Raw genomic sequence first — 48,540 nt, 5'->3', positions numbered from 1 at the left:
CGGACCCGCGGGGTCCGACCCCAGCATCTGCCGCTGGGTTTTGCCGGCGTCGCCGCCAAACCACGAAGAAGCTACAGCTTCCCCACCACCACCTTGACTTTGGCCTCGCGCAGCAGGCTGGCCAGCTTGGCCGGCGGCGGCGCGTCGGTGAACAGGATGTCGATCTGCGACAGGTGGGCCAGCCGCACCAGGGCCTTGCGGAAGAACTTGTCCTGGTCGGCCACCAGCCACACCTCGCGCGACTGCTCGATGATGGTTTGCGCCACCTTGACCTCGCGCGCGTCGAAGTCGCGCAGGCTGCCGTCCTCGTCGATGCTGGAGATGCCGATGATGCCGATGTCCACCTTGAACTGGCGGATGAAGTCGATGGTGGCCTCGCCGACGATGCCGCGGTCGCGCCCGCGCACCACGCCACCGGCGACGATCACCTCGCACTCGCTGTTGTCGGCCAGGATGGCGGCCACGTTCAGGTTGTTGGTCACCACGTGCAGGCCCTTGTGGTAGGCCAGCGCGCGCGCCACTTCCTCGGTGGTGGTGCCGATGTTGATGAGCAGCGAGCAGCCGTGCGGCACCTGCTCGGCCACCGCCTTGGCGATGGCGCGCTTGGCGTCGCTGTTGAGGGTCTGGCGCTGGCTGTAGTCGATGTTCTCGACCGAGGAGGGCAGGCCGACGCCGCCGTGGTAGCGCGCCAGCAGCTTTTCCTCCTCCATCTGTTTGACGTCGCGGCGCACCGTCTGCGGGGTCACGCCCAATTGCTGGGCCAGCTCTTCCACCGACATGGTGACCTTCTGCCTGACTGCTTCGAGTAATCTTCGCTGACGTGGATTTAGTATCATTTTCTGTTGGTTTCAATTGGAAGCGCTGTAAAACGAAAACAAACGAACAAATTGTTATAAGAATTTGTTGCTAAGGATTCGTATTTTGTCGTATCGTATTGTCTGTATCTTAACCAGAGTAGCGCGCCATGCATAGCCCCCATGCACGCGCTGGGCAAATTTCACGGCTTGAAGCGGAGAACCGATGACACAGGCGCAACAAAAAATCGACTGCGACGTACTGATCGTGGGCGGCGGCATCAACGGCGCCGGCATCGCGCGCGACGCGGCGGGGCGCGGTCTGTCCGTCGTGCTGTGCGAGAAGGACGATCTGGCGTCGCACACCTCGTCGGCCTCGACCAAGTTGATCCACGGCGGCCTGCGCTACCTGGAGTACTACGAATTCAACCTGGTGCGCAAGGCGCTGATCGAGCGCGAGGTGCTGCTGCGCTCGGCGCCGCACATCATGTGGCCGCTGCGCTTCGTCATGCCGCACGATAAAGGCCAGCGCCCGGCGCTGCTGATCCGCGCCGGCCTGTTCCTCTACGACTTCCTGGCCAAGCGCGAGATCCTGCCCGGCTCGGCCGGCGTCGACCTGCGCAGCCACGCCGCCGGCAAGCCGCTCAAGCCTGGCTTCACGCGCGGCTTCGTCTATTCCGACGGCTGGGTCGACGACGCCCGCCTGGTGGTGCTCAACGCGATGGACGCGGCCGAGAAGGGCGCCACCATCCTGACCCGCACCGCCTGCACCTCGGTCAGCCGGCAAGCCGACAAATGGCAGGCCACCTTGCGCCAGCAGCCGGGCGCCGGCGCGGCGCAAGGCCAGCAGATCGAGGTCAACGCGCGTTACCTGGTCAACGCGGCCGGTCCGTGGACCGCCGACTTCCTGAACGGCGCGCTGCCGCAGGGCGGCGGCAAGCAGCTGCGCCTGATCAAGGGCAGCCACATCATCGTCAAGCGCATCTTCGAACACGACAACGCCTACATCTTCCAGCATCCGGACGGCCGCATCGTCTTCGCCATCCCGTATGAACAGGACTTCACGCTGATCGGCACCACCGACCTTGACTACAAGGGCGACACCAACCAGGTGGCCATCGACCAAACCGAGATCGACTACCTGTGCGACCTGGCCAGCTACTACTTCGCCAAGCCGATCAAGCCGGCCGACGTGGTCTGGACCTATTCGGGTGTGCGGCCGCTGGTGGAGGACGAGGCGGCCGACGCCAAGGCCGTCACGCGCGACTACCGTTTCGAGGTCGACCAGGGCGGCGCGCCGCTGCTCAGCGTCTTCGGCGGAAAAATCACCACCTTCCGCAAGCTGGCCGAGGAAGCCGTCGACCTGATCGCCAAGGATGTCAACACCAAGAACGGCGCCTGGACCGAGCAGGCCTGCCTGCCCGGCGGCGACCTGTTCGGCGCCACGCCGCAGAACCGCGCCGTGCTGGAGTTCGACGGCTGGGTGCACGGCCTGCAGACGCGCTACCACTGGCTGCCGCCGAAACTGGTGCGGCGCTACGCGCGCGCCTACGGCAGCCGCATCCACACCTTGCTGGAAGGGCGCAATCTGCTGTCCGACATGGGCGAGCGTATCCTCGACAATCTGTACGAGGCCGAGGTGAACTACCTGCGCAAGCACGAATGGGCGCGCGACGCCAAGGACATCCTGTGGCGCCGCTCGAAACTGGGCCTGCACCTGGGCGCCGGCGCCGAGGAGCGCCTGGGCGAGTGGCTGGCGGCGCACCCGAATTGATTTTTGAATTGTCCGCGCGGCCATGGCGTTACTTGGCGGCGCGGGCGCATGCGGCGAATAAAACAGCAGCAAAAAACAGCAGTAAATTGAGGAGACAAGAGTGCAACTTGTACTGGATAAGATCAGCAAGAAGTATGGCGCTGAAGACCACCTATACCCGATGTCGCTGGAGCTGGTGCCCGGCACGATCAACGTGCTGCTCGGTACCACCAAGGCCGGCAAGACCTCGCTGATGCGGGTCATGGCCGGACTGGACAAGCCGACCAGCGGCCACGTGTTCGTCGACGGCCGCGACGTGACCGGCGTTTCGGTCAGCAAGCGCAACCTGGCGATGGTGTATCAGCAGTTCATCAACTACCCGGCGTTCACGGTGTTCGACAACATCGCCTCGCCGCTGCGCCTGCGCAAGGTGGCGGAGGCGGAGATCCGCGTCCGCGTGCTCGACCTGGCCGAGCGCCTGCACATCACGCCATATTTGCAGCGCCTGCCGGCCGAGCTGTCCGGCGGCCAGCAGCAGCGCACCGCGCTGGCCCGCGCGCTGATCAAGCAGGCCGACCTGCTGCTGCTCGACGAGCCGCTGGTCAACCTCGACTACAAGCTGCGCGAGGAACTGCGCCGCGAATTGACCGAGCTGTTCGCCGACGGCAAAACCACGGTGGTGTACGCCACCACCGAACCGCTCGAAGCGTTGCAGTTGGGCGGCCACACCGTCGTGCTGCACGAAGGCCGCCTGCTGCAGCAAGGCCCGACCTTGGACGTGTTCAACGCGCCCAACTCGATCCAGACCGCGCGCACCTTCAGCGACCCGCCGATCAACCTGATGCCGGCGCGCATAGACGCCGAAGGCCGCGCCCAGCTGGGCGCCGGCCTGACCATCCCGCTCAGCGCCGCGCAGCGACAAGCTGCCGCCGGCCACGGCGAGGTGGTGCTGGGCCTGCGCGCCCACAGCCTGTATATGCACGCCCACTCGGCGGCCGACTTCGCCTTTGAGGCGCAGGTCGACCTGGCCGAGATCAGCGGTTCGGAAACCTATGTCCACGCCCGGCGCGGCAGCATCAACCTGGTGGCCCAGCTGACCGGCGTGCACAACCTGGAACTGGGCATGGTCTGCAATATGTACTGCCAGCCCGAGTCGCTGTTTGTCTTTAGTGCCGCCGGCGCCTTGTTGTTCGCGCCCACGCAACCATCCTTCGGAGCATAAGCATGGCCCGCATTGAACTGATCGATCTGGCGCATGCCTACAAACCGAATCCGTCGGCACCGACCGACTACGCGCTGCGGCCGATGACCAAGACCTGGGACGACGGCGGCGCCTACGCCTTGCTCGGCCCCTCCGGCTGCGGCAAGACCACGCTGCTCAACATCATCTCCGGCCTGGTCAAGCCCTCGCACGGCCGCGTGCTGTTCGACGGCCGCGACGTCACCCAGCTGCCCACCGAGGCGCGCAACATCGCCCAGGTGTTCCAGTTCCCGGTGATCTACGACACCATGACGGTGTACGACAACCTGGCTTTCCCGCTGCGTAACCGTGGCTGGAAGGAACTGGAGACGCGCAAGCGTGTCGAACAGGTGGCCGAGATGCTGGAACTGTCGCACGACTTGAAGATGCGCGCCTCCGGCCTGTCGGTCGACGCCAAACAGAAAATCTCGCTGGGCCGTGGCTTGGTGCGTCCCGACGTCGCCGCCGTGCTGTTCGACGAGCCGCTCACCGTCATCGACCCGCACCTGAAATGGCTGTTGCGCCGCAAACTGAAAGAGATCCACCACGAGCTCAAGCTGTCGCTGATCTACGTCACCCACGACCAGGTGGAGGCGCTGACCTTCGCCGACCAGGTGGTGGTGATGACCCAGGGCGAGGTGGTGCAGACCGGCAGCGCCCAGGCGCTGTTCGAGGCGCCCGAGCACACCTTCGTCGGCTACTTCATCGGCAATCCCGGCATGAACCTGCTCGACTGCACGGTGAGCGACGGCCTGGCCCGCATCGACGCCAACGACGTGCCGCTGTCGGCCGCCGCCAAGGCCGCGCTGTCCGGCGCGACCGGCAAGACCACCTTGGGCATCCGTCCCGAGTTCGTCGAGCTGGCCGCCGGCCAGCAGAGCGACACGGTGGCCGCCACGGTGCTCGCGGTGCGCAATATGGGCACCCACTACCTGGCCGAGTTCCGCGTCGGCGCCAACACCATCGCCGCCAAACTGCGCGCTTGCGACGCGGTGGTCGGTGCCCAGGCCTGGCTGCGCTTCCCGCAGGAGCGCACTCTTTACTACGTCAACGATAAACGGGTGGCTTAATGAAATCGTATAACAACCGCGCCTGGTGGCTGATCCTGCCGGTCCTCCTGTGCGTCGCCTTCTCGGCGATCCTGCCCTTGATGACGGTGGTGAACTACTCCGTGCAGGACATCCTCAGCCCGACGCAGAAGGTCTTCGTCGGCACCGAATGGTTCCGCACCGTGATGCGCGACTCCGACCTGCACGGCGCGCTGCTGCGCCAGCTGGTGTTCTCGCTGTCGGTGCTGGCGGTGCAGATCCCGCTCGGCATCCTGATCGCGCTGTGCATGCCGGCCGACGGCTGGCGCGCCTCGTTGGCGCTGGTGCTGATCGCGCTGCCGCTGCTGATTCCGTTCAACGTGGTCGGCACCATCTGGCAGATCTTCGGCCGTGGCGACATCGGCTTGATGGGCTACACGCTCAACCAGCTGGGCATCAACTACAACTACAACGGCAATTCGACCGACGCCTGGCTCACCGTGATGGTGATGGACATCTGGCACTGGACGCCGTTGGTGGTGCTGCTCTGCTACGCCGGCCTGCGCGCCATTCCGGACGCCTACTACCAGGCCGCCCGCATCGACGGCGCCTCGCGCTTCGCCGTGTTCCGCTACATCCAGCTGCCGAAGATGCGCAATGTGTTGATGATCGCCGTGCTGCTGCGCTTCATGGACAGCTTCATGATCTACACCGAACCGTTCGTGCTGACCGGCGGCGGACCGGGTAACGCCACCACCTTCCTGTCGCAGTACCTGACCCAGAAAGCCGTCGGCGCCTTCGACCTTGGCCCCGCCTCGGCGTTCTCGCTGATCTACTTCCTGATCATCCTGTTGTTCTGTTTTGTGCTCTACACCTGGATGCAGCGTGTCGGCACGGGAGATGCCAAATGATGGACAAACGAATCACAACGCCGGTGCTGGTGTTGTTCCTGCTGCTGTCGATGCTGCCGATCTACTGGATGCTCAACATGTCGCTCAAGACCAACGAGGAGATCGTCGGTGTCTTCGGCCTGTGGCCGCGGAACCTGACCTTCGCCAACTTCAAGGTCATCTTCACCGACCCGGCCTGGTACAGCGGCTACATCAACTCGATGATCTACGTCGCCATGAACATGGTGTTCTCGGTCTCGGTGGCGCTGCCGGCGGCCTACGCCTTCTCTCGCTACCACTTCCTGGGTGACAAGCACCTGTTCTTCTGGTTGCTGACCAACCGCATGACGCCGCCGGCCGTGTTCCTGCTGCCGTTCTTCCAGCTGTATTCGACCGTCGGCCTGATGGACACCCACCTGGCCGTGGCGCTGGCGCACATGGTGTTCAACGTGCCGTTGGCGGTGTGGATACTGGAAGGCTTCATGTCCGGCATTCCGAAAGAGATCGACGAGACCGCCTACATCGACGGCTACAGCTTCCCGAAATTCTTCGTGCGGATCTTCCTGCCGATGATCAAATCGGGCATCGGTGTGACGGCCTTCTTCTGCTTCATGTTCAGCTGGGTCGAGCTGCTGCTGGCGCGCACGCTGACTTCGGTGAACGCCAAGCCGATCGCCGCCACCATGACCCGCACCGTCTCGGCCGCCGGCATGGACTGGGGCGTGCTGGCCGCCGCCGGCGTGCTGACCATCGTGCCGGGCGCGCTGGTGATCTGGTTCGTCCGTCACTACATCGCCAAGGGCTTCGCCATGGGCCGCGTTTAATCAAGGGAAGAAACTATGGAAACGAATACCGAAAGCTTGTTCGCCTGGATGGCGTGGACCCCGGAGGTGGCGATCTTCTTCGTGTCGATCCTGCTGATGTTGGTCGGCATGTCGCTGTGGCAGGTGCGCTCGCCCAGCATCGAGCGGCGCGGCTTTTTGCCGATGCCGACCACGCGTGGCGACCGCCTGTTCATCGGCCTGTTGACGGCCGCTTACGTCAACCTGGCCTGGGCCGGTTTGACCGACCTGACGCAGATGATCGGCGCCGGCATCAGCTTCATCGTGCTGTTGATCGTCATGCGTTGGGGATGATATGGTAGCGCTATATTGAAATTGCATTAAGGTTGTAAATTAGCTTGTAAATTAGGTTGTAAATTAGGTTGTAAATTAGGTTGTTGAGTTTGGTTGTTGGTTAAGCTGGGATGGAACCTTCCTCTATCCGGCATGCAGGTCCCGGAAGGTCATAAAAAGGAGATAAGTGATGAAATTAAGATTGACGGCCCTGGCGGCTGCGGCAATGTTGGTATCGAATGCTTCCTGGGCTGATATGAAGTCGGCCGAGACGTGGGTCGACAAGGAATTCCAGCCTTCGAGCCTGAGCAAGAAGCAGCAGCTCGAAGAGATGAAGTGGTTCATCGACGCCGCCGAAAAGCTGAAGAAGAAGGGCATCAAGGAAATCAGCGTCGTCTCCGAGACCATCGACACCCACGTCTACGAGTCGAAAACGCTGGCCAAGGCCTTCGAGGAAATTACCGGCATCAAGGTCAAGCACGACATCATCCAGGAAGGCGACGTCGTCGAGAAGCTGCAGACCTCCATGCAGTCCGGGAAAAGCATCTACGACGGCTGGATCTCCGACTCCGATCTGATCGGCACCCACTTCCGTTACGGCGCCATCGAGCCGCTGTCCGACTACATGAAGGGCAACGGCAAGGACTACACCAATCCGGGCCTGGACCTGAAGGACTTCATCGGCACCAGCTTCACCACCGCGCCGGACGGCAAGCTGTATCAGCTGCCCGACCAGCAGTTCGCCAACCTGTACTGGTTCCGCGCCGACTGGTTCGCCCGCAAGGACCTGCAAACCAAATTCAAGGCCAAGTACGGCTACGATCTGGGCGTGCCGCAGAACTGGTCGGCCTACGAGGACATCGCCGAATTCTTCACCAACGATATCAAGGACATCGACGGCAAGAAGGTGTTCGGCCACATGGACTATGGCAAAAAAGACCCGTCGCTGGGCTGGCGCTTCACCGATGCCTGGCTGTCGATGGCCGGTTCGGCCGACAAGGGCATCCCGAACGGCCTGCCGGTCGACGAGTGGGGCATTCGTGTCGCCGCCGACAAGTGCACCCCGGTCGGTGCCTCGGTGTCGCGCGGTGGCGCCACCAACTCGCCGGCCGCCGTCTACGCGCTGACCAAGTACGTCGACTGGATGAAGAAGTACGCTCCGCCCGCCGCCAACGGCATGACCTTCTCCGAAGCCGGCCCGGTGCCGGCCCAGGGCGAGGTGGCGCAGCAGATCTTCTGGTACACCGCCTTCACGGCCGGCATGATCAAGCCGGGCCTGCCGGTGGTGGACAAGGACGGTAAACCGAAATGGCGCATGGCGCCGTCGCCGCACGGCCCGTACTGGAAGCCGGGCATGCAGAACGGTTATCAGGACGTCGGTTCCTGGACCTTCTTCAAGTCGACCCCGGACGACCGCAAGGCCGCCGCCTGGCTGTACGCCCAGTTCGTGACGTCGAAAACCGTGTCGCTGAAAAAATCGATCACCGGCCTGACCTTCATCCGCGAATCGGACATCAAGCACGACTACTTCACCAAGCACGCCGACCAGTACGGCGGCCTGATCGAGTTCTACCGCAGCCCGGCGCGGGTGGCGTGGACGCCGACCGGCAACAACGTGCCTGACTATCCGAAGATGGCGCAGCTGTGGTGGAAGAACGTGGCGACCGCCGTCACCGGCGAGAAGACCCCGCAGGTGGCGATGGACACGCTGGCCGAGGAAATGGACACCGTGATGTCGCGGCTTGAGCGCGCCGGCATGAAAAACTGCCCACCGAAGCTGAATCCAAAAGGCGATCCGAACAAGTATTTGTCGGACAGCGCCGCGCCTTGGAAGAAGCTGGCCAACGAGAAGCCGAAGGGCGAGACCATCCCTTACGACAAGCTGCTGCAAGCCTGGAAGGAAGGCCGCGTGCGCTAAGCCCTGCTTAGCTCCCAGCCTGCCTTGCTGCGGCATGCGCCAGCGCGCATGCCGCTTTTTTTTGGCGGGTTTCAAGGCGCCGGGGATGCCGGCTTACCCCACCGGCAAGGGCCGGGGTCAGACCCGCTGGGTCTGACCCCAGATTTGCGGCTGTGGGGTTTCTTAATTTGACGGCATGCGGGCTTGGCCCGGCGTCCCACCATCCGTGCAGAACCATTTTTAACCAGACACCATGAGCAAATACATACTCGCCCTCGACCAGGGCACGACCAGTTCGCGCGCCATTCTGTTCGACCACGCGGGCCGACCGCACGCGATCGAGCAGCAGGAGTTCCGCCAGATCTTCCCGCAGCCGGGCTGGGTCGAGCACGACGCCAACGAGATCTGGCAGTCGCAACTGGACGTGATGCGCAAGCTGATGCGCGAGAATAATGTGACGGCGGCCGACATCGCCGCCATCGGCGTGACCAACCAGCGCGAGACCACCGTGCTGTGGGACCGCGCCACGGGCGAGCCGATCGCCAACGCCATCGTCTGGCAGGACCGCCGCAACGCCGCGCTGTGCGACCGCCTGCGCGAGCAGGGCAAGGCCGCGCTGTTCCAACAGAAGACCGGCCTGGTGCTGGACGCCTACTTCTCCGCCACCAAGCTGACCTGGTTGCTCGACCATGTGGCCGGCGCGCGCGACAAGGCGCTGCGCGGCGAACTGGCCTTCGGCACCATCGACAGCTGGTTGATCTACAAGATGAGCGGCGCGCATATTACCGACACCAGCAACGCCGCCCGCACCATGCTGTTCAATATTCACACGCTGACGTGGGACGAGGAACTGCTCGACCTGCTCGGCATTCCCGCCTCGCTGCTGCCGCGCATCGTGCCGAGCAGCGGCGTGGCGGCGCACACCCACGCCGACCTGTTGGGCGCGCCGCTGCCCATCGCCGGCATTGCCGGCGACCAGCAGGCCGCCACTTTCGGCCAGGCCTGCCTGCGTCCCGGCATGGCCAAGAACACCTACGGCACCGGCTGTTTCATGCTGATGAACGTCGGCCGCAAGCCGGTCGCCTCGCAGAACCAGCTGTTGATGACGGTGGGCTGGACCCTGAACCGGGGCGGCGCCGTCTGCCCCGACGCCACCGACTATCTGCTCGAAGGCAGCGCCTTCGTCGCCGGCGCGGCGGTGCAATGGCTACGCGACGGCCTGGGCATCATCCGCGACTCGGCCGAAGTCGAAGCGCTGGCCTCCAGCGTGCCGGACGCCGGCGGCGCCGTCTTCGTGCCGGCCTTCGCCGGCCTGGGCGCGCCGCACTGGGACCCGTACGCGCGCGGCACCATCGTCGGCATCACGCGCGGCACCACCAAGGCCCATCTGGCGCGCGCCGCGTTGGAGGGCGTGGCCTGCCAGAACGTCGACGTGCTGGCAGCGATGCAGCGCGACGCGGCGCTGCCGCTGACCGAGCTGCGCGTCGACGGCGGCGCGGCGCGCAACGACATGCTGATGCAGTTCCAAGCCGACCTGCTGGACGTGCCGGTGGTGCGGCCGATGGTCACCGAGACGACGGCGCTGGGCGCGGCCTACCTGGCCGGCCTGGCGGTGGACTTCTGGGCCTCGCTCGACGAGATCGGCGCGCAGTGGCGCATGGAACGCCGCTTCGAGCCGCGCATGAGCGTCGACGAGCGGCAGGGCCGCATGCACGCCTGGACGCGCGCGGTGGATCGCTCGCGCGCCTGGGTGGAGTGAGCGTTAACCTTTAACGCCGGCTGGCGCTGCCGTCGGTCAGCGGCGCCGCCGCTTGCGCCGCGGCCGCGCCCCATGCCGCCGGCGGCAAGCGGTTCTGTGCGGCGGCGCTCCACTGCGCGCGCTGGGCCGGGTCGCTGAGCGCGGCCCAGTTCTGCGTCAAGGCCTTGAGCAGCAGCGGGGTGAGGGCGTCCAGGCGCGGACGCAGCTCGCGCGCCAAATCGGGCACCTGCTCGAAGCGGCCGGCCTTCTGCTGGCGCCAACGTTCGAACAAATCGCGCTGCACCGTTTTCGCCGCCTCGATCTGCGCCTTGAAGAAGCTCTCGGCCCATGCCGCCGGTACGCCGGCCTCGGCGGCCTGGCGCGCCAGCGCCGCGATGATCGCCCGTTCGCGCGGCAGATCCTCGATGGCCGCCTGGATATTCCATTTGTGGCGCGCCACGTCGGGCATCAGCGCCAGGCGCTCGTCCATCAAGGCCAACAGCGCGTCCGGGCCGGCCAGCGCCGCGCCCTTGCTCCACGGCCAGGCCAACCACTTGTCCTGCACGCGGCGCAGACTGCCGTTTTCCAAGGACTGGTGCAACCACTGGTCGACCCAGGCTTTCCATATCACGTCGCGCGGCAGCAGGAAGGCTTTCTCGGAAAAATCGAAAGGCGTGTCGGGATGCACGGCGCACAGCTGCGGGCGCAGGCGCTGTTGCAGGCGGGCCTCGACCGCGTCGGTGATCATCAGGTCGGCGCGGCCGGCGATGATCTCGTCGAAGATGGTCACATTGTCGGGGTGCAGCGCGATGCGCGCGTGCGTCGCGTTGGCGCGCGCGAAGCGCTCGTTGGTGCCGCCCGGATTGACCACCAGGCGCACCTCGGGCCGGTCGATCTGCGCCAGGCTTTGGAAGCGGGCCAGGTTCTCGCAGCGGGTGATCGGCGTCTTGCCGTCGCGCAGATAGGGGATGGAAAACAGCGCCCGCTTTTGCCGCTCCAGGCTGATCGAAATGCCGCCCACGGCGATGTCGAACGTGTTGTCGGCGAAGTCGTCCATCAGCGTCGGCCAACTGGTGGCGACCCATTCCAGCTTGACGCCGAGCGACTGCGCCAGCATGCCGGCCAATTCGGCGTCGCTGCCCTCGTAGCCGCCGCCGGCCGGATCGCGGTAGCTGAACGGCTTGTAGTCGCTGGTGATGGCCACGCGCACGCTGCCGCGCGCGAGGATCTGGTCGAGCCGGTTGGCCGCTTCGGCCGGGGCGGCGCGGCTTGACAGAGGCGTGCCCAGCAACAGCGTACTCAACAATAATGCGATGGCTTTCATGTCGTCTCGTTTTCCTCGATGGTGAAATGGCGCGCATGCCACGGTAGTGCCACTCAGTTGAGGTGCCGGCGGCTATCACACCACCCAAAGGCGGAGAGCCGGGGTCGGACCCGTTGGGTCCGACCCCAGATTTGTGCCTGGGGGGGGGCTTAACCATCCAGCTGCGCGGCGTCGCATTTGGGGACGCCTGCGGCGCCGCTTGCGCTTAGGCCGCGGCGGGCTCGCGTTGCTGCAGGGCCGCCACCGCCTCGACCAATTTACCGTTCAATTCCTCATGCTTGAGAACGCCGCGTTCGAGATCGAAATTTTCATAAAAACTTGGAATGGAGAGGTGGGCCTTGACATGGCCGGCGAAAAACGGCGCCGAGCCGGTGGCGGCGGCCAACACGGTGGCGCCGCCGCGCGCGCCCGGCGAGGTGGCCAGGAAGACCAGCGGCTTGTCGTGGAACACCTTGGGTTGAATCCGCGAGCACCAGTCGAACAGGTTTTTGTAGGCCGCGCTGTAGGAGCCGTTGTGCTCGGCGAAGGAGACGATGACGGCGTCGCTGTCGGCGATTTTTTGCAGGAAGGCCTTGGCCAATTCGGGGTGGCCGGACTCCGCCTCGCGGTCGACGCTGAACAATGGCGTTTCAAAATCGTTCAAATCGACTACTTCTACATCAGCACCTTCTAACAAACCAGCCGCATACGTCGCTAATTTTTTGTTGATGGATTTACGGCTATTGCTTGCTGCAAATGCTAATAATTTCATATTTTTGTCCCGAGAGTGATGTGATTTCCTGCTTGTCATGCTGCAGTACGGCAATCATAAACTTGATCTACAATATTGCAAATAGTGAAATGCTGGAAGAACTACTCAGGAAGTTGAACAATAGCGTGAGAAATGAATAAATTAGAAGCGATGGAAGTGTTTGTGCAGGTGGTCGACGCCGGCGGTTTCACGCGCGCGGCCGAGAACATGCAGCGGCCCAAGGCGACCGTGTCGACACAGATCCAGGCGCTGGAGCGGGCGCTGGCCGTCAAGCTGCTGCACCGGACCACGCGCCGGCTCAGCGTGACGGCCGAAGGCGCCGCCTATTATGAACATTGTCTGCGCATCCTGGCCGATGTGCGCGCGTCCGAGGAGTCGCTGTCGCGCAGCCGCCTGAGCCCCAGCGGCCGGCTGCGGGTGGACGCGCCGACGGGCCTGGCCAGCGCCATCCTGATTCCCGCCATGCCGGATTTTTTCCGCCGCTATCCCGATATTTCGCTGGAGCTCGGTTGCACCGACCGGCCGGCCGACCTGATCGAGGAGGGCGTCGACTGCGCGCTGCGCGGCGGCGTGCTCGACGATTCCAGCCTGATCGCGCGGCGCGTGGCCACCATGCGCTTCGTCACCTGCGCGGCGCCGGAATACCTGGCCGAACACGGCAAGCCGGAACACCCCACGGACCTGCTGCGCCACCGCTGCGTCAACTATTTTTCCTCGCGCACCGGCAAGATCGCCGACTGGGATTTCGCCCGTGGGCGGGAGCGCATCCGCGTCAGCCTGCCCGGCAGCATCGCCGTCAACGATTCCAACGCCTATGTCAACGCCGCACTGGCCGGCGTGGGCATCGTGAAGATGTCGACCGTGATGGCCGGGCCGATGATCGCGCAGGGACATTTCCAGGTGCTGCTGCCGGAATGGACCACCATCCCCATGCCGATCCACGTGGTGTATCCGCAAAACCGCCACCTGTCGACCAAGGTGCGGGTGTTCACCGAATGGGTCGCCGAGCTGCTGCGCGACCATCCGCGCATGCGTTTGCCAAAGGGGCCGGCTGGCCGGTCTATTTCTGTTCCAGCAGTTTCAAGCGATCTATTGCTGGCTGATTCTTTGGGTTGAGTTCCAGCGAGCGACGATAGTGCTGGATCGCCGGTCCGGTGGCGGAGTCCGCCTCATACGCCTCGGCCAGGCTGTCGTGCGCGTTGGCGCTGTCGGGATAGCGTTGGGCGGCAAGGGCAAGCACCGCGATGGCCGACTTGGTCTGTCGCTTGGCCAGCAGGCGATAGCCCCAGGCGTTCAGCGCGCCGTCGCTTGGCGCCGAAACGGCATATTGCTCCGTCACCTGCCGCAGTTTTTTGTCGATGTCGTCGAAGCCGGATGGGCCGAATTGTTCGCGCAGGCGGTACAGCGCATAGCCGCCGCCGTTGATTTTTCTGAGCGCCGGCAGGTAGTATCCGGCCACCGTGTCGATCAACTGTTCCGGTTGCGCGCCGGCCAGATTGGTCAGGATGATGACCGCCAGGTCGTCTTCGGGGTAGACGTAAAACGCGGAGCGCCCGCCACCGATGCCGGCCACCGCGCGATGTTCGCCGCGGCGGATCGCCGGCCAGCCCATGGCCCACGGCGCCGGCTTGCCATCCGAATATGTTGACGGTGTCCACAACTGGACTAGGTTGGCGGTCTTGAGCAAACGGCCTTGTTGCAGGGCGACTAGCCATTTGGCCAGTTCTTGTGCGCTGGTGTTGATGCCGGCGCCGGTGCGCATGCTCGCCGGGAAGTCCTCGATCACGTTCTTCAGCGTTGTGCCGTCGTCCGCCAGGCGATACGAGTTGGCCTTGTTCTTGATGACGTCCAGGCTGTCGCCAAAGCTGCTGTTTGGCATGCCGACCGCGTCGAATTGCTTGCGCTGGATGAACTGCAGAAACGGCTCACCGCTCAGGCGCTCGATGATTTTCCCCAGCAGCAGATAGTTGGTCTGGTTGTAGCTGAAACGCTGGCCGGGCGCGAACTCCATCGGCAGCGTTTGCACGGCTTTCCAGGAGGCTTCGGGTGTTCCGGCGACCAAGCCGGAGCTTCGCTGGTCGAGGATGTCGGGAATGCCGGAGGTGTGCGCGAGCAGCTGCGCGATGGTGACGGCTTGCCAGTCGGCCGGCAAATCGGCAAGGTAGCGCGCAACGGGCGCCTGCAGCTCGATCTTGCCCAGTTCCACCAACTGCATGATGGCGACTCCGGTGAACGATTTTGTGGCGGAGTTGATCGAGAACACGCTGTTGTCGGCAACCGGCACGCCGTACTGGAGGCTGGCGATGCCCAAGGCCTTCGAGAGGACGATCTTCTGGTTTTTGATGACGACGATTTGCAGGCCCGGAATCTGGCGCTCGCGCATTTCGCTCTGGATGAATTCGAGCACGGCCTGGCTGGTCCGGGGATCGCTGTCGCCGTGCGCGGCGGCGGCGGCATCGAGCGCCGCGCCGAGCAGCAAAACGCCCACCGCACTGAGTAGGAGCCGGAGTTTGCCTGGAGTGCGCATGGTGTCGCTTTCTGAGATGGGGTTGGATGGAGTCGCCTGCGGGCCGAGGCAAGTCTAGCCGATCCGCCATACTTGGTCGAGGGAAACGTTGACCTATTCGCCAGAGTGGAACGAAAAAACGGCGGCCCACTCGCGCGGGCCGCCGTTTTTGCTTGAGGCTGGAAGGATTACTTCACGCCGTGCATCAGTTTGTTGATCAGCGGGGCGATCAGGAACAGCAGCACGCCGGCGCCCAGCAGCGAGTAGAAGCCGAAGGTGTAGCCGGTCAGCGCCGACTGCACCGACATGCCGGTCTCGCCGGACACCACGCTGGCGAAGATGCCCGACAGGTTGTTGCCGATGCCGGTGGAGAGGAACCAGCCGCCCATGCCCAGGCCGACCAGGCGGGTAGGGGCCAGCTTGGTGACCATCGACAGGCCGATGGGCGACAGGCACAGCTCGCCGATCGACTGGATCACGTAGACCATGAACAAGGTCCAGAAGGGGATCTTGTTGTTGCCGTCAACCAGGCTCGACAGGGCGAACATCAGCAGGCCGAAGGCGATGGCGTTGCCGATCAGGCCGATGCCGAACTTGCGCGGGATCGACGGGTTGGCGTTGCGCTTGCCCAGCATGACCCAGACGGCGGCGACGATGGGGGCGAAGGCGATGATGGCGATCGAGTTGACGCTCTGGAACCAGGCGGTCGGGAAGGTCATGAAGCCCAGTTCGCGGTTGACGATATTGTCGGCCAGGAAGGTGAACGAGCTGCCGGCCTGTTCGAAGAACATCCAGAACATGATGTTGAAGAAGAAGATCAGCAGCATGGCGATGACCTTGTCGCGGGCGACCTTGCCGTTCTTGATGCCTTCGATCATCAGCATGATGGCCAGGCCGATGAACAGCACGCTGAGCACGCCTTGCAGCTTCTGCGCGCCGACGGCCAGCAGGAAGTAGAACACCGGAATCACGCACAGCGCGCCGAGGGCGACGTAGACGATGCGCATCGGGTTTTGCGCTTCGGGCGCCGGGGCGCCGATGCCTTTCAACGAGGCGCGGCCGATGGCGAACCAGACCAGGCTGATCAGCATGCCGATGCCGGCCGAGATGAAGACGATCTTGTACGAAGGCATGGCGCTGGTGCCGAAGATTTTTTCGGCCAGCAGCTGGGTGAAGATCGGGGCGAGGAAGCCGCCGACGTTGATGCCCATGTAGAAGATGGTGAAACCGGAGTCGCGGCGCGTGTCGGCCAGGGAGTAGAGCTTGCCGACCATGGTCGAGATGTTCGGTTTGAACATGCCGTTGCCGACGATGATGGTGGCCAGGCCGAGGTTGAACAGGTCGCGGTTGGGGATCGAGATCATGAACAGGCCGGCCGCCATGAAGGAGGCGCCGACCAGGATCGAGCGCTGGTAGCCGAGCACGCGGTCGGCCACATAGCCGCCGAACAGCGCGGCGGCGTAGACCAGCGCGAGGTAGGAACCATAGGTCAGATTGGCCGAGGCCTGGCCGGCCGCGTCGCCACCGAAGAACTGGGTGACGATGTACAGCACCAGGGCCCAACGAATGCCGTAGAACGCGAAGCGTTCCCAGAATTCGGCCATGAACAACATCCACAGCGGGCTGGGGTGGCCCAGGATCTGCTTGAACTCGGGGATAGCGACTTCCGTGTTAGGGGTGGTAGCACCGCTCATGCGGTTTCTCCTGAAAAATTATTATGAATAGAGTCTTATGGGGGACCGCAGCTAAAAAATGTGCCTGAGCAAGCCCGCTCGTGACGGGCCCGGTTCCCAATAGGCGAGCATTTTAATCTACAAAACGGCGCCGACACAGCTTTTGCCGTCCAGCCTGCAAAAAAGGTTCAGTTGTGCTAGAGAAGCGGGGCGCCGCGCGGGGTGATGCGAATCTGCAATCTCCGGCCCCAAACGGGCCGAGTTGTCGTATATTGGCATTGCCGGCGTGAGGCAAACACAAGTGTTGGAATGAACTGAATAAGGATTTCTGTACTATGGAACATGACGTTGTCGATACCCTGATCGCGCCCGAGGGCCAGCTGGAAGTGCTCTCCAAAGCCGAAGTCAACAAGCTGCTCGATACTAGCCAGGGCGGCCTCTATAATATGTTCCGCAATTGCGCACTGGCCGTGCTCAACTGCGGCAGCACTATCGACGATGGAAAGGAACTGCTGGAGCGCTACAAATCGTTTGAGATCAGCATCGTCCAGCGCGAGCGCGGCATCAAGCTCGACATCAAGGGCGCGCCGGGCATCGCCTTCGTCGACGGCAAGATGGTCAAGGGCATCCACGAGCATCTGTTCGCCGTGCTGCGCGACATCATCTTCGTCAGCAACGAGGTGAGCGACAATCCGAAGTTCGACCTGGACGGCACCGAGGGCATCACCGACGCCGTGTTCCACATCCTGCGCAACGCCAACGTACTGAAACCCTTGCTCAACCCCAACCTGGTGGTGTGCTGGGGCGGCCACTCGATCAACCGCGCCGAGTACAACTACTCGAAGGAAGTGGGCTACCAGATGGGCCTGCGCGGCCTGGACATTTGCACCGGCTGCGGCCCGGGCGCGATGAAGGGCCCGATGAAGGGCGCCACCATCGGCCACGCCAAGCAGCGCCTGCAGACCGGGCGCTACCTGGGCATCTCCGAGCCGGGCATCATCGCCGCCGAGTCGCCCAACCCGATCGTCAACTCGCTGGTCATCATGCCGGACATCGAGAAGCGGCTGGAGGCCTTCGTGCGCGCCGGCCACGGCATCGTGGTGTTCCCCGGCGGCGCCGGCACGGCCGAGGAGATCCTCTACATCCTGGGCATCCTGCTGCATCCGGACAATGCCGAGATCCCGTTCCCGCTGATCTTCACCGGACCGGAAAGCTCGCGCGACTACTTCGTGCAGATCAACCAGTTCCTCAGCGACACGCTGGGGCCGGAGGCGCAGCAGCGCTACAAGATCATCATCGACGATCCGGAACTGGTGGCGCGCGAGATGCAGGCGGGCATCAAGCAGGTGCGCGAGTTCCGCAAGTCGCGCAGCGACGCCTATTATTACAACTGGCTGCTGAAGATCGACCACGAGTTCCAGCGTCCGTTCGCGCCGACCCACGAGAACATGCGCAACCTGAGCCTGCACAAGAACCAGGAAGTGCATCTGTTGGCGGCCAATCTGCGCCGCGCCTTCTCCGGCGTGGTGGCGGGCAACGTCAAGGACGAGGGCATCCGCGCGATCGAGAAGTTCGGCCACTTCGAGATCCACGGCGACGCCTCGATCATGGGGCCGATGGACGCGCTGCTGGCCTCCTTCGTCGCGCAGCACCGGATGAAGCTGGCCGGCAAGGCCTACATCCCCTGCTACCGCGTGATCCAGTAATCCCCCCCCCCGCCCCCGGGGTCAGCGCCCCCGGGGTCAGTGCCGACATTTGGACACGAACTGAGCCGTAAGATTGTGTATAGGTGGTGCTACTGTTGAGACCGTGTCCGAATGTCGGCACTGACCCCCGTTGCTGCTGACCCCCGTTGCTGCCCGTTGCTGCGGCGGCTCTGGTTAACCCCAGCGGCGGGAAGCCGGGGTCGGACCCGGCGGGTCCGACCCCGGGTTGCTGCCGTGGGGTGTCGGTGGGACCCCGCCGCCCCGTGGATGAATGAAAAAAGCCGCCCGACTTCGCAGTCGGGCGGCTTTTCTTATGGCTGATGCCGGTGCTTAGTCTTCGCGGCGCAGGTGCGGGAACAGCAGCACGTCGCGGATGTTCGGCGAGTCGGTGATGATCATCATCAGGCGGTCGATGCCGATGCCGCAACCGCCGGCCGGCGGCATGCCGTATTCCAGCGCGCGGATGTAGTCGGCGTCGTAGAACATCGCCTCTTCATCGCCGGCGTCCTTGGCGGCCACCTGGGCCAGGAAGCGGGCCGACTGGTCTTCGGCGTCGTTCAACTCGGAGAAGCCGTTGGCGATCTCGCGGCCGACCATGAACAGCTCGAAGCGCTCGGTGATGCCGGCCACGGTGTCGGAGGCGCGCGCCAGCGGCGACACTTCGACCGGGTAGTTGATGATGTAGGTCGGTTCCCACAGCTGGGCTTCGGCGGTTTCTTCGAACAGCGCCAGTTGCAGCGCGCCCAGGCCGGCGGTGGCGAAGGGCTTGACGCCGAACTTGAGCAGCTCGGTCTTGATGAACTCGGCGTCGGTCAGCTGCGCGGCGGTGTAGCCGGGCGCGTACTTGTTGATCGCTTCGACGATGGTCAGGCGGTGGAAGGGCTTGGCCAGATCCAGTTCGCGGCCGCCGTAGGTCAGGGTGGCGGTGCCGTGGGCGTCGATGGCGGCCTGGCGGATGACGGCTTCGGTGAAGTCCATCAACCACTTGTAGTCGGTGTAGGCGGCGTAGAACTCCATCATGGTGAATTCGGGGTTGTGACGGATCGACACGCCTTCGTTGCGGAAGTTGCGGTTGATTTCGAACACGCGGTCGAAGCCGCCCACCACCAGGCGCTTCAGGTACAGCTCGGGCGCGATGCGCAGGAACATTTGCATGTCGAGCGCGTTGTGGTGGGTGGTGAAGGGCTTGGCCGCCGCGCCGCCGGGAATGGTGTGCAGCATCGGCGTTTCCACTTCCATGAACTCGTTCTTTTCCATGAAGCGGCGGATCGACGAGATGGCGGAGGTGCGCGCCTTGAAGGTGCGGCGCGTCTCTTCGTTCATGATCAGGTCGACGTAGCGCTGGCGGTACTTGGTTTCCTGGTCGGCCAGGCCGTGGAATTTGTCGGGCAGCGGGCGCAGCGATTTGGTGATCAGGCGCAGCTCGCTGACCTTGATGGTCAGTTCGTCGGTCTTGGTCTTGAACAGGGTGCCGGTGACGCCGAGGATGTCGCCCAGGTCGTAGTGGTGCAGCGCGGCCATGGCGGCTTCGCCGGTCAGGTCGAGCGTGGCGTAGATCTGGATGCGGCCGTCGGCCTTGGCGCCGGAGGCGTCCTGCAGGGTGGCGAAGGCGGCCTTCTTGCCGGCTTCGCGTTTCAGCATCATGCGGCCGGCCAGCACCACGGTGACAGGTTCGGCTTCGAGTTCTTCACGGCTCTTGGCGGCGTATTGTTGGTGCAGGTCGGCGGCCTTGTGCTGCGGGCGGAAGTCGTTGGGGAAGGCGATGCCTTGCTCGCGCAGGGCGGCCAGCTTGACGCGGCGCTCGGCGATGATCTTGTTTTCGTCCGGCGCGGCCTGCGCTCCTGCTTGATCTTGTTCCGTGGTCATGGTGTGTGCTTTGTTGAGGTGAGTATTTAAAGGGTGGATGCGGCGGCGAAGTCGGCGCTCAGGCCGAACAGCTGCTCGACATCGAGCTCGCTGAAGTCGCGCGCGATGCAGATCACGTTGTCGAATTCGGCGAAGGCCTCGGCCGGCAGGGTGGTGGTGAGCACCACCGCGCGCATGCCGGCGCGGCGCGCCGCCTCGACGCCGAGCGGGGCGTCCTCGAAGACGATGCTGTGCTCGGGGGCGGCGCCGCAGCGCTGGGCCGCCAGCAGGAACACGTCCGGATTCGGCTTGCCACGGGCGACGTCGGCGGCGCCGACGACGGCGTCGAAGTGGCCGCGCAGCGCCAGGCCGTCGAGCGTGAAGACGATGTTGTCGTTGGGCGCGGCGGTGGCCACGGCCAGCGCCACGCGGCGGCTTTTGGCCGCCGCGATCAGCGCGTCGAAGCCTTTGACGGTGGCCCGGTGGGGCGCGTACAGCTCGCGGTACAGCGATTCTTTTTCAAAATCCAGCAGCGCGCTTTCTTCCTTGCTCAGATGGTCGCCCATGTAGTGGGCCATGATCTCGTGGCCCTGGCGGCCGGCCGTGGCGCGGAAGAACTCGTCGGCGTCGACCGTGTGGCCGCGCCGTTCGAAGAAGGCCAGCCACGACTTGGTGTGGAAGGCCATGTTGTCGACGATGGTGCCGTCCATGTCGAAGATGAATGCGCGCTGCGGGTGGGTCATGGTTATACGCCTTGCTTGAGGGATGCGGAGATGAAGTCGTCCAGGTCGCCGTCCAGCACGCCCTTGGTGTTGCCCGTCTCGAAGTTGGTGCGCAGATCCTTGATGCGCGACTGGTCTAGCACGTAGGAACGGATCTGGTGGCCCCAGCCGACGTCGGTCTTGGAGTCTTCCAGCTTCTGCTGCTCGCTCATGCGCTTGCGCAGTTCGGCCTCGTACAGCTTGGCCTTGAGCATTTCCATCGCCTCGGCGCGGTTGCGGTGCTGCGAGCGGTCGTTCTGGCACTGCACCACGATACCGGACGGCATGTGCGTCAGACGCACGGCCGAATCGGTCTTGTTGATGTGCTGACCACCGGCGCCGGAGGCGCGGTAGGTGTCGACGCGCAGGTCGGCCGGGTTGATCTCGATGTCGATCGAGTCGTCCACTTCCGGATACACGAACAGCGAGGTGAACGAGGTGTGGCGGCCGTTGGCCGAGTCGAACGGCGACTTGCGCACCAAACGGTGCACGCCGGTTTCGGTGCGCAGGAAGCCGTAGGCGTGGTCGCCCTCGACCTTCAGGGTGGCGGTCTTGATGCCGGCCACCTCGCCGTCGGACTGCTCCATGATCTCGACCTTGAAGCCCTTGCGTTCGCAATAGCGCAGGTACTGGCGCAGCAGCATCGAGGCCCAGTCCTGCGCCTCGGTGCCGCCGGCGCCGGCCTGGATGTCGATGAAGCAGTTGTTCGGGTCCATCGGATTGTTGAACATCCGGCGGAACTCCATGCCTTCGATGACCTTCTTGATGTCTTCGACGTCGAGGATGATGGCTTCGAGCGTGTCTTCATCCTGCTCCTCGCGCGCCATGGCGAACAAGTCGGCGGTGTCGCGCAGGTCGGCGTCGGCCTTGGTCAGGGAGAAGACGATCGCTTCGAGCGATTTCTTTTCCTTACCCAGGTCCTGGGCGCGCTTGGGATCGTTCCAGACGGTCGGGTCTTCTAATTCTTCGTTGACTTGTTCGAGTTTCTCTGACTTGGTATCGAAGTCAAAGATACCTCCGAAGTTCGGCTTCGCGGGTCGTCAGATCGGCGAGCAGTGCGGAGAGGGCGTTGATGCGTTCGGCTTCCATGGCTTATCTTTTCTATGCAGAAATCAAACCTTGGATTATACCCGAGCGGGCCAGCGCCTGGGGGCCAGTGTGGAAGCGCTTTCAGCGGGCGCCACAGAGGGCGGCCGGCCTTAACGATATTTCACAATATGGAATAATCGAACGATCAGATAGGTGATTAGTGCGTAGAGCGCAATCAGGACGAGGCAGGCCGGCGCCGTCGGCGCGGCGAACCATTCGCCGCTGCTCAGGCCGAGCGGACGCAGCAGCGGCGTCCAGGCGGCCAACAGCAGTAACGCCGGCGCCGCGCACAGCGACAAGGCCTGCTCCAGCGCGGCCGGCAGGCCAAGGTTGAACGAGGCCAGCGCCGCCACGCTGAGGCCGAGGTAGGCGGCCACCCAGGCGGCCGCCCGGGCGGCGCGGGCGTGCGCGCGCGCCGCCGTCCCCTCCTGCTGCTGCTGCTGCTGCTGCTGCTGCTGCTGCTGCTGCTGCTGCTGCTGCTGCTGCTGCGGCCGGGGGCGGGGGCGGGGCGGCAGGCCTGGCCTTCGCATGCTCAGCGCAGCGACTGCAGCAGACGGGCGTCGCGCAGGTCGATCACGCCGTCGCGGTTGAGGTCGCGGCGGTCGCCCGGCACCAGCGCCCGCACGCCACGGAAGCCGGCCAATGTGTCGACGTCGGCCTGGCCGACCGCGCCGTCGCCGTCCAGGTCGCCCGCGCGGACCGGCAGGAACTGCCAGCGCGAGTAGGCCGCGCTGGCGCCAAGGTTGGACAGGCGGGCGCTGGTGGCGCCCTGCAACACCAGCAGCGAAATGGCGCGGTAGGGGCCGTCGACCAGCAGGAAGCGCGGCGAGGCGACGTTGACGTGCACCTGGTTGACGCCCTTGGTCAGCGCGCGCGAGGCGTTGACCAGCTCGATGTCGGCACCGCTGGCGCCGACCAGCTTGAAGGATATCTGGTAGAAGCCGGCCGTGTTGATCGTCACCGGGAAGCTCAGGTCGAAGGAGGCGATATAGCCGTCGCTGAGTAGCGGCGTGAAGACCAGGCTCGCCTCCAGCAGGATGGGCGGCGTGCACAGCGCGGCCAGGGCGACGTCGAAGCTGCCGGCATCGAGCCGGCGGAAGGCCAACAGCAGCTCGTCGCCGCCCAGTTGCAACGTGTCGATGCGGCTGACGGTGTAGGGACCGTCGCTGGCCAACCGGCTGCGGATATCGGCGGCGCTGAAGCTGGCCTCGACGGTGGCGCCGGCGGCGCCCATCGCCATCGATTTGCGCACGTCGATGCTGCGGCCGTTGGGCGCGCTCAGGCGCACCAGCGTGGCGTAGGTGGCCGGCGCCAGCACGCTGAAGTCGACGCCGACGCGCAGCGCGCTGACGCAGTCGTCGACGCCGCGCAGCGTGTCGAGCCGCACCGCGCTGGCGCTCAGCAGCGGCGCCACCGCGCGCACCTGGGCGCTGGCCAGGCGCAGCACCGGGCCGTTCGCGGTGGGGATGCTGACGCTGGCCTTGATGTCGACCAGGCCGGGCGCGGTGAAGGTGTGGTCGATGCTGTAGACGCCGTCGTCGGCCAGGCCGTCGGGGGCGTGGCCGTCGTCGCTGGCCGGCACGGCGGCGGCGGCGCCGACGCTGATGGTCGGTGCCAGGCCGGTGATCGGCCGGCCGTTGTCGAGCACCACCATGCCGATCGAGACGTCCTCGCCAACCAGCAGGGTGGTGCGCTCGATGGCGATGCCGGCCTGGTAGCGCGAGCGCGCCATGATGGTGCCCAGCACGGCGGTGGGGCCGCTGGCGGCGGGGAAGCGCAGGCGCAATGTCCAGGTGCCGTCGGCCGGCGCGGCCAGGGTTGCGGCGACGAACACGCCGCCCGGCAGCGGCGGCGTCTGCGCGCTGCCGGGGTGGAAGGCCAGGCGCGGGTCGCCCGAGGCCAGCACCTCGGCGCCGCTCGGGTCGAGCAGGGCCAAGCTGGCGCCGTCGACCGGCACGATCAGGTCGAACTGCAGGCTGTCGGCGCCGCTGACGGCGAAGGGCAGGTCGAGCGTGGTGGCGCCGGGCAGCACGTCGGCGCTGACGCTGGTGGGCAGGTTGAGGGCGACGGGCACGGTCTGGGCGCCGGCGCCGCCGGGCAGGAACAGGCACAGGCACAGGGCCAGCAGGAGCATCAAGCCCGGCAAGCGGGCGAGCCGATGCGCCAGCAGGCGGGCGGGCGGCTGCAAGAATGGCCGCAAGAGCGGCTGCAACAGCGGCCAGAGGGCGGCGGGCGCGCCCTGGCCGGGTAGCGGAAGTGGCGGGGTGAGGGTGTTCATGGCAGTCGGTATCCTATCGTAGTGGTGGGCGGCGCGCTACCGGAGCGGGATGGTGGTGTCGAGGATGGTGTCGACGTTGGCGCCGCTCTTGACCGTGCTGTGGTTGGCCATGCTGTCGCCCAGCGGCGTGCCGTAGCCGGGGTTGGCCGAGCTTTCCGTCACCACGATGTCGTTGGCCTGGGCGGTGCTGGTCTCGACGGCGGTGTAGGTCAGCACGGTGCGCGTGCCCCACAGCTTGCCGGGCACGGTGGTCAGCGTCATCTTGGCCGAGGCGAAGTCGCGCAGCACCAGCCAGGCGCGGCGCGCGGCGTAGTGGGCGGCGGCCGGGAACAGCGGGGTCGACTCGTTGCTGGTCAGGTCGTTGTCGCCGTTCAGGTCGGCGTCGGCGCCGATGGTGTAGGTGCCGGCGATGTTGCCGCGCTGGCCGGTGCTGAGGGCGGCGGTGGCGGCGTAGGTGGTCAGGTCGGCCAGGCCGGGCAATTGCGGTCCCTGGCCGAAGGTCCAGGTGTCGACGTAGCTGGCGACGTAGCCGTGAGGGTCGGTGCCGGCGTTGACCTTGTCGTCGGCCTTCTGCTTCTGCACGATGGACAGGTCGGCCGCCACGCTGCCCAGGTGCGGCGTCGACAGCGTCGACAGCGAGACGATGGTGAAATCCGGCGCCAGCGCCTGCATGGCCTGGGTGTCCAGGCCACCCTTGCTGTGGGCGATGACGTTGACCTGCTTGCTTTTCAGCGGTTCGAGGAACTTGCCGATGTCGGTCTGCAGCTCGGCCGCGTTGGCCGCCACCGAACCGTTGCCCTTGGCCGCCGTGCCCAGCGAGAAGCGGGTGTAGAGCACGCCGCGCTTGTCCAGCGCGGCCAACACGCCGGGCGCCGAGGCGCCCTCCCAGGTGCTGGCGTTGGCCGAGATGCCGTGTTGCACCACGTAGGGCGGCGTCACGTCGAACTCGACCGAGATCCAGTCGACCGCCATGCACCAAAACTCGCCGTTCGGGTTGGCCGTGTCGATGTCGATGCGCAGCTCGTTGTCCTGGCCGAACTTGAGCTCCTCGATGGGCACCACCAGCGAGTCGTCGGTCCAGGTGTTGTTGAAGCCCTCCAGCGTTTTTTTGAAGCGGCCGTTGAAGGTGACCCGGTCGACCTCGGGCGCGAAGCCTGGCGTGACGGCCTTGTCGTCGATGTCGAAGACGGGGAAGCGCACCGTGGCCTGGGCCGACAGCACGCCGTCGGCGACCAGCTTGGCGGCGTTCTTCAGCGTGCCGTCGGGGTTCAGTTGTTTGGGGTTGACCAGCACCGGCAGCGGCAGGTGGATCAATAGCGGGCCGCCGCCGCGAAAGGTGCAGCCGGTGTCGAGGCCGGGGCCGGCGTTGGCGACATAGGTGCCGAGCTGCTCGTCGGGCGGCGGGAAGGGCGAGCTGGTCTGCGCCGGCGCCGGCGCGGCGCGCAGGCCGGCGGCCAGGATGAACAGCAGGACGGATTGGTGCATGGGTTCGAAGCGCATGGTGGACTCCTGATCGGGACGGTGTTGATTCAGTTGGCTATCCAGGACTGTTCGAGCACGACGGCATCGCCCTTGGCCACGGCAATGCCACTGACGCGCTTGCCGACCTGGGCCGGCGTCAACGCGGCGCCCGTCGAGAACCAGCGCAGGCCGCCGCCGCGCAGGCGAACTTGGGCGCGGTGGCCCTGCACGGCGACGATCATGCCGTCGACTGGTTCGGCGAGCAGGGCCGGCGCGGCCCGGTCGGGCGGCGTCTGGCGCGCTGGCGGCACGGTTTGCCCCTGTTGGCTGGGCGGCGCGGCGGCCGGCGGCGTTTGCGCGCCGGCCGGCGGGGCGCCGGCCAGGCCCAGCGCGAGCAGGCTGGCGCGGACGGCGGCGCCGGCCGCTACGCTGGCGCGGCGCGGCCGCAGCGGCTGCAGCGGCAGCCGCCGCAGTGTGAGCAGCGCCGTCGCGCCGGCCAGCAGCAACAGCAGCGAATCCGGTTCCGCCGCGTTGACCGCCAGTTGGTTGACCACCAGCGTGACGCCGGCCGCGCGGATGGTCGCCGCCAGCGTGCCGGCGCCGCTGTCGACGAACAGCAGGGCCGGATCGAGGGTGTCGATGGCGACGCCGGTGGCGAGGCTGCTGCCGACGGCGCGGAAGGTCAGGGTCAGGAACGTGAAGGCGTTGGCCTGGTCGGCGTCGAGCACGGCGGCGCTGTTGCCGGACAGGCCGAAGGCGTCGATGCGCGGTGCCTGGTCGATGGCGTCGCCAAGGAAGGCGAAGCTGCCCGGTTCCGGCAGTTCCAGCAGGTTGGTGTGGCTGAGCGGGTCGATGAAACTGACGTCGCGCAGTTGCAGGACGGCGTGGTCGTAGAGGATGTCCAGGTCGAAGGCGCTGAGCGAATCGCCGGGCGCGCCCGACAGGCCGCTGATGGCGAAGTTGAGCAGCACGTCCTGGCCGACGCTCAGCGCGTTGGTCGAGGCGCTGACGTCGATCACGGCGGCGCGCGCGGCGTGCAGGGGCGCCAGCGCCAAGGCCAGCGCGAATAGCGGCGCCACCAGGTGGCCGAGCTTGTGTTGGAATAGATGGCAGGACAGGTTCACTTGAGCCTCGCGCAGATAGGTCGGACGTGGATGGGGAGGGTGCTGGGGTCGCCAGGAGCGTCCGAGCATATCGCATGCCAAAAAATATTCCCTGAATAATCAATGACTTGCATATTTCCTGTAAGCCAATCCGCCTAGTTGTGTAAAAATTAATGACAGCCACGGCAGAACGAACTTGATGCGGCGGGCGGCACTGCGTATCATGCTGCTACTCAAGAATCCGCTTCCGTCTTCCCCATGCGCCCTAGCCCACGCCGCACCGCCTTGCCCGTCCTGTTGGCCGCCGCCTTGTCCGCCTGCGCCGGGCTGCCGCGCGCGCCGGCGGCCGGCAGCGAGGCCACCTTGGCGCTGCTGGAGACCACCGACCTGCACGCCACGGTGCTCGGCTACGACTACTACAAGCTGAAGGCCGAGCCGGCCATCGGCCTGGAGCGCACCGCCACGCTGGTGCGCCAGGCGCGCGCCGAGTTCGTCAACACGCTGTTGCTCGACAACGGCGACGCCATCCAGGGCAGCGCGCTGGCCGACTACCAGGCCTTGGTGGCGCCGGTCCCGTGCGCACGCGCGCTGGCGATCTACCAGGCGATGAACCTGCTCGGCGTGGAGGGCGGCGGCATCGGCAACCACGAATTCAACTTCGGCCTGGCCTATCTGAGCCAAGTCACCGGCAGCCAGTTCGAGGTGGACGGCGTCGACGCCGCCGCGCCGCGCTGCGCCGGGCCGAGCTTCCCGCTGGTGCTGGCCAACGTCTACAGCAGCAAGACGCGGCGGCCGCTGTTCGCGCCCTACCGCATCATCGACAAGCGGGTGCGCGCCAGCGGCCCGGACGGCCGGCCCGTCGAGGCGACCATCAAGGTCGGCATCATCGGCTTCGCCCCGCCCGTGATCCTCGATTGGGACAAGCATTGGCTGGCCGGCCGTGTTTACACCGAGGGCGTGCGTGAGACGGCGCAGAAGTACATCCCCGAGATGCGCGCGCGCGGCGCCGATCTGGTCGTGGCGATCTCGCACGGCGGCCTGGACGACAGCCCCTACGATCCGGCGATGGAGAACGGCAGCTACCACCTGGCCCAGGTGGCCGGCCTCGACGCGCTGCTGATCGGCCATTCGCACCAGCTGTTCCCCAACGCCGCCAGCACGCTGCCGCAGTTCAACCTGCCCGGTGTCGACAAGGTCAAGGGCACGGTGCACGGCGTGCCGACGGTGATGGCCAATTTGTGGGGCAAGCATCTGGGCGTGATCGGCCTGCGCCTGCGCTTCGACGGCAAGGCCTGGACGGTGGATAAGGCGCGCACCACGGTGGAGGCGCGCGCCATCCAGAACGCCGACCGCAGCTTCGTCGCCGCCGATCCGGCCTTCGCCGCCTTGATCGCCGCCGAGCACCAGGCCACCATCGCCTATGTCAAAACGCCGATCGGGCGCAGCGACTTCCGCATGTCGACCTATTTCGCCGACGTCGGCGACGCCAGCGCGATCACGCTGGTGAACCAGGCGCAGGCCGCCTATCTGGCCGACTACGTCAAGGCCAACCTGCCGCAGTACGCCGAGCTGCCGGTGCTGTCGATGGCCTCGCCGTTCAAGACCGGCGCGGCCGGCGTGGGCGACTACACCGACGTGGCGGCCGGCGCGGTCGCCCTCAACAACGCCGCCGACCTGTACCTGTATCCGAACGCGCTGTACGGCGTGAAGGTCAACGGCGCCGAGTTGAGCGCCTGGCTGGAGAAGGGCGCCGAGCGTTTCAACCGCATCGACCCGAGCCAGACGGCGGTGCAGGAGCTGGTCAACAGCGCCTTCGCCGGCTTCAATTTCGACATGCTGACCAGCGCCGAGGTGCGCTACCAGATCGACGTGACGCAGCCGGCCGGCCAACGCGTTCGCGACCTGCGTTATCGCGGCCAGCCGGTCATGGCGGCGCAGGAGTTCCTGGTCGCCACCAACAACTTCCGCGCCAGCGGCGGCGGCGGCTTCCCCGGCCTGGATGGCAGCAAGACCGTGCTGGCCTCGCCGGACAACAGCCGCGACGTGCTGATCGCCTACATCCAGGCGGCCAAGGAATTGCGGCGCGCGACGCACGGCGCCAGCCGCAGCTGGCGCTTCGCCCGCGCGACGATGCGCGCAGCGGTGGTGTTCCACTCGGCGCCCGGCATGCTGGAACTGGCGCGCGACGCCGGCCTGGATAACGTCTCCTTGCTGCGCGCCGACGACGGCGGCGGCAAGGGCTTCGCGTTGTACGCGCTGGACTTGAGCAAATGACGCCGCCGACCTCGATCAAATCCGCCGCCGCGCTGGCCGGCAAGTCGGTCGCCGCGCTGGCCTTGCTGGCCGCGTTGATGCCGGCCGGCGTTGCGGCCGGCGTTGCGGCCGGCAGCGCGGCGGCGACTGCCGGCGCCGCTGCGACCAGTGCCGGCGTGGTCGCGCCGGCCAGGCCGGTGGACGAGGGCAAGCAGTATCTGCGCGGTTCGGCCAGCACGCCGGCCAACTGGCCGAAGGCGCTGGCCCTGTTCGGCGGCGCGGCCAAGTCGGGCGATCCGGCGGCGGCCTATTATCTGGGCCTGATGTACCGCAACGGCATGGGCGTGGCGCGCGACAGCCGGGCGGCGGCGCGCTGGCTGGAGTTCGCCGCCAAGCGCCAGGTGCCGGCGGCGATGTTCGTCCTGGCGAACATGCTGCTCAGCGGCGAGGGCGTGGCGCGCGACGAGCTGGCGGCGCGCCGCTGGATCGAGAAGGCGGCCGATCTCGAATATGCCGAGGCGGTGATGGCCATGGCGCTCGGCCTGCGCGACGGCTCGATGGGCTTCGAACGCAACGAGGCGCTGGCCGAGGTGCAGATGCGCGAGGCCGCCCACGCGCTGCGCCACCGCCGCCCGGAGCCCTGAGCCGCCAACACGCCGGGACGTGACGGCACTTCCCGGGCCTAAGTCACGGATTTTCCTCATTATTTCCTTACGGCATGCTGACATTCGGCGTGCTGCGTCGCGTCACAGCTATCTGTTGCTGCCAAAAGACTAGTCCCCTACAATGGCCCATCGATGGGGCGGCTATCCAGCGTACGACTATAAAAACGTTGTATCACAGGAGATGACAGATGAATTTCAAGATGAAATTGTTTGTGGCAAGCGCGGTACTCGGTTTCTCGGCCTGCGCCATGGCGGCCGAGCCCATCAAGATCGGCGTGTCCGGCCCCTTCACCGGCGGTTCGGCGCCGATGGGCGTGTCGATGCGCGACGGCGTCAAGCTGGCCGTCGCCGAGATCAACGCCAAGGGCGGTGTGCTGGGCCGCCAGATCCAGCTGATCGAGCGCGACGACGAGGCCAAGAACGAGCGCGGCGTGCAGATCGCCCAGGAGTTGATCAACAAGGAGAAGGTCGCCGCCACGGTCGGCTACATCAACACCGGCGTGGCGCTGGCCTCGCAGCGTTTCTACCAGGAGGCCAAGATCCCGGTGATGAACAACGTCGCCACCGGCTCCATCGTCACCAAACAGTTCGCCGACCAGGCGGAGAACTACATCTTCCGCAACGCCGCCAACGACACCATCCAGTCCGGCATGATCGTGCAGGAGGCGATCGACAGCCGCAAGTTCAAGAAGGTGGCGATTCTCGCCGACTCGACCAACTACGGCCAGCTGGGCCGCGAGGACCTGGAGAAGGCGCTGGAGAAGAAGGGCGTCAAGGCGGTCGCGGTGGAGAAGTACAACTTGAAGGACGTCGACATGACGGCCCAGCTGCTCAAGGCCAAGCAGGCCGGCGCCGAGGTGGTGCTGACCTACGGCATCGGCCCCGAGCTGGCGCAGATCGCCAACGGCATGGAGAAGCTGGGCTGGAAGGTGCCGCTGATCGGCAGCTGGACCCTGTCGATGGCCAATTTCATCGACAACGCCGGCAAGAACGGCAACGGCACGCGCATGCCGCAGACCTTCATCCAGGACCCGACCACGCCCAAGCGCAAGGCCTTCATCGAGGCCTACGTGAAGACCTACAAGCCGGCCGGCGACCGCATGCCATCGCCCGTTTCGGCGGCGCAGGGCTATGATTCGATCTACCTGCTGGTGGCCGCCTTCAAACAGGCCGGCAGCACCGACGGGCCGAAGGTGCGGGCCGCGCTGGAGAACATGAGCGACAAGATCGACGGCGTGGTCACCTCCTATTCGAAACCGTTCAGCAAGGACAACCACGAGGCCATCACCGCCGACGTGACGGTGTTCGGCGAGGTCAAGGACGGCAAAGTGGTGCTGGCCAAATAGTCGCACCAGCGCACCAGCTTTGCCGCGTCCGGGCCAGCCTTGAGGATTCAAGCCTGGCCTTTTTCTTGAGCCGTTTTTCCAACGTGGGTGCACTCATGGACATCTTCCTGCAACTGGCTTTCAGCGGCATCGCGCTCGGCATGATCTACGCCGTCATCGCGTTCGGCTACCAACTCACCTTCGCCACCTCCGGCACGCTCAACTTCGGCCAGGGCGAGTCGCTGATGCTGGGCGCGCTGGTCGGTCTCAGCCTGGTCGGCAACATCCACGGCGGGCCATATGTCAGCTACCTGCTGATGATCCCCATCGTCATCGTGTTCGGCGCGCTGCAGGGCGTGTTCGTCGAATGGATAGGCGTGCGGCCGGCGATCAAGATCAAGTCCGAGTTCGGCTGGATCATGTCGACCATCGCCCTGGCGATCATCTTCAAGAACGTCGCCGAGAACATCTGGGGCAAGGACGACCTGACCTTTCCCTCGCCGCTCAGCTCGACGCCGTTCCAGATCCTCGGCGCCAACGTGCAGCCGATGCAGGTGGCGGTGATCGTCGGCGCGCTGGCGATCATGGCGGCGGTGGAGATCTTCAACCGCAAATCGATCTACGGCAAGGCGGTGGTGGCCACCGCCAACGACCGCGACGCCGCCGGCCTGATGGGCATCAACACCGGCATGGTGATCACCTTTTCCTACGCGCTGTCGTCGGCCACGGCGGCCTTTGCCGGCGTGCTGGTGGCGCCGCTGACCCTGACCGGCGCCACCATGGGCGCCTCGCTGGGGCTGAAGGCCTTCGCCGTGGCGATCATCGGCGGACTGACCTCGGGCATGGGCGCCATTGTCGGCGGCCTGATCCTCGGCGTCGCCGAGACGGCGACCGGCTATTACATCTCGACCGGCTACAAGGAAGTGCCGGGCCTGCTGCTGCTGTTGCTGGTGCTGGCGATCAAACCGTCCGGCCTGTTCGGCAAAGCCGCCATCAAGAAGGTCTGAGCATGAACAAGAAAATTCTCGCGACGAGCGTGATCGGCCTGGCGGCGCTGCTGCTGCTGTATCCGGTGCTGATCCCCAATCCCTACTACATCCACCTGGCCGAGACCATCCTGATCTACGCCATCCTGCTGTTCGGCCTGGACATCGTGGTCGGCTACACCGGCCAGGTGTCGCTGGGCCACGCCGGCCTGTTCGGCATCGGCTCCTACGCCACCGGCGTGCTGGTGTTCAAGCTGGGCGCGCCGTTCTGGCTGGCGATTCCGGCCAGCGTCGCCGGCGCCGCCATCTTCGGCGCCATTCTGGCGCTGCCGGCGCTGCGTGTCACCGGGCCGTATCTGGCGATGGTGACGCTGGCCTTCGGCACCATCATCCAGATCCTGATCAACGAGATGAGCTTCCTCACCGAGGGGCCGATGGGCATCAAGATCGGCAAGCCGGTGCTGTTCGGGACCAAGCTGAGCGAGGTCGGCTACTTCTACCTGGTGGCGGCGCTGATGGTGCTGTCGCTGATCGTGGTGCACCGCATCCTCAAGTCGCACCTGGGGCGCGCCTTCGAGGCGCTGCGCGACAGCCCGATCGCCTCCGACTGCATGGGCGTCTCGGTGTACCGCTACAAGGTCTACGCCTTCGTCATCAGCGCCGGCTTCGCCGGCCTGGCCGGCAGCCTGTACGCCTATTCGGAGGAGTACATCTCGCCGAACACCTACAACTTCGAGCTGACCATCATGTTCCTGCTGGCGGTGATCATGGGCGGCCGCAAGACCCGCTCCGGTTCGCTGATCGGCGCGCTGATCGTGGTCATGCTGCCCAGCCTGCTGGCCGACATCGAATTGTTCCGCAAGATCGCCGTCGCCGCCGCCATGCTGGGCGTGCTCGGCTCGGCGCTGATGCTGGCGAAGGGGCGCAGCACGCTGCGCGGCGTGCTGGTGCCGCTGGTCGCCACCATCGGCATGGCGGCCTTCTCCTTCAAGCTGGAGAACATCGTCGACTGGCGCCTCACCGTGTTCGGCCTGATGACGCTGTTCGTCGTCTACTATCTGCAGGACGGCATCGTCGGCTTTTTACTCAGCTTGCTGGGACGCGGCCCGGTGCACGACAAGTCGCTGGTGGCGGGCAGCCATGTGGAGCCGTTCGCGCGCGCCAAGGGCGGCGCCAGCGGCGCGACATTGCTGCAGCTTGAGCGGGTGCTGATGCAGTTCGGCGGCTTGAAGGCGCTCAACCAGGTCGACCTGACGGTGACGCAGGGCTCGGTGCACGGCCTGATCGGCCCCAACGGTTCGGGCAAGAGCACGATGATGAACGTGCTGACCGGGATCTACCAGCCGACCGGCGGCCAGGTCAGCTTCGCCGGCGCGCTGATTTCCGGCCGCACTCCGGCCCAGATCGCGTTGGGCGGCGTGGCGCGCACCTTCCAGAACGTGCAGCTGTTCGGTGAGATGACGGCGACCGAGAACGTGCTGGTCGGCCTGCACAACACCTTCCACTCCAACATGCTGGACGCGATGCTGCAAACGCCGCGCTACCGCCGCGAGGAGAAGGCGGCGCGCGAGCGGGCCGCCAGCATCCTCGACTTCGTCGGCCTGTCGGCGATGGCCAACGAGGAGGCGCGCAATCTCCCGTATGGCAAGCAGCGCCTGCTGGAGATCGGCCGCGCGCTCGGCCTCAGCCCGCGCCTGCTGCTGCTCGACGAACCGGCCGCCGGCCTGACCGCGCCCGATATCAAGGAGCTGATGGCGATCATCCGCAAGATCCGCGACCACGGCATCACCATCATCCTGATCGAGCACCACATGGACGTGGTGATGGCCTTGTCCGATGTGGTGACGGTGCTCGACTTCGGCCAGAAGATCGCCGAGGGCGCGCCGGCCGCCGTGCAGAGCGATCCGAAGGTGATCGAAGCCTACCTTGGCGGCAGCGCCGAAGCCGCGCCCGCAGCACATTGACCAGGAACCGCCATGCTATCGATCTCCAATCTGCACGCCGCCTACGGCAAAGTCGAAGTCCTGCACGGCATCTCGCTGGAGGTCCCGAAGGGCAAGCTGGTGACGCTGATCGGCTCCAACGGCGCCGGCAAGACCACCACCATGCGCGCCATCTCGGGCATGCTGAAACCGAAGGAGGGCCGCGTCACCTTGGGCGGCAAGGACGTCACCGGGCTGGACTCGCACCGCATCGCGCGCGCCGGCCTGGCCCATTCGCCGGAGGGGCGGCGGGTGTTCGCCTCGATGACGGTGAGCGACAATCTGCTGCTCGGCGCCTTCCCGCGCTATATCGGGGCGCGGCCGAAGGGCGACATCAAACACGATCTGGAAAAGGCGCTGGAGTTGTTTCCGCGCCTGAAGGAGCGCCAAGGCCAGCTGGCCGGCACCTTGTCCGGCGGCGAGCAGCAGATGCTGGCGATGGCGCGTGCCGTCATGCTCAACCCGGAGGTGATCCTGCTCGACGAGCCGTCGATGGGCCTGGCGCCGATACTGGTGGAGGAGGTGTTCCGCATCATCACGCGGCTCAAGGGGGAGGGCGTGACGATGCTGCTGGTCGAGCAGTTCGCCGCCGCCGCGCTGAACGTGGCGGACTACGGCTATGTGCTGGAGAACGGCAGCATCTCGGTGCACGGTCCGGCCGAGAGCTTGAAGACCGATCCGAAGGTGATCGCCGCCTATCTGGGCGGCGGCCACTGAGGCCACTGAGGCCATTCAGGCCATTCAGGCCATTCAGGCCATTCAGGCCATTCGGGCCGCGCCGGCCTAGGCCAGCGGGCGGTTGATGACGGCTTCGATGTGGTGGCCGTCCGGGTCGATCAGGAAGGCGGCGTAGTAGTGGTCGCCGTAGTCCTCGCGCAGGCCGGGCGCGCCGTTGTCCTTGCCGCCGACGCGCAGTGCCTCGGCGTGGAAGGCGTCCACCGCCGCGCGCGTGGGCGCGGCGAAGGCCAAGTGGAAGCCGGCGCCGGGCGGGGTGGCGTCGGGCCGCAGCTTCAGGCAGAGCAGGTCCTTGTCGTCCTCCAGGCCGTAGCCGGTGGCGGTGTCGTCCTCGAACACGCGGCGGAAACCGAGCGCACCGAGGGCGGCGTCATAAAATTCGCTGGCCAGGGCCAGGTCGCGTACGCCGATGGAGATGTGATGAAGCATGGCTGTTCCGTAGATTGAGGCAGGGACGTAGAGTATAGCGGATTGCAAGTACTGCAATAGTGATGGTTGGGCAATTTCAGCGAAACATTTCCCTGAAATATAGTCGAAATTTCCAGTAAAATTTGTCGCGGGATCGGTCGCCGTCGCGCGGCGGGCAAGACCCCACTCAGGCAAAGGACCTGTCAAACATGACAGGTTTCGAGTTAAAACAATCAATAAATATTGCCTTAAGGAAATAATAAGTACATACTTCTGTACAATTATTAATTCATTAAGGCAATGCATGCAATATCCAAGCACGCTGCTGTCCAGCGTGATTCTTTTGTCCGGCATTGCCAGCGCTCAAGCGCTGGCCCAGATAACACCAGACATCGCGACCCAACAATTGCTGCGCCAGCAACAGAAGGAAAAAGCCCAGAGCGAGCAGGCCAACGAGAGCAAACCCGATGTGCGGCTGGCCAGGCCCACCGTCGCGCCCGCCGCCGGCTATGCGCAGGACGAGTCGCCGTGCTTCCCCATCCAACGCATGGTGCTGCAAGGCGACGGCGCGGCCCGCTTCGACTGGGCGCTGGCCGCCGTGCGCGACGCCGCCGGCCTGTGCCTGGGCACGGCCGGCATCAACACGGTGATCGGCAAGGTGCAGAATGCGTTGATCGGCGCCGGCTATGTCACCGGCCGCGTGCTGGCGGCGCCGCAGGATTTGCGCGGTGGTGAACTGGCCTTGTTGCTGGTGCCCGGGCGTATCCGCGCGATCCGCTTCGCCGCCCAGGCCGACGGCTCGCGGCCGCCGCCGGCGTCCTACGCGACGGCGTTGCCGGCGCGGCCGGGCGACCTGCTCAGGCTGAGCGACGTCGAGCAGGCGCTGGAGAACTTCAAGCGCGTCCCCACGGCCGATGCCGACATCGACATCGTGCCCGGCGAGCAGCCCGGCGACAGCGACCTGCTGATCAAATGGCGACAGGGCTTTCCCGCCCGGCTCAGCCTGTCGGCCGACGATAGCGGCAGTGACAGCACCGGCAAGATGCAGGGCGGCGCCACGCTGTCGCTGGACAATCTGCTGGGCTGGCAGGAGCTGTTCTATGTCAGCGCCAACCGCGATCTGGGCGGCCAGCGCCGGCGCGGCGAACACGGCACGCGCAGTTATGCGCTGCACTTTTCCGTGCCGGCCGGTTACTGGCTGTTTTCCGGCACGGCCAATGACTACCGCTACCACCAGGCCATCGCCGGCGCCAACCAGACCTACATCTACAGCGGCAGCAGCCGTAATATCGAATTCAAGCTGGCGCGCGTGCTGTACCGCGACGCGGCGCGCAAGAGTGGCGCCGCGCTGCGGGCCTATCAACGCCGCAGTAACAACTTCATCGACGACACCGAGGTGGAAGTGCAGCGGCGCCGGATGGGCGGCTTCGAGCTGAGCCTGACCCACAAGGAATTCATCGGCGATGCCACGCTCGACGCCAATCTGCTGTACAAGCGGGGCACCCACGCCTTCGGCACCTTGCCGGCGCCGGAAGAGGAGTTCGGCGAGGGCACGGCGCGGCCCGCCCTGGTCAACGCCGACGCCAGCCTGACGCTGCCGTTCGCCCTGGCCGGCGCCAAGCTGCAATACCAGGCCAACTGGCGCGCGCAGTGGAATCGCAGCCGCCTGATCCCACAGGACCGCTTCGCCATCGGCGGGCGCTACACGGTGCGCGGCTTCGACGGCGAAACCAGCTTGTCGGCCGAGCGCGGCTGGTCGCTGCGCAACGAGCTGAGCTGGAGCATCGGCGGCGGCCAGCAGCTCTACCTGGGCGTCGATTACGGCCAGGTGGCCGGACCCAGCGCGGCGCTGCTGGCCGGCACCAGCCTGGCCGGCGCCGCCATGGGCTGGCGCGGCCAGTGGCACGGCCTGCAATACGAGTTATTCGCCGGCAAACCCCTGCGCAAGCCGGAACACTTCCGCACGGCGGCCGTGGCCAGCGGCTTCAGCCTGAATTACGCCTACTAATCTACTTCGATCAATCTTCGCCCGCGGCCTTGCGCCGCCGGCCCGCTGCGCGCCAACGCGCAAGGGAATGCCATGAACAAACTTCGCTATCGCATCATCTTCAACCAAGCCCGCGGCATGTGCATGGCCGTGCAGGAGAACGCGCGCAGTTGCGGCAAGGGCGAAGGGGCGGCATCGTCGGGCGCCGCGCCGGCCGGGCTGGCCGGCGGCCCGGCGACGCGCCGGCGCGCCATGGCGCTGGCCTTGTTGGGGGCGTTCGGCTTGGGCGGCCCGGCGGCGGCGCAGATCGTCGCCGACCCGACCGCCGCCGGACGGCTGCAGGCGACGGTGTTGAACACGGCCAATGGCGTGCTGCAGGTCAACGTGCAGACGCCGAGTGCGGCCGGTGTGTCGCGCAATGTCTACCGCCAGTTCGACGTGTCCGGCGCCGGTGCCGTGCTGAACAATTCGCGCGTGCCGGTGCAGACCCAGCTTGGCGGCTGGGTCGACGGCAATCCCTGGATGGCCCATGGCAGCGCCCGCGTGATCCTCAACGAAGTCAACTCCAGCGCGCCCAGCCAGTTGCGCGGTTACATCGAGGTGGCCGGCAGCCGCGCCGAGACGGTGATCGCCAACCCGGCCGGCATCGTCGTCGACGGCGCCGGCTTCATCAACGTCAGCCGCGCCACCTTGACCACCGGCGCGCCGGTGCTGAAGGATGGCGCCATCGACGGCTATCGCGTGCAGCGCGGCGAGATCGGCATCCAGGGCGGCGGACTGGACGCGCGCCGCACCGATTACACCGAGCTGATCGCCCGCTCGCTGAGCGTGAACGCCGGTCTGTGGGCGCAGCAACTGACGGTCATCACCGGCGCCAACCAGGTGGACGCGGCGCGGGTCGCCACGGCGCTACCGGCCGCCGCCGGCGTCGATGGCGGCGCACCGCGCTACGGCATCGATGCCAGCCTGTTGGGCGGCATGTATGCCAACAAGATCATGCTGGTCGGCACCGAGGCCGGCGTCGGCGTGCGCAATGCCGGCAGTCTGGGCGCCGGCGCCGGCGAGCTGGTGGTGACCAGCGCCGGCCGACTGGAGAACAGCGGTAGTTTGGCCGCCAGCGCGCAATTGCGCTTGCAGGCGGACGAAGGTATTGTCAACAGCGGCAAGATCGACGGCGTCACCGACGTCGCCCTGGCCAGCGGCGCGGCGTTGGCCAACAGCGGCAGCGTCAACGCCGGCAAGCGCCTGACGCTGGAGGCGGCGGCCGGGCTGGTCAATGGCGGCACGCTGAGCGCGTCGGCGCTGCAGGTGCGCGGCGCCAGCGTGCGCAACAGCGGCTTGCTCAGCAGCGCGGGCATGGCCGAGCTGACGGCGCAGGGCGATATCGACAATGCCGGCGGCACCATGCAGGCGCGCAGCTTTGCGCTGAGCAGTATGGCCGGCGGCTTCAACAATCAGGCCGGCAAGTTGCTGCAAAGCGGAGGCGCGGCGCTGGCGGTGCAGGCCGCCAGCGTGCTGAACTCGCACGGCGGACAGATCGGTGCGTTGGCGCCGGCGAGCGTCGACGGCGGTGCGGACACGGGCAACGGCAATGGCGCGGGCAATGGCAATGGCAATGGCACGGGGACGGGCACGGGCGACGACAGCGGCAACGGCACGGGCGCAGGCAACAACGGCGGCAACACGGACGTCGGCGGCGGGCAGCCGCCGGCACCGGCGCCGGTGGCGGACGGCAGCCTGCGCGTGGCCGGCCGGATCAACAACGACGCCGGCCAGATCGTCGCCGGCGGCGCCGTCGCGCTCGACGCGGGCGGGCTGGACAACGCCGGCGGCCGCGTCAATGTCGACCGGCTGAGCTTGCATGGGGCGGACTTCAGCAATCGCGACGGCCAACTCAACGTGGCCCACGATTTCAGCGCCCGTGTCGACGGGTTTGACAACCATGCCGGCCGTCTGCTGGTGGGCGGCAGGCTGGACGCCACGCTGGCCCGGCTGGACAATAGCCGGGGCTTGCTGCAAGCCGGCCAGTTCGCCATCGCGGCCGGCGGCGCGCTTGACAACAGCGGCGGCGTCCTGCGTCAAAGCGGCGCCGGCGGCGGCCGGCTGGGCGTCGGCGGCGAGCTCGACAACCACGGCGGCCTGCTCGAGACGGCCGGCGGCTTGACCTTGAGCAGCGGCAGCATCGTCGGCGCGGCCGGCAAGTTGACGGTGCTGGGCGAACTGCGGCTCGACAGTGGCGCCACCAGCGCGCGCGACGGCGTCTGGCAGGTGGCCGGCACCGCCACCCTGCATACCGGCGCCTTCGACAACCACGGCGGCGTGTTGACGTCGGGCCGCGACCTGACGCTGGACAGCGCGGCGTTGGACAACCGGCTGGGCAAGATCGTCGTCGGCGACGCCGGCACGGTGGGCGCCAGCGGCGCCCTTGAGAATGGCGGCGGGGTGATCCAGGCCGGCCAGGCGCTGCAGTTGAATGCCGGCGGCGCGCTGGACAATCAAGGCGGCGTGATCGAAGCCATCGCGGCGGCGGCCACGCTGCAACTGCGGGCGGCAAGCCTGGACAACGACGGCGGGCGCATCGTCAACGCCGGCAGCGGCGCGGCCAGCATCGACAGCCGGGGGCGGATCCGCAACAGCGGCCTGATCGGTGCCAACGGCCGTCTGACGGTGGCGGCGGCGACGCTGGACAACCAGTCGGCCGGCAGCGTGACGGCGGCCGGCGACCTGACGCTGGCCGTGCGCGCGCAATTGGACAACCGCGGCGGCATCGCCGGCGGCCACGACCTCGACTTCCGCCAAGCCGGGGCGCAGCTCAACAATAGCGGCCAGATCATCGCCGGCCACGACCTCGACATGGCCGTGGCCGGCATCAACAACGACGGCGGCCGCATGCTGACGGCGGAGGGCGGCGGCGGCCGGCTGAGTCTCGCCGCCAACGCGCTCAGCAATCGTTTCGGCAGCATCGTGGCCGACCACGACGCGCTGCTGTACGCCAAGGCGGGGCAGTTCGATAATCGGGACGGGCTGCTGCAGGCGCGCGGCGACGTCGGCGTCGAGGCGAGCGGAGCCGTGCTGAACCGTGGCGGCCTGATCGAGGCGGCCGGCGGCGCCAGCCAACTGGTCGTGCGCGCCGGCTCACTCGACAACCATGCCGGGCGCATCATCAACAGCGGCAGCGGCGACAGCCTGCTGGACGCCGCCGTGCTCGCCAACGGCGGCCAGATCAGCGTCAACGGCGCCCTTGACGTGCGCGCGGCGACCGTCGGCAACGACGGCCAGCTCAGCGCGCTGGGGCCGATGCATCTGAGCGTGGGCGGACGGCTCGACAACGGCGGGCTGATCGCCAGCGGGGGCGCCTTGTGGCTGGACGGGGCGGCGGCGCAGGTGGACAACCACGGCCGCGTTTTCGCCGGCGGCAGCATCAGCCTGACGGCGCACGGCTTGCGCAACGGCGGGCAGATCGCCACCACGGCGGGCAGCGGCGCCGACTTGGCGATCGACAGCGCCAGCTTCGACAACCGTGGCGGCAGCGTGATCGCCAGCGGCAACGCCGGCCTCAACGTGGCCGACAAGGTCGACAATGCCGGCGGCACGCTGCAGGCCGGCCGCGACCTGCGTCTGCTCGCCGGCGGCGTGCTCGACAACAGCGCCGGCCTGATCGAAGCGGTCGGCGGCACCGGCGCGCTGACGCTCGGCGCCGCCAGCATCCACAACGCCGCCGGTCGCATCGTCAACGCCGGCGGCGGCGCCACCGCCGTCAGCGCCAGCGCCGTGGTCTACAACAGCGGCTTGATCGGCGGCAACGGCACGCTCGAGCTGGGCGCCGCCTTGGCCATCAACAGCGCCGACGGTGCGATCGTGTCCGCCCGGGCGATGGCGTTGACCGTGGGCCAACTCAACAACGCGGGCAACATCAACAGCGGCGCCGCCCTGCACATCGGCGCCGGCGGCGGCGTCGATAACAGCGGCGGCAGGATCGTCGCCATGGGCCGGCTCGGCATCGATAGCGCGGGCCGGCTCGACAACGACGGCGGCCAGATCGCCACGCTGAAGGGCGGCGGCGGCGACATCGTCATCGCCGGCGGCGGCCTGGGCAATGGGGACGGCGTGATCCTGTCCGACCGCAACGCCGTGCTCACCGTCAACGGCGCGATCGACAATGCGCGCGGCATTGTGCAGGCCGGACAAAACCTGGCGCTGGGGGCCGGCGGCGCCCTCGACAATCGCCACGGCGTCGTCGAGGCGCTGGCCGCCAATGCCACGCTGGCCGTGCGCGCGGCCGATATCGACAACCGCGCCGGGCGCATCGTCGATGTCGGCGCCGGCAAGGCCAGCGTGACGGCCGACGGCGGCATCGTCAATGGCGGCCTGATCGCCGGCGCCGGCACGCTGGCAGTGGACGCGCGCCGCCTCGACAACCGCGTCGGCGCCACCATCGCCGCCGCCGGCGCGCTCAGCCTGGGGATCGGCGAGCGGCTCGACAACCTCGGCGCGATCAACGGCGCCAGCCGGCTCGACTTCAGCCAGCGCACGGCCCAGGTCAACAACGGCGGCCAGATCTTCGCCGCCGGCGACATGCGGCTGAGCGCGCTCGACTTCAACAACGATGGCGGCCGTATCGCCACCTTGCAACGCTCGGCCGGCGATATCGTCCTCGACAGCCACAGCCTGAGCAACCGGGACGGCAGCATGCAGGCCGGGCGCGACGTCGTCTTCACCGTGGCGGACGGTTTGAACAACACGGGCGGCACCATCCAGGCCGGCCGCGACGTCGGCATGGCCGCCGGCGGCGTCCTCGACAACGGCAAGGGCTTGATCGAAGCGGCCGGCGCCGCCAGCCGGATGCGCGTGCAGGCCGGCGGCATGGTCAACGTCGACGGCCGTATCGTCAATGTCGGCACGGGCGGCGCCGCCGTCGGCGCCGCCGCCGAACTGCTCAACGGCGGCACCATCGCCGGCAACGGCGCGCTGGTCGTGGCGGCCGGCACGCTGCGCAACAGCGCCGGCGCCGGCATCGCCGCCGGCGCCGAACTGCTGCTCGACGTCGGCCGGCGACTCGACAACCAGGGCGACATCAGCAGTCGTGGCCGGCTCGACTTCCGCCAGGCCACGCTCGGCGTCCACAACAGCGGCAACATCGTCGCCGGCGGCCGGGCCAGCCTGCTGGCCGGCAGCTTCAACAACGACGGCGGCCATATCGCCACCGTGCGCGGCTCGGACGCCGACCTGACGCTGACGGCGGCCAGCCTGAGCAACCGTGGCGGCGGCATGCTGGCCGACGGCGCGGCCGTGCTCACACTGGCCGGCGCGGCCGACAACCGCGGCGGCAGCGTGCAGGCGCAACGCGCGCTGGCGCTGGCGGCCGGCGGCGCCGTCGACAACGGCGGCGGCAACCTGGAGACGGCCGGCGCGGCCGGCACCCTGCTCCTGCACGCCGGCAGCATCGACAACAGCGGCGGGCGCATCGTCAACGTCGGCGGCGGCGACGCCGCCGTCACGGCCGATGGCGCGCTGAGCAACGGCGGCCTGATCGCCGGCAACGGCAACTTGGCGCTGGCGGCGCGCAGCGCGCTCAACCGCGCCGGCGCCACCGTCGCCTCGGGCCGGGCGCTGGAGCTGTCCGTCGGCGAGCGGCTCGACAACGCGGGCGCCATCAACAGCGGCGCCACGCTGGACTTCCGTCAAACCACGGCGCAGGTCAACAACAGCGGCCAGATCGTCTCGGCCGGCACGAGCAACATCGCCGCCGGCAGGTTCAACAACGACGGCGGCCAGTTGCTGACGTTGAAGGATAGCGGCTCGGCCATCGTCCTGCGCAGCGCCGCCATGAGCAACCGGGGCGGCAGCGTGCTGGCCAGCGGCGACGCCGGCCTGGCGATCGCCGACGCCTTCGACAACAGCCGCGGCACCGTGCAGGCCGGCAAGGACTTGACGGTGGCCGCCGGCGGCGCGCTGAACAACAACGGCGGCGTGTTGGAAGCGGCCTCGGCGGCCAGCGGCCTGAGCGTGCAGGCCGGCGCCATCGACAACACGGCCGGCCGCATCGTCAACGTCGGCGCTGGCGCGGCCACGGTCGGCGCGCGCACCGGCCTGCTCAACTCGGGCCTGATCGCCGGCAACGGCACGCTGGCGCTGAGCGCGGCCACGCTGCACAACCAGGCCGGCGGCAACGTCGTTTCCGGCCGCGACCTGGCCCTGGCCGTCGGCCAGCGGCTGGACAACGCCGGCGCCGTCGGCAGCGGCGGCCGGCTCGATTTCACATTGGCCACGGCCCAGGTCAACAACCGCGGCACGATCAGCGCCGCCGGCCCGGCGGCCTTGCAGGCCGGCGCCTTCAACAACGACGGCGGCCAGATCGCCACGGCCCGCAACGGCGGCGCCGGCATCACGCTGAGCAGCGCGAGCCTGAGCAACCGGGGCGGCAGCGTGATGGCCGGCGGCGACGCCGCGTTCAGCGTCGGCGGCGCCGTCGACAATAGCGCCGGCCTGCTGCAGGCCGGCGGCGCCCTGAGCCTGGCGGCGTCCGGCGCGCTGGCCAACGACGCCGGCGTCATCGAAGCGCTCGGCGGCGGCGCGACGCTGGTGGTGCAGGCCGGCGCCATCGACAACGGCAGCGGCCGCATCGCCAACGTCGGCAGCGGCGCCATGCGCGTGGTCAGCCAGAGCGGCGTGATCAACCAGGGCAGCATCGCCGGCAACGGCAGCCTGGAGCTGAGCGGGCAGACCCTGCTCAACGGCAGCAACGGCAAGCTGGCCGGCATCGGCAATGTCGAACTGGGCTTTGGCCAGAGCCTGGACAACCGTGGCAGCGTCAGCAGCGGCGGCACGCTCAACTTCAACCAGGCCGGCGCCGGCTTCCGCAATAACGGCAGCATGGTGGCCGCCGCCGCGTCCTTCGCCGCCGCCAGCTTCGACAACGACGGCGGCCGCATCGCCACCGCCACCGGCTCGGGCGGCGCCATCGACGTGCGCGCCCAAAGCGTCAGCAATGTCGGCGGCAAGCTGCTGGCCAGCGGCGACCTCGGCATCGACAGCGCCGGCACCGTCGACAATCAGCGCGGCGTGGCGCAGGCCGGCGGCAATCTGCGGATCAACGCCGCCGGCACGCTGAGCAACGACGGCGGCGTGCTCGAAGCCTTGGGCGCCGCCAGCGCCTTGCAGGTGCGGGCGGCGGCCATCGTCAACGGCGGCGGGCGCATCGTCAACGTCGGCAACGCCGACACCTTCATCGGCAGCGACGGCGGCATCGCCAGCAGCGGCAGCATCGCCGCCAACGGCAAGCTGGAGTTGCGCGCGCAGACCTTGCAACACGGCGGCGGCGGCAGCATCGCGGCGGCGGGCGACATGGAACTGGCCATCACCAGCCAGCTCGACAATGCCGGCAGCATCGACGGCGGCGCCGGCATCCACTTCGACCAGGCCGCCGCGACGCTGAACAACCGCGGCCAGATCGTCGCCGCCGGCCTGGCCACCATCGTCGCCGACACGGTCGACAACGACGGCGGCCAGATCGCCACGGCCAAGGATTCCGCCGGCGACCTGGTGTTGCACAGCAAGAAGCTGAGCAACCGCGGCGGCAAGATCGTCGCCGACGGCAAGGCCACGCTGACGCTGGCCGGCGTCCTCGACAACGGGCACGGCAATATCCAGGCCGGCAAGGACCTGACGCTCGCCGCCACGGGCGCGCTGGACAACGACGGCGGCGTCATCGCCGCCCTGGGCAGCGCCGCGGCAATGAGCGTGGTGGCCGAGAGCATCGACAACGGCAGCGGCCGTATCGTCAACCTGGGCAGCGGCGACACCAGGGTCGGCGGCAAAACCTGGATCAACAACAATGGTGGCATCGGCGCCAACGGCAAACTGACGCTGTCGGCGTTGACCCTGTCGAACGGCGCGGCCGGCAGCATCGAGTCGGGCCGGGGCATGGAACTGGCCATCGGCAGCGCGCTCGACAACCAGGGCAAGATCAACAGCGCCGGCACGCTGCGCTTCAAACAGGCCGGGGCCAGCCTGAACAATAGCGGCAAGATCGTCGCCGGCGGCAACGCCGAGATCGCCGTCAAGCGGATCAACAACAACGGCGGCACGCTGGCCACCGGTGCCGATTCCCAGGCCGACCTGAGCCTGAGCGCCGAGCACCTGGGCAACGAGGGCGGCCACATCACCACCGGCCGCGACCTGAACCTGGCGACCAAGGTGATGCAGGGCAGCGGCGAACTGTTCGGCGGCCGCGACCTGGCGCTGAGCATGGACGGCGACTATACCCAGGGCGGCACGCAGCAATTCCGCTCCAACCGCGACCTGAGCCTGACGGTGACGGGCGACATCGTCAACCAAGCGAAGTTTGAAGCGGTGGGGCAACTCAAACTGTCCGGCAAGAACGTCAGCAACAATGCCGGCGCCGTGATGCAAGGGCAGGGCGTGAGCATCAAGGCGGATGGCAAGCTGAACAACGCTGGCGAGATCAACGGCAGCGGCGTGGTCGTGCTCAGCAGCAGCGGCACCATCGACAACAGCAACGCCATCATCGGCGGCCAGCTCGGCCTGACGGCGCAAAACCTCAACAACAGCGGCGCGGCGGCCCTGCTGGGCGCCACCGAGACGCTGCAACTGAACGTCGCCGGCCAGCTCAACAACACCGCCGGCGCCGCCATTTACAGCGCCGGCGGCATGACGGTGAACGGCGTGGGCGGCGCCGCCGTCGGACTGGTCAACAACGTCTCGTCGACCATCGAGGCGGCCGGCGACCTGAGCCTGAACGCCGCCAGTCTCAACAACATTCGCGAAAACATCAGCCTGGTCAAGGTGCAGACGGTCGACGAAACCAAGGAAATGGTATTGCCGAGCTGGTATCACCACGGCGACAACCACGAACGCTTTGAAACCGGCGCGGCCAATTATTGGCCTCACGAATCCTATTATGTCAACCCGGCCGATATCATCGAAGACGCACCATTTGTGCTTCCAGATGGCAACACCATCGGCCGCGTGGTGTTGCGTACACATGCCAATGACTCCGCCTTTTTCGGCGTCAGTACAGGCTTGCACAGCGCCTACGGTCATCGCGAGCGGATTCACGCTACCGAAGGTACGCGGGTTCTCTATTATTCGACTCGGACTAACGACCAGCACAACCCGGACGCCGGCGGCGACCCGACCGGCGCCTATGTCTATCTCCAGTACGTGACCCACTGGGAGGGCTCGGACATCCAGTATTCCGGCGAGTACGGCAATTGCACCACGAACTGTGTGCGCTTCATTACGCAGCCCGGTTACGTCGATCCGACCAGCGTCATCAACCGTGACACCTTGCGCGCCGTTGCTTCGCAGGCAGGCAAGCTGGAAGTGTCGCGCACCGCCCACCATGTCGTCGTCGAGGATCAGCTTGCCCCGGGCGCCGGCAATGCCGCCAAGATTGTTTCCGGCGGCGATATGCACCTGACGGTCGGCCAGGCACTCACCAATCGTTACGGCGACATCATGGCCACCGGCGCCATGACGGTCGATGGTGGCGCAGCGATCAGCAATGAAGGCGTGACCTTGTATAGCACCCACACCTTCGATGGCAAGTGGTACACCGACGAGCACCAGGAAGTCGCCTATACGATGCCGACGCTCAACATGGTGACCGGCATGGCCGGCGGCGTGATCGCCGGCGGCAAGGGGGTCAGCATCAGCGGCCGCAGCTTCAGCAACGTCGACGTTGCCACCGGCACGGCCGGCAACATCCGCGACGCCATCCAGATGCTCGGCAGCAGCGCCGATATCGCCGCGCGCGACACCACGGCCACCGGCAACCCCGCCGGCTACAACCCCATCAGCGGCGGCCAGGCCAACGCCAGCGGCGTGGCCAACAACGCCGGCGGCGGCGGCCAGGTCAGCGGCGGCGGCGCCGGCAACTTCGGTTCGTTGCTGGCCCGCGCTGTCGCGGCGGGCGCGCAAAACAATGCCGCTGCCCACGGCAACGCGGCCGCCAGCGGCACGGCCAACGACGCCGCCGCCAGCGTCAATCCCGCCGCCAGCGGCACCGCCAACACCGCGCAGGCCGCCTTGCGCGCCCGGGCCAGCGGCAAGGGCAACGACGCCGTCGCGGGCCTGCGCGTGGCCGACAACGGCCCGCAAGGCAAGGCCCTCGGCGACGTCAACAGCCGCGCCGGCGCCAGCCTGGGCCAGTCGGCTCGCGCCGTGCAGGGCGACCCGCTGGCCCAGCAGGGCGGCGATCCCAAGCTGGTCAAGGTCAGCGGCAGCCCCCTGTCGGTGCGCAACCCCGACGCCAACGGCAGTTACATCTTCGAAACCCGGCCGCAATTCGCCAACCACGGCCAATGGACCGGCAGCGACTACCTGCTCAAGGCCTTGGACATGGACCCGGCCACCACGCACAAGCGTCTGGGCGACGCCTTCTACGAGCAGCGCCTGGTGCGCGAGCAGCTGGTCGAGCTGACCGGCCGCGCGCCGCGGAACGGCGCCAGCGACGACAGCCGCTACAAGGAACTGCTCAACAGCGGCATCAGCTACGCCAAGGAATTCGGCCTGCGTCCCGGCATCGTGCTCAGCGCCGAGCAGGTGGCGCACTTGACCAGCGACATCGTCTGGCTCGAAAACCAGAACGTCGTGCTGCCCGACGGCAGCACGGAAACGGTGCTGGTGCCCAAGGTCTACCTGGCCCACGCCGGCGCCGGCGCCGTCAAGCCCGGCGGCGCGCTGGTCACCGGCGACGGCGTCGGCATCAGCACCAGCGAGGGCGCCATCCTCAACCGTGGCGGCCTGATCGACGGCGCCAACGGCCGCACGCTGCTCAGCTCGGCGGGCGACCTGCTCAACCAGGGCGGCGCCATCCGTGGCGGCGCGCTGGACTTGAAGGCCGGCGGCGACATCGTCAACCAGACCTTGAGCATCAAACAGGAGTACAGCGGCGTCAGTCCGGGCGCCGTCAACGGCGGCGGTTACACCTCGCTGTCGAACCAGGCCGGCATCGTCGCCACGGGCGCGCTGACGCTCGACGCCAAGCGCGACATCGTCGACACGGGCGGCGTCATCGGCGCCGCCAGCGCCACCGTCACGGCCGGCCGCGACATCGCCTTCAACACCGTGCGGACCGGTAGCACCTATCAGTCGCAGGTGCAGGGCTTCACCGAGCAGGACAACAGCGTGACCCACCAGCTGAGCCAGCTCGCCACCAGCGGCGACCTGGCCATGACGGCCGGCCGCGACCTGGCGCTGAGCGGCGCGCAAGTGGCGGCCGGC

At 66.9% G+C, this 48,540-nt stretch carries 31 protein-coding genes and 1 pseudogene; 18 read left to right on the top strand and 14 right to left on the bottom strand.

Annotated elements, in window-relative coordinates; genetic code table 11:
• Window positions 1–71: 71 nt before the first annotated feature.
• Window positions 72–836 carry a DeoR/GlpR family DNA-binding transcription regulator gene (locus H7U20_RS26885; RefSeq protein ID WP_199762215.1) on the bottom strand — a complete coding sequence of 255 codons (765 nt, stop codon included), beginning with the start codon at window positions 834–836 and terminating at the stop codon, window positions 72–74.
• Between the two features lie 184 nt (window positions 837–1,020).
• Here H7U20_RS26885 and glpD point away from each other — a divergent pair, with 184 nt between their 5' ends.
• The 8 genes from glpD (at window position 1,021) to glpK (ending at window position 10,476) form a co-directional block, all read left to right on the top strand.
• On the top strand, window positions 1,021–2,568 hold the full coding sequence (gene glpD / locus H7U20_RS26880) for a glycerol-3-phosphate dehydrogenase (RefSeq protein WP_199762214.1): 1,548 nt from the start codon (window positions 1,021–1,023) through the stop codon (window positions 2,566–2,568).
• A gap of 100 nt (window positions 2,569–2,668) precedes the next feature.
• On the top strand, window positions 2,669–3,769 hold the full coding sequence (locus tag H7U20_RS26875) for an ABC transporter ATP-binding protein (protein WP_199762213.1): 1,101 nt from the start codon (window positions 2,669–2,671) through the stop codon (window positions 3,767–3,769).
• Between the two features lie 2 nt (window positions 3,770–3,771).
• A complete protein-coding gene (locus H7U20_RS26870; RefSeq protein WP_199762212.1) occupies window positions 3,772–4,857 on the top strand; it encodes an ABC transporter ATP-binding protein in 1,086 nt (361 codons plus the stop codon).
• A complete protein-coding gene (locus H7U20_RS26865; RefSeq protein WP_199762211.1) occupies window positions 4,857–5,726 on the top strand; it encodes a carbohydrate ABC transporter permease in 870 nt (289 codons plus the stop codon). Before H7U20_RS26870 ends, H7U20_RS26865 begins: the two co-directional genes overlap by 1 nt.
• The gene (locus H7U20_RS26860; protein WP_199762219.1) at window positions 5,726–6,529 is read left to right on the top strand and encodes a carbohydrate ABC transporter permease; all 804 of its coding nucleotides are present in this window, start codon (window positions 5,726–5,728) and stop codon (window positions 6,527–6,529) included. Before H7U20_RS26865 ends, H7U20_RS26860 begins: the two co-directional genes overlap by 1 nt.
• 36 nt (window positions 6,530–6,565) lie before the next feature.
• Window positions 6,566–6,841, top strand: coding sequence for a DUF2160 domain-containing protein (locus H7U20_RS26855; RefSeq protein WP_199762218.1), 276 nt, complete (start codon window positions 6,566–6,568; stop codon window positions 6,839–6,841).
• Window positions 6,842–7,010: 169 nt separating this feature from the next.
• Window positions 7,011–8,738 carry an ABC transporter substrate-binding protein gene (locus H7U20_RS26850; RefSeq protein ID WP_199762210.1) on the top strand — a complete coding sequence of 576 codons (1,728 nt, stop codon included), beginning with the start codon at window positions 7,011–7,013 and terminating at the stop codon, window positions 8,736–8,738.
• Between the two features lie 232 nt (window positions 8,739–8,970).
• Window positions 8,971–10,476, top strand: coding sequence for a glycerol kinase GlpK (gene glpK / locus H7U20_RS26845; RefSeq protein WP_199762209.1), 1,506 nt, complete (start codon window positions 8,971–8,973; stop codon window positions 10,474–10,476).
• 10 nt (window positions 10,477–10,486) lie between these two features.
• Here glpK and aroQ read toward each other — a convergent pair whose 3' ends face one another.
• From aroQ to H7U20_RS26835, 3 genes and pseudogenes are all read right to left on the bottom strand, one after another.
• Entirely contained in the window at window positions 10,487–10,948 is a 462-nt protein-coding gene (gene aroQ, locus H7U20_RS31030) for a gamma subclass chorismate mutase AroQ (RefSeq protein WP_370593264.1), read from the bottom strand.
• A gap of 30 nt (window positions 10,949–10,978) precedes the next feature.
• Window positions 10,979–11,779, bottom strand: a pseudogene (locus tag H7U20_RS31025) (transporter substrate-binding domain-containing protein); the annotation flags it as partial.
• Window positions 11,780–11,984: 205 nt separating this feature from the next.
• On the bottom strand, window positions 11,985–12,569 hold the full coding sequence (locus H7U20_RS26835) for an NADPH-dependent FMN reductase (protein WP_233411126.1): 585 nt from the start codon (window positions 12,567–12,569) through the stop codon (window positions 11,985–11,987).
• Window positions 12,570–12,662: 93 nt separating this feature from the next.
• Between H7U20_RS26835 and H7U20_RS26830 the strand changes: the two genes are divergently transcribed.
• Window positions 12,663–13,646: a LysR family transcriptional regulator gene (locus H7U20_RS26830; RefSeq protein ID WP_199762207.1), complete on the top strand. Its 984-nt coding sequence runs from the start codon at window positions 12,663–12,665 to the stop codon at window positions 13,644–13,646.
• Here H7U20_RS26830 and H7U20_RS26825 read toward each other — a convergent pair.
• Window positions 13,591–15,057, bottom strand: coding sequence for a serine hydrolase domain-containing protein (locus tag H7U20_RS26825; protein ID WP_199762206.1), 1,467 nt, complete (start codon window positions 15,055–15,057; stop codon window positions 13,591–13,593). The genes H7U20_RS26830 and H7U20_RS26825 overlap by 56 nt on opposite strands.
• 167 nt (window positions 15,058–15,224) lie before the next feature.
• Window positions 15,225–16,730 carry a peptide MFS transporter gene (locus tag H7U20_RS26820; protein WP_199762205.1) on the bottom strand — a complete coding sequence of 502 codons (1,506 nt, stop codon included), beginning with the start codon at window positions 16,728–16,730 and terminating at the stop codon, window positions 15,225–15,227.
• 314 nt (window positions 16,731–17,044) lie between these two features.
• On the opposite strand from H7U20_RS26820, the gene ppnN reads away from it, so the two are divergent.
• Window positions 17,045–18,415, top strand: coding sequence for a nucleotide 5'-monophosphate nucleosidase PpnN (ppnN, locus tag H7U20_RS26815; RefSeq protein WP_199762204.1), 1,371 nt, complete (start codon window positions 17,045–17,047; stop codon window positions 18,413–18,415).
• A gap of 330 nt (window positions 18,416–18,745) precedes the next feature.
• On the opposite strand, the gene lysS is transcribed toward ppnN, so the two are convergent.
• The 7 genes from lysS to H7U20_RS26780 form a co-directional block, all read right to left on the bottom strand.
• Window positions 18,746–20,281 carry a lysine--tRNA ligase gene (lysS, locus tag H7U20_RS26810; RefSeq protein ID WP_199762203.1) on the bottom strand — a complete coding sequence of 512 codons (1,536 nt, stop codon included), beginning with the start codon at window positions 20,279–20,281 and terminating at the stop codon, window positions 18,746–18,748.
• Between the two features lie 26 nt (window positions 20,282–20,307).
• Window positions 20,308–21,003 carry an HAD family hydrolase gene (locus H7U20_RS26805; RefSeq protein WP_199762202.1) on the bottom strand — a complete coding sequence of 232 codons (696 nt, stop codon included), beginning with the start codon at window positions 21,001–21,003 and terminating at the stop codon, window positions 20,308–20,310.
• A 2-nt stretch (window positions 21,004–21,005) separates the two neighbouring features.
• Window positions 21,006–22,110, bottom strand: a protein-coding gene (gene prfB, locus H7U20_RS26800) for a peptide chain release factor 2 (RefSeq protein WP_199762201.1) whose coding sequence is annotated in 2 segments (ribosomal slippage) — window positions 21,006–22,028 and window positions 22,030–22,110 — 1,104 coding nt in all. Because the reading frame shifts where the segments join, the coding sequence is not laid out codon by codon here.
• Window positions 22,111–22,220: 110 nt separating this feature from the next.
• Window positions 22,221–22,640 (bottom strand): hypothetical protein, encoded by a 420-nt coding sequence (locus tag H7U20_RS26795; RefSeq protein ID WP_199762200.1) that lies wholly within the window; start codon window positions 22,638–22,640, stop codon window positions 22,221–22,223.
• A 2-nt stretch (window positions 22,641–22,642) separates the two neighbouring features.
• Entirely contained in the window at window positions 22,643–24,388 is a 1,746-nt protein-coding gene (locus H7U20_RS26790) for a choice-of-anchor X domain-containing protein (RefSeq protein WP_199762199.1), read from the bottom strand.
• 36 nt (window positions 24,389–24,424) lie between these two features.
• Window positions 24,425–25,888: an esterase/lipase family protein gene (locus H7U20_RS26785; RefSeq protein ID WP_199762198.1), complete on the bottom strand. Its 1,464-nt coding sequence runs from the start codon at window positions 25,886–25,888 to the stop codon at window positions 24,425–24,427.
• Window positions 25,889–25,917: 29 nt separating this feature from the next.
• The gene (locus H7U20_RS26780) at window positions 25,918–27,042 is read right to left on the bottom strand and encodes a hypothetical protein (protein WP_199762197.1); all 1,125 of its coding nucleotides are present in this window, start codon (window positions 27,040–27,042) and stop codon (window positions 25,918–25,920) included.
• A gap of 168 nt (window positions 27,043–27,210) precedes the next feature.
• Here H7U20_RS26780 and H7U20_RS26775 point away from each other — a divergent pair, with 168 nt between their 5' ends.
• The 6 genes from H7U20_RS26775 (at window position 27,211) to H7U20_RS26750 (ending at window position 34,880) form a co-directional block, all read left to right on the top strand.
• The gene (locus H7U20_RS26775) at window positions 27,211–29,226 is read left to right on the top strand and encodes a bifunctional 2',3'-cyclic-nucleotide 2'-phosphodiesterase/3'-nucleotidase (protein ID WP_199762196.1); all 2,016 of its coding nucleotides are present in this window, start codon (window positions 27,211–27,213) and stop codon (window positions 29,224–29,226) included.
• Complete coding sequence (locus H7U20_RS26770; protein ID WP_199762195.1) at window positions 29,223–29,849, top strand: tetratricopeptide repeat protein; 627 nt, start codon at window positions 29,223–29,225, stop codon at window positions 29,847–29,849. The genes H7U20_RS26775 and H7U20_RS26770 overlap by 4 nt, the downstream gene beginning before the upstream one ends.
• Window positions 29,850–30,058: 209 nt before the next feature.
• Window positions 30,059–31,216, top strand: a complete 1,158-nt coding sequence (locus tag H7U20_RS26765; RefSeq protein ID WP_199762194.1) for an ABC transporter substrate-binding protein — start codon at window positions 30,059–30,061, stop codon at window positions 31,214–31,216.
• Between the two features lie 95 nt (window positions 31,217–31,311).
• Window positions 31,312–32,202: a branched-chain amino acid ABC transporter permease gene (locus H7U20_RS26760; RefSeq protein WP_199762193.1), complete on the top strand. Its 891-nt coding sequence runs from the start codon at window positions 31,312–31,314 to the stop codon at window positions 32,200–32,202.
• A gap of 2 nt (window positions 32,203–32,204) precedes the next feature.
• Window positions 32,205–34,145 (top strand): branched-chain amino acid ABC transporter ATP-binding protein/permease, encoded by a 1,941-nt coding sequence (locus H7U20_RS26755; protein WP_199762192.1) that lies wholly within the window; start codon window positions 32,205–32,207, stop codon window positions 34,143–34,145.
• A 12-nt stretch (window positions 34,146–34,157) separates the two neighbouring features.
• Window positions 34,158–34,880, top strand: a complete 723-nt coding sequence (locus H7U20_RS26750) for an ABC transporter ATP-binding protein (RefSeq protein ID WP_199762191.1) — start codon at window positions 34,158–34,160, stop codon at window positions 34,878–34,880.
• 66 nt (window positions 34,881–34,946) lie between these two features.
• Here the strand turns inward: H7U20_RS26750 and H7U20_RS26745 are convergent, their stop codons facing one another.
• The gene (locus tag H7U20_RS26745; RefSeq protein WP_199762190.1) at window positions 34,947–35,327 is read right to left on the bottom strand and encodes a VOC family protein; all 381 of its coding nucleotides are present in this window, start codon (window positions 35,325–35,327) and stop codon (window positions 34,947–34,949) included.
• A 283-nt stretch (window positions 35,328–35,610) separates the two neighbouring features.
• Between H7U20_RS26745 and H7U20_RS26740 the strand changes: the two genes are divergently transcribed.
• Together H7U20_RS26740 and H7U20_RS26735 are read left to right on the top strand one after the other, a co-directional pair.
• Complete coding sequence (locus H7U20_RS26740; RefSeq protein ID WP_199762189.1) at window positions 35,611–37,314, top strand: ShlB/FhaC/HecB family hemolysin secretion/activation protein; 1,704 nt, start codon at window positions 35,611–35,613, stop codon at window positions 37,312–37,314.
• 72 nt (window positions 37,315–37,386) lie between these two features.
• Window positions 37,387–48,540, top strand: an 11,154-nt coding sequence (locus H7U20_RS26735; RefSeq protein WP_199762188.1) for a two-partner secretion domain-containing protein, incomplete at its 3' end; no start/stop codon positions are given.

This window comes from Rugamonas violacea (genome assembly GCF_016461825.1).
GTDB lineage: Bacteria > Pseudomonadota > Gammaproteobacteria > Burkholderiales > Burkholderiaceae_D > Rugamonas.
This window is presented reverse-complemented; position numbering and strand designations above follow the sequence as displayed.

Bases quoted from the DNA above. Each gene is read 5' to 3' on its own strand.
- H7U20_RS26885 (WP_199762215.1), bottom strand. From the start codon at position 836: ATGATACTAAATCCACGTCAGCGAAGATTACTCGAAGCAGTCAGGCAG.
- glpD (WP_199762214.1), top strand. From the start codon at position 1,021: ATGACACAGGCGCAACAAAAAATCGACTGCGACGTACTGATCGTGGGC.
- H7U20_RS26870 (WP_199762212.1), top strand. From the start codon at position 3,772: ATGGCCCGCATTGAACTGATCGATCTGGCGCATGCCTACAAACCGAAT.
- H7U20_RS26865 (WP_199762211.1), top strand. From the start codon at position 4,857: ATGAAATCGTATAACAACCGCGCCTGGTGGCTGATCCTGCCGGTCCTC.
- H7U20_RS26860 (WP_199762219.1), top strand. From the start codon at position 5,726: ATGGACAAACGAATCACAACGCCGGTGCTGGTGTTGTTCCTGCTGCTG.
- H7U20_RS26850 (WP_199762210.1), top strand. From the start codon at position 7,011: ATGAAATTAAGATTGACGGCCCTGGCGGCTGCGGCAATGTTGGTATCG.
- glpK (WP_199762209.1), top strand. From the start codon at position 8,971: ATGAGCAAATACATACTCGCCCTCGACCAGGGCACGACCAGTTCGCGC.
- H7U20_RS26835 (WP_233411126.1), bottom strand. From the start codon at position 12,569: ATGACAAGCAGGAAATCACATCACTCTCGGGACAAAAATATGAAATTA.
- H7U20_RS26830 (WP_199762207.1), top strand. From the start codon at position 12,663: ATGAATAAATTAGAAGCGATGGAAGTGTTTGTGCAGGTGGTCGACGCC.
- H7U20_RS26825 (WP_199762206.1), bottom strand. From the start codon at position 15,057: ATGCGCACTCCAGGCAAACTCCGGCTCCTACTCAGTGCGGTGGGCGTT.
- H7U20_RS26820 (WP_199762205.1), bottom strand. From the start codon at position 16,730: ATGAGCGGTGCTACCACCCCTAACACGGAAGTCGCTATCCCCGAGTTC.
- ppnN (WP_199762204.1), top strand. From the start codon at position 17,045: ATGGAACATGACGTTGTCGATACCCTGATCGCGCCCGAGGGCCAGCTG.
- lysS (WP_199762203.1), bottom strand. From the start codon at position 20,281: ATGACCACGGAACAAGATCAAGCAGGAGCGCAGGCCGCGCCGGACGAA.
- H7U20_RS26805 (WP_199762202.1), bottom strand. From the start codon at position 21,003: ATGACCCACCCGCAGCGCGCATTCATCTTCGACATGGACGGCACCATC.
- H7U20_RS26795 (WP_199762200.1), bottom strand. From the start codon at position 22,640: ATGCGAAGGCCAGGCCTGCCGCCCCGCCCCCGCCCCCGGCCGCAGCAG.
- H7U20_RS26790 (WP_199762199.1), bottom strand. From the start codon at position 24,388: ATGAACACCCTCACCCCGCCACTTCCGCTACCCGGCCAGGGCGCGCCC.
- H7U20_RS26785 (WP_199762198.1), bottom strand. From the start codon at position 25,888: ATGCGCTTCGAACCCATGCACCAATCCGTCCTGCTGTTCATCCTGGCC.
- H7U20_RS26780 (WP_199762197.1), bottom strand. From the start codon at position 27,042: ATGCTCGGACGCTCCTGGCGACCCCAGCACCCTCCCCATCCACGTCCG.
- H7U20_RS26775 (WP_199762196.1), top strand. From the start codon at position 27,211: ATGCGCCCTAGCCCACGCCGCACCGCCTTGCCCGTCCTGTTGGCCGCC.
- H7U20_RS26770 (WP_199762195.1), top strand. From the start codon at position 29,223: ATGACGCCGCCGACCTCGATCAAATCCGCCGCCGCGCTGGCCGGCAAG.
- H7U20_RS26765 (WP_199762194.1), top strand. From the start codon at position 30,059: ATGAATTTCAAGATGAAATTGTTTGTGGCAAGCGCGGTACTCGGTTTC.
- H7U20_RS26760 (WP_199762193.1), top strand. From the start codon at position 31,312: ATGGACATCTTCCTGCAACTGGCTTTCAGCGGCATCGCGCTCGGCATG.
- H7U20_RS26755 (WP_199762192.1), top strand. From the start codon at position 32,205: ATGAACAAGAAAATTCTCGCGACGAGCGTGATCGGCCTGGCGGCGCTG.
- H7U20_RS26750 (WP_199762191.1), top strand. From the start codon at position 34,158: ATGCTATCGATCTCCAATCTGCACGCCGCCTACGGCAAAGTCGAAGTC.
- H7U20_RS26745 (WP_199762190.1), bottom strand. From the start codon at position 35,327: ATGCTTCATCACATCTCCATCGGCGTACGCGACCTGGCCCTGGCCAGC.
- H7U20_RS26740 (WP_199762189.1), top strand. From the start codon at position 35,611: ATGCAATATCCAAGCACGCTGCTGTCCAGCGTGATTCTTTTGTCCGGC.